Annotated in this window: 53 protein-coding genes, 2 tRNA genes and 1 riboswitch (2 of these 56 cut by a window edge); of the genes, 27 read left to right on the top strand and 28 right to left on the bottom strand. The window is 70.1% G+C overall.

Features of this window, described 5'->3' with window-relative positions; all coding sequences use genetic code 11:
- A protein-coding gene (locus ACFYPA_RS09930) for a Na+/H+ antiporter (protein ID WP_389130918.1) crosses the window boundary here: on the bottom strand, positions 1 to 488 show its beginning. It extends 1,114 nt beyond the left edge of the window; only the first 488 of its 1,602 coding nucleotides appear in the window; it begins with the start codon at positions 486 to 488; its stop codon lies beyond the left edge, outside the window.
- 35 nt (positions 489 to 523) lie between these two features.
- On the opposite strand from ACFYPA_RS09930, the gene ACFYPA_RS09935 reads away from it, so the two are divergent.
- From ACFYPA_RS09935 to ACFYPA_RS09945, 3 genes are all read left to right on the top strand, one after another.
- The gene (locus tag ACFYPA_RS09935; RefSeq protein ID WP_359076991.1) at positions 524 to 784 is read left to right on the top strand and encodes a UBP-type zinc finger domain-containing protein; all 261 of its coding nucleotides are present in this window, start codon (positions 524 to 526) and stop codon (positions 782 to 784) included.
- Between the two features lie 230 nt (positions 785 to 1,014).
- Positions 1,015 to 1,428 carry an anti-sigma regulatory factor gene (locus ACFYPA_RS09940; protein WP_067163834.1) on the top strand — a complete coding sequence of 138 codons (414 nt, stop codon included), beginning with the start codon at positions 1,015 to 1,017 and terminating at the stop codon, positions 1,426 to 1,428.
- A 50-nt stretch (positions 1,429 to 1,478) separates the two neighbouring features.
- The gene (locus ACFYPA_RS09945) at positions 1,479 to 2,405 is read left to right on the top strand and encodes an RNA polymerase sigma factor SigF (RefSeq protein ID WP_389130921.1); all 927 of its coding nucleotides are present in this window, start codon (positions 1,479 to 1,481) and stop codon (positions 2,403 to 2,405) included.
- An 83-nt stretch (positions 2,406 to 2,488) separates the two neighbouring features.
- On the opposite strand, the gene ACFYPA_RS09950 is transcribed toward ACFYPA_RS09945, so the two are convergent.
- On the bottom strand, positions 2,489 to 2,881 hold the full coding sequence (locus ACFYPA_RS09950; RefSeq protein WP_359077784.1) for a hypothetical protein: 393 nt from the start codon (positions 2,879 to 2,881) through the stop codon (positions 2,489 to 2,491).
- Positions 2,882 to 3,125: 244 nt separating this feature from the next.
- Between ACFYPA_RS09950 and ACFYPA_RS09955 the strand changes: the two genes are divergently transcribed.
- Together ACFYPA_RS09955 and ACFYPA_RS09960 are read left to right on the top strand one after the other, a co-directional pair.
- Positions 3,126 to 4,094 carry a diacylglycerol kinase family protein gene (locus ACFYPA_RS09955; protein ID WP_359076988.1) on the top strand — a complete coding sequence of 323 codons (969 nt, stop codon included), beginning with the start codon at positions 3,126 to 3,128 and terminating at the stop codon, positions 4,092 to 4,094.
- A gap of 318 nt (positions 4,095 to 4,412) precedes the next feature.
- Complete coding sequence (locus tag ACFYPA_RS09960) at positions 4,413 to 4,670, top strand: WhiB family transcriptional regulator (protein WP_003953983.1); 258 nt, start codon at positions 4,413 to 4,415, stop codon at positions 4,668 to 4,670.
- A gap of 162 nt (positions 4,671 to 4,832) precedes the next feature.
- On the opposite strand, the gene ACFYPA_RS09965 is transcribed toward ACFYPA_RS09960, so the two are convergent.
- Positions 4,833 to 6,299, bottom strand: coding sequence for a histidine kinase N-terminal domain-containing protein (locus ACFYPA_RS09965; RefSeq protein WP_359077783.1), 1,467 nt, complete (start codon positions 6,297 to 6,299; stop codon positions 4,833 to 4,835).
- A 407-nt stretch (positions 6,300 to 6,706) separates the two neighbouring features.
- Positions 6,707 to 7,777 (bottom strand): SIS domain-containing protein, encoded by a 1,071-nt coding sequence (locus tag ACFYPA_RS09970; protein WP_359076985.1) that lies wholly within the window; start codon positions 7,775 to 7,777, stop codon positions 6,707 to 6,709.
- A 215-nt stretch (positions 7,778 to 7,992) separates the two neighbouring features.
- Between ACFYPA_RS09970 and nagB the strand changes: the two genes are divergently transcribed.
- Positions 7,993 to 8,775 carry a glucosamine-6-phosphate deaminase gene (gene nagB, locus ACFYPA_RS09975; protein ID WP_359076984.1) on the top strand — a complete coding sequence of 261 codons (783 nt, stop codon included), beginning with the start codon at positions 7,993 to 7,995 and terminating at the stop codon, positions 8,773 to 8,775.
- A gap of 121 nt (positions 8,776 to 8,896) precedes the next feature.
- Here nagB and ACFYPA_RS09980 read toward each other — a convergent pair whose 3' ends face one another.
- The 4 genes from ACFYPA_RS09980 to ACFYPA_RS09995 form a co-directional block, all read right to left on the bottom strand.
- Positions 8,897 to 10,447: a glycoside hydrolase family 3 protein gene (locus ACFYPA_RS09980; RefSeq protein WP_359076982.1), complete on the bottom strand. Its 1,551-nt coding sequence runs from the start codon at positions 10,445 to 10,447 to the stop codon at positions 8,897 to 8,899.
- Positions 10,448 to 10,455: 8 nt separating this feature from the next.
- A complete protein-coding gene (locus ACFYPA_RS09985; RefSeq protein WP_148020652.1) occupies positions 10,456 to 11,286 on the bottom strand; it encodes a carbohydrate ABC transporter permease in 831 nt (276 codons plus the stop codon).
- A complete protein-coding gene (locus ACFYPA_RS09990) occupies positions 11,283 to 12,269 on the bottom strand; it encodes a sugar ABC transporter permease (protein ID WP_359076980.1) in 987 nt (328 codons plus the stop codon). Before ACFYPA_RS09990 ends, ACFYPA_RS09985 begins: the two co-directional genes overlap by 4 nt.
- A gap of 85 nt (positions 12,270 to 12,354) precedes the next feature.
- A complete protein-coding gene (locus ACFYPA_RS09995; RefSeq protein ID WP_359076978.1) occupies positions 12,355 to 13,638 on the bottom strand; it encodes an extracellular solute-binding protein in 1,284 nt (427 codons plus the stop codon).
- Between the two features lie 305 nt (positions 13,639 to 13,943).
- Between ACFYPA_RS09995 and ACFYPA_RS10000 the strand changes: the two genes are divergently transcribed.
- The 6 genes from ACFYPA_RS10000 to ACFYPA_RS10025 all read left to right on the top strand — a co-directional run bounded on the left by ACFYPA_RS10000 (position 13,944) and on the right by ACFYPA_RS10025 (position 21,177).
- Complete coding sequence (locus ACFYPA_RS10000) at positions 13,944 to 14,708, top strand: GntR family transcriptional regulator (RefSeq protein WP_359077781.1); 765 nt, start codon at positions 13,944 to 13,946, stop codon at positions 14,706 to 14,708.
- A gap of 240 nt (positions 14,709 to 14,948) precedes the next feature.
- Positions 14,949 to 15,203, top strand: a complete 255-nt coding sequence (locus tag ACFYPA_RS10005) for a DUF3311 domain-containing protein (protein WP_359314377.1) — start codon at positions 14,949 to 14,951, stop codon at positions 15,201 to 15,203.
- Positions 15,200 to 16,834 (top strand): monocarboxylate uptake permease MctP, encoded by a 1,635-nt coding sequence (mctP, locus tag ACFYPA_RS10010; protein WP_359076974.1) that lies wholly within the window; start codon positions 15,200 to 15,202, stop codon positions 16,832 to 16,834. Before ACFYPA_RS10005 ends, mctP begins: the two co-directional genes overlap by 4 nt.
- Positions 16,835 to 16,951: 117 nt before the next feature.
- Positions 16,952 to 17,464 (top strand): GNAT family N-acetyltransferase, encoded by a 513-nt coding sequence (locus ACFYPA_RS10015; RefSeq protein WP_389130928.1) that lies wholly within the window; start codon positions 16,952 to 16,954, stop codon positions 17,462 to 17,464.
- A 44-nt stretch (positions 17,465 to 17,508) separates the two neighbouring features.
- A riboswitch (cobalamin riboswitch) is annotated at positions 17,509 to 17,643 on the top strand.
- 139 nt (positions 17,644 to 17,782) lie between these two features.
- Positions 17,783 to 20,161, top strand: a complete 2,379-nt coding sequence (locus ACFYPA_RS10020; RefSeq protein WP_389130930.1) for a ribonucleoside-diphosphate reductase subunit alpha — start codon at positions 17,783 to 17,785, stop codon at positions 20,159 to 20,161.
- Positions 20,161 to 21,177, top strand: coding sequence for a ribonucleotide-diphosphate reductase subunit beta (locus tag ACFYPA_RS10025; protein WP_359076968.1), 1,017 nt, complete (start codon positions 20,161 to 20,163; stop codon positions 21,175 to 21,177). The genes ACFYPA_RS10020 and ACFYPA_RS10025 overlap by 1 nt, the downstream gene beginning before the upstream one ends.
- Before the next feature lie 5 nt (positions 21,178 to 21,182).
- On the opposite strand, the gene ACFYPA_RS10030 is transcribed toward ACFYPA_RS10025, so the two are convergent.
- Entirely contained in the window at positions 21,183 to 21,395 is a 213-nt protein-coding gene (locus ACFYPA_RS10030; RefSeq protein WP_359076966.1) for a hypothetical protein, read from the bottom strand.
- 81 nt (positions 21,396 to 21,476) lie between these two features.
- On the opposite strand from ACFYPA_RS10030, the gene ACFYPA_RS10035 reads away from it, so the two are divergent.
- Together ACFYPA_RS10035 and ACFYPA_RS10040 are read left to right on the top strand one after the other, a co-directional pair.
- The gene (locus ACFYPA_RS10035; protein ID WP_389130934.1) at positions 21,477 to 22,451 is read left to right on the top strand and encodes a helix-turn-helix domain-containing protein; all 975 of its coding nucleotides are present in this window, start codon (positions 21,477 to 21,479) and stop codon (positions 22,449 to 22,451) included.
- Between the two features lie 104 nt (positions 22,452 to 22,555).
- Entirely contained in the window at positions 22,556 to 24,463 is a 1,908-nt protein-coding gene (locus ACFYPA_RS10040; protein ID WP_389130937.1) for a family 20 glycosylhydrolase, read from the top strand.
- 45 nt (positions 24,464 to 24,508) lie between these two features.
- Here ACFYPA_RS10040 and ACFYPA_RS10045 read toward each other — a convergent pair whose 3' ends face one another.
- The 9 genes from ACFYPA_RS10045 to ACFYPA_RS10085 form a co-directional block, all read right to left on the bottom strand.
- The gene (locus ACFYPA_RS10045) at positions 24,509 to 25,240 is read right to left on the bottom strand and encodes a D-Ala-D-Ala carboxypeptidase family metallohydrolase (RefSeq protein ID WP_359314386.1); all 732 of its coding nucleotides are present in this window, start codon (positions 25,238 to 25,240) and stop codon (positions 24,509 to 24,511) included.
- Between the two features lie 163 nt (positions 25,241 to 25,403).
- Positions 25,404 to 26,042: a peptide deformylase gene (gene def, locus ACFYPA_RS10050; RefSeq protein ID WP_359076958.1), complete on the bottom strand. Its 639-nt coding sequence runs from the start codon at positions 26,040 to 26,042 to the stop codon at positions 25,404 to 25,406.
- Positions 26,043 to 26,169: 127 nt separating this feature from the next.
- Positions 26,170 to 27,162: a hypothetical protein gene (locus ACFYPA_RS10055; RefSeq protein ID WP_359076956.1), complete on the bottom strand. Its 993-nt coding sequence runs from the start codon at positions 27,160 to 27,162 to the stop codon at positions 26,170 to 26,172.
- Between the two features lie 90 nt (positions 27,163 to 27,252).
- On the bottom strand, positions 27,253 to 28,545 hold the full coding sequence (locus ACFYPA_RS10060; RefSeq protein WP_359076954.1) for an HD domain-containing protein: 1,293 nt from the start codon (positions 28,543 to 28,545) through the stop codon (positions 27,253 to 27,255).
- Positions 28,542 to 30,008: an HD-GYP domain-containing protein gene (locus tag ACFYPA_RS10065; protein WP_389130942.1), complete on the bottom strand. Its 1,467-nt coding sequence runs from the start codon at positions 30,006 to 30,008 to the stop codon at positions 28,542 to 28,544. Before ACFYPA_RS10065 ends, ACFYPA_RS10060 begins: the two co-directional genes overlap by 4 nt.
- A gap of 199 nt (positions 30,009 to 30,207) precedes the next feature.
- The gene (gene rsrA, locus ACFYPA_RS10070) at positions 30,208 to 30,528 is read right to left on the bottom strand and encodes a mycothiol system anti-sigma-R factor (protein WP_359076951.1); all 321 of its coding nucleotides are present in this window, start codon (positions 30,526 to 30,528) and stop codon (positions 30,208 to 30,210) included.
- Positions 30,525 to 31,181: a sigma-70 family RNA polymerase sigma factor gene (locus ACFYPA_RS10075; protein ID WP_018105559.1), complete on the bottom strand. Its 657-nt coding sequence runs from the start codon at positions 31,179 to 31,181 to the stop codon at positions 30,525 to 30,527. Before ACFYPA_RS10075 ends, rsrA begins: the two co-directional genes overlap by 4 nt.
- Before the next feature lie 284 nt (positions 31,182 to 31,465).
- Positions 31,466 to 32,116 (bottom strand): alpha/beta family hydrolase, encoded by a 651-nt coding sequence (locus ACFYPA_RS10080; RefSeq protein ID WP_359076948.1) that lies wholly within the window; start codon positions 32,114 to 32,116, stop codon positions 31,466 to 31,468.
- A gap of 65 nt (positions 32,117 to 32,181) precedes the next feature.
- The gene (locus ACFYPA_RS10085; protein ID WP_359076946.1) at positions 32,182 to 32,997 is read right to left on the bottom strand and encodes an SOS response-associated peptidase; all 816 of its coding nucleotides are present in this window, start codon (positions 32,995 to 32,997) and stop codon (positions 32,182 to 32,184) included.
- Positions 32,998 to 33,062: 65 nt separating this feature from the next.
- Here ACFYPA_RS10085 and ACFYPA_RS10090 point away from each other — a divergent pair, with 65 nt between their 5' ends.
- From ACFYPA_RS10090 to ACFYPA_RS10105, 4 genes are all read left to right on the top strand, one after another.
- Positions 33,063 to 33,776, top strand: coding sequence for a M50 family metallopeptidase (locus tag ACFYPA_RS10090; protein WP_359076944.1), 714 nt, complete (start codon positions 33,063 to 33,065; stop codon positions 33,774 to 33,776).
- A gap of 102 nt (positions 33,777 to 33,878) precedes the next feature.
- Positions 33,879 to 35,219: a 3-phosphoshikimate 1-carboxyvinyltransferase gene (gene aroA / locus ACFYPA_RS10095; RefSeq protein ID WP_389130947.1), complete on the top strand. Its 1,341-nt coding sequence runs from the start codon at positions 33,879 to 33,881 to the stop codon at positions 35,217 to 35,219.
- Between the two features lie 3 nt (positions 35,220 to 35,222).
- The gene (gene rsgA / locus ACFYPA_RS10100; protein ID WP_359076941.1) at positions 35,223 to 36,239 is read left to right on the top strand and encodes a ribosome small subunit-dependent GTPase A; all 1,017 of its coding nucleotides are present in this window, start codon (positions 35,223 to 35,225) and stop codon (positions 36,237 to 36,239) included.
- A 125-nt stretch (positions 36,240 to 36,364) separates the two neighbouring features.
- A complete protein-coding gene (locus ACFYPA_RS10105; protein ID WP_359077779.1) occupies positions 36,365 to 36,688 on the top strand; it encodes a multidrug efflux SMR transporter in 324 nt (107 codons plus the stop codon).
- A gap of 77 nt (positions 36,689 to 36,765) precedes the next feature.
- Here the strand turns inward: ACFYPA_RS10105 and ACFYPA_RS10110 are convergent, their stop codons facing one another.
- The gene (locus tag ACFYPA_RS10110) at positions 36,766 to 37,389 is read right to left on the bottom strand and encodes a TetR/AcrR family transcriptional regulator (RefSeq protein WP_359348874.1); all 624 of its coding nucleotides are present in this window, start codon (positions 37,387 to 37,389) and stop codon (positions 36,766 to 36,768) included.
- A gap of 120 nt (positions 37,390 to 37,509) precedes the next feature.
- On the opposite strand from ACFYPA_RS10110, the gene hisN reads away from it, so the two are divergent.
- Both hisN and ACFYPA_RS10120 read left to right on the top strand, forming a co-directional pair.
- Complete coding sequence (gene hisN, locus ACFYPA_RS10115; protein ID WP_359076939.1) at positions 37,510 to 38,310, top strand: histidinol-phosphatase; 801 nt, start codon at positions 37,510 to 37,512, stop codon at positions 38,308 to 38,310.
- 195 nt (positions 38,311 to 38,505) lie between these two features.
- Positions 38,506 to 38,907, top strand: coding sequence for a CBS domain-containing protein (locus ACFYPA_RS10120; protein ID WP_359076937.1), 402 nt, complete (start codon positions 38,506 to 38,508; stop codon positions 38,905 to 38,907).
- Positions 38,908 to 38,970: 63 nt separating this feature from the next.
- On the opposite strand, the gene ACFYPA_RS10125 is transcribed toward ACFYPA_RS10120, so the two are convergent.
- Positions 38,971 to 40,422: a catalase gene (locus tag ACFYPA_RS10125; protein ID WP_359076935.1), complete on the bottom strand. Its 1,452-nt coding sequence runs from the start codon at positions 40,420 to 40,422 to the stop codon at positions 38,971 to 38,973.
- A 175-nt stretch (positions 40,423 to 40,597) separates the two neighbouring features.
- Here ACFYPA_RS10125 and ACFYPA_RS10130 point away from each other — a divergent pair, with 175 nt between their 5' ends.
- The 4 genes from ACFYPA_RS10130 to ACFYPA_RS10145 all read left to right on the top strand — a co-directional run bounded on the left by ACFYPA_RS10130 (position 40,598) and on the right by ACFYPA_RS10145 (position 44,076).
- A complete protein-coding gene (locus ACFYPA_RS10130) occupies positions 40,598 to 41,017 on the top strand; it encodes a Fur family transcriptional regulator (RefSeq protein WP_359076933.1) in 420 nt (139 codons plus the stop codon).
- Positions 41,018 to 41,216: 199 nt separating this feature from the next.
- Positions 41,217 to 42,035 carry an ABC transporter ATP-binding protein gene (locus ACFYPA_RS10135; protein ID WP_389130952.1) on the top strand — a complete coding sequence of 273 codons (819 nt, stop codon included), beginning with the start codon at positions 41,217 to 41,219 and terminating at the stop codon, positions 42,033 to 42,035.
- Entirely contained in the window at positions 42,032 to 42,901 is an 870-nt protein-coding gene (locus tag ACFYPA_RS10140) for an ABC transporter permease (RefSeq protein WP_389130955.1), read from the top strand. Before ACFYPA_RS10135 ends, ACFYPA_RS10140 begins: the two co-directional genes overlap by 4 nt.
- 32 nt (positions 42,902 to 42,933) lie before the next feature.
- Positions 42,934 to 44,076 (top strand): ABC transporter substrate-binding protein, encoded by a 1,143-nt coding sequence (locus tag ACFYPA_RS10145; protein WP_389130957.1) that lies wholly within the window; start codon positions 42,934 to 42,936, stop codon positions 44,074 to 44,076.
- 69 nt (positions 44,077 to 44,145) lie between these two features.
- On the opposite strand, the gene ACFYPA_RS10150 is transcribed toward ACFYPA_RS10145, so the two are convergent.
- From ACFYPA_RS10150 to ACFYPA_RS10165, 4 genes are all read right to left on the bottom strand, one after another.
- Positions 44,146 to 44,219 (bottom strand) — tRNA-Met (locus ACFYPA_RS10150).
- A gap of 98 nt (positions 44,220 to 44,317) precedes the next feature.
- Positions 44,318 to 46,375, bottom strand: a complete 2,058-nt coding sequence (locus ACFYPA_RS10155; RefSeq protein WP_389130959.1) for a sel1 repeat family protein — start codon at positions 46,373 to 46,375, stop codon at positions 44,318 to 44,320.
- Between the two features lie 213 nt (positions 46,376 to 46,588).
- Positions 46,589 to 46,662: transfer RNA gene (locus tag ACFYPA_RS10160), tRNA-Met, on the bottom strand.
- A 52-nt stretch (positions 46,663 to 46,714) separates the two neighbouring features.
- A complete protein-coding gene (locus ACFYPA_RS10165) occupies positions 46,715 to 49,696 on the bottom strand; it encodes a UPF0182 family protein (RefSeq protein ID WP_389131078.1) in 2,982 nt (993 codons plus the stop codon).
- Positions 49,697 to 49,824: 128 nt separating this feature from the next.
- On the opposite strand from ACFYPA_RS10165, the gene ACFYPA_RS10170 reads away from it, so the two are divergent.
- Complete coding sequence (locus tag ACFYPA_RS10170; protein WP_359076923.1) at positions 49,825 to 50,394, top strand: PPA1309 family protein; 570 nt, start codon at positions 49,825 to 49,827, stop codon at positions 50,392 to 50,394.
- A 30-nt stretch (positions 50,395 to 50,424) separates the two neighbouring features.
- On the opposite strand, the gene ACFYPA_RS10175 is transcribed toward ACFYPA_RS10170, so the two are convergent.
- The 4 genes from ACFYPA_RS10175 to ACFYPA_RS10190 form a co-directional block, all read right to left on the bottom strand.
- Entirely contained in the window at positions 50,425 to 51,513 is a 1,089-nt protein-coding gene (locus tag ACFYPA_RS10175) for a PDZ domain-containing protein (RefSeq protein ID WP_359314401.1), read from the bottom strand.
- 145 nt (positions 51,514 to 51,658) lie between these two features.
- The gene (locus ACFYPA_RS10180) at positions 51,659 to 51,847 is read right to left on the bottom strand and encodes a hypothetical protein (RefSeq protein ID WP_148020620.1); all 189 of its coding nucleotides are present in this window, start codon (positions 51,845 to 51,847) and stop codon (positions 51,659 to 51,661) included.
- Positions 51,848 to 51,975: 128 nt separating this feature from the next.
- Positions 51,976 to 52,437, bottom strand: a complete 462-nt coding sequence (locus ACFYPA_RS10185) for a molybdenum cofactor biosynthesis protein MoaE (RefSeq protein WP_359314403.1) — start codon at positions 52,435 to 52,437, stop codon at positions 51,976 to 51,978.
- A 126-nt stretch (positions 52,438 to 52,563) separates the two neighbouring features.
- Positions 52,564 to 53,766, bottom strand: a complete 1,203-nt coding sequence (locus tag ACFYPA_RS10190) for an SDR family oxidoreductase (protein ID WP_359076917.1) — start codon at positions 53,764 to 53,766, stop codon at positions 52,564 to 52,566.
- A gap of 190 nt (positions 53,767 to 53,956) precedes the next feature.
- Between ACFYPA_RS10190 and ACFYPA_RS10195 the strand changes: the two genes are divergently transcribed.
- Entirely contained in the window at positions 53,957 to 55,435 is a 1,479-nt protein-coding gene (locus ACFYPA_RS10195; RefSeq protein WP_359076915.1) for a zinc-dependent metalloprotease, read from the top strand.
- Between the two features lie 5 nt (positions 55,436 to 55,440).
- Positions 55,441 to 55,875: the 5' portion of an NUDIX hydrolase gene (locus ACFYPA_RS10200; RefSeq protein ID WP_359077774.1), read on the top strand. Its footprint extends 114 nt past the window's final position; the window shows 435 of its 549 coding nt (coding positions 1-435); it begins with the start codon at positions 55,441 to 55,443; its stop codon lies beyond the right edge, outside the window.

A 55,875-nucleotide genomic window follows, 5' to 3' on the forward strand; every position in this document is an offset into this window, starting at 1 on the left:
GCGACCTTGTAGGCGGTGATCGCGGTGGCGTCGTTCACCAGGGACTCGCCCTGCAGGATCGTCGTGACCCGCGCGGGCAGGCCGACCCGACGGGCGATGGCCGCGGCCGTGACGGCGTCGGGCGGCGCGATGACGGCTCCCAGCACCAGCGCCGCGGTGAGCGGCAGGTCGGGCACCAGTTGGTACGCCAGCCACCCCACCGCGACGGTGGCGAAGAGCACGTAGCCCACGGAGAGCAGGGCGACGGGCCGGATATTGGCCCGCAGGTCCAGGTACGAACTGTCCACGGCCGCCGTGTAGAGCAGCGGCGGCAGCAGGAGCGGCAGCACGATGTGCGCGTCCAGCGTGTACGTCGGCACGCCCGGCAGGTACGAGCCGATCAGCCCGAGGGCCACCAGCAACAACGGGGCCGGCACCGGCGTCCGGCGCGCCAGACCGGCCGTCGCCGCACTGGCCGCCACCAGCGCCACCAGTGGCAAAGCGTCCATCTCAAGGTCCTCGCATCCGTCGTAACCTGGCCATCATGAGTGAGTGCCCGCATGTACCGGACCTGCCGCGCCCCGAGCCCGCGGCTCTCGCCGAGACCTGTCTCGAATGCCGCGCGGCGGGTACCCACCCCGTGCAACTGCGACTCTGCCTGATGTGCGGACACGTCGGCTGCTGCGATTCGTCACCCCTGCAACACGCCACGGGGCACTTCAAGGAGACCGGCCATCCGGTGATGCGGAGCTTCGAGCCCGGCGAGAGCTGGCGCTGGTGCTTCGAGGACGGTTCGATCGTGTGACGTCTGGGTACGTCAAACCGGCGCCTGTTGTTCGTAATTGATCGCCGCAGACCCCTAGCCACTGTGCGTACTCGTGGGCTTACCATGAGTGACGGTCATGGGATGGGGTCTCGGCGACACGGCATCATGGATCGCGATAGCGTCGCCGGACCAGAACCGAAGACGTACCGCATGGCTCCGGGCGACCCTTCCCGGATCCTCGAAGAGTTTGTGCCACCTTGGAGGTGAGGGTGTCCCAGATCGCAGGCGAGCCCGGGAATCAGGACTTCGTAGAGGTCCGGCTGCCCGCTGCGGGTGCCTACCTGTCGGTGCTGCGTACGGCCACGGCCGGTCTCGCAGCGCGCTTGGACTTCACTCTCGACGAGATCGAGGATCTTCGCATCGCGGTCGACGAGGCGTGCGCGATCCTGCTCCAGCAGGCCGTGCCCGGTTCCGTCCTCAGCTGCGTGTTCCGGCTCGTCGACGATTCTCTCGAGGTGACGGTTTCGGCCCCGACGACGGACGGCCGCGCCCCGGAGCGCGACACGTTCGCGTGGACGGTGCTCTCGGCGCTGGCCGGAAAGGTCGACTCCTCGGTCGCCGATGACCGTACGGTCAGCATCAGCCTGTACAAACAGCGCGGCGCGGGACCCGGGCCGGCGTGAGCAACGGGAACGGGGACGGTCCTGTGCGGGACGAGACGATCCGACCAGGGGTGGTGCGCGCAGCAGGCATCCCGGAACAGCAGGCCCTGCCTCATCCGGTGGACGGGGCGGACCAGCCCCGTGCGGTGGACGGAGCGGAGAGGCCCGCCGGCAGTACGGTCGCGGTGGAGCAGTCGCAGGCGGAGCGGGCAGGCCAGATGAGCGAGCACGGGCACCACGATCCACACGACCGCAGCGGGGCGCGGGCGTTGTTCATCGAGCTGGGCAAGCTCCCGGACGGGTCACCCGAGAAGGCGGAGCTGCGCAACCGGCTGGTACGGATGCACCTGCCGCTGGTGGAGCACCTGGCGCGGCGCTTCCGCAACCGCGGCGAGCCGCTGGACGACCTGACCCAGGTCGCCACGATCGGGCTGATCAAGTCCGTGGACCGCTTCGACCCGGACCGCGGTGTCGAGTTCTCGACGTACGCGACACCCACGGTCGTCGGCGAGATCAAGCGGCACTTCCGCGACAAGGGCTGGGCGGTACGGGTGCCGCGCCGGCTCCAGGAGCTGCGGCTCTCGCTGACCACGGCGACCGCGGAGCTCTCCCAGCAGCACGGCCGCTCCCCCACGGTGCACGAACTGGCGGAGCGGCTCGGCATCTCCGAGGAAGAGGTCCTGGAGGGTCTGGAATCGGCCAATGCGTACAGCACGCTCTCGCTGGACGTGCCGGACACGGACGACGAGTCCCCCGCCGTCGCGGACACGCTCGGTTCCGAGGACGAGGCGCTGGAGGGTGTCGAGTACCGGGAGTCGCTGAAGCCGCTGCTGGAGGACCTGCCGCCGCGCGAGAAGCGCATCCTGCTGCTTCGCTTCTTCGGCAACATGACCCAGTCGCAGATCGCTCAGGAGGTCGGCATCTCGCAGATGCACGTCTCCCGGCTGCTCGCCCGCACCCTGGCGCAGCTGCGCGAGCGGCTGCTCGTCGAGGAGTAGGCCGGCACGGTCGAGGAGCGGCCGCGTGAAGGACCGGCCGGACGGCACGCGTCCGGTCGGGCCCCCGGGGCCGCCGCGGAGCCTCAGGCGTCGGCGCTGTCCGCGTCGGACGCCGCACCCGGCCGGCGGATGCCGAGCGCCTCGATGGTCGCCGGACGGGCCAGCTGGAACAGCGCGGTCAGCGCCACCGCGGCGAGCACGACACCGGCCGGGATCAGCACCCCCTGGGACCGCAGCAGCGTCCAGGCCACCGGCAGCGCGATGATCTGCGTGATGAGCGCGGGCCCACGGCTCCAGCTGCGCCGCTGAAGCAGTCCACGGGCGGCGAGGAGCGGGATCAGCCCCAGCGCGATCACCGTCAGACCGCCCATTTCGGCCTGCTGCGGGCTGTCGGGGCGGCCGAGCAGCCCCATCACCAGCATGTAGACACCGCCGATGACGAGAGCCGCCCCTTCGAGGGCGCTGAGTCCGGCCACGAGCGTCAGCCTGGCCGGCTTCGGCGGTTCGGCCGAGGGCGTCGACGAGGGCGCGTTCTGCTGAGTACTCACCCTTGCAGGTTGGCATCCCCGGCACGCGAAAGCGAAGCCGGGGTCGAAACGCCCCCGGATCTCCTACCGACGCCATCCGCGGACCCTCGCCCCGCACCCACCTCGTCACTCAGCGTGAAGGCAATCGGGCGGGACTTCAGGCCCGTACCTCGCGGTAGGTAGTCTGGCAGTCATGCGCGCACTTCTTGTGGTCAATCCAGCTGCCACCACCACCAGTGCGCGGACCCGTGACGTACTGATCCATGCACTGGCCAGCGAAATGAAGCTGGAGGCCGTGTCCACGGAGTACCGCGGGCACGCCCGTGACCTGGGACGACGGGCCGCGGACAGTGACGACATCGATCTCGTGGTCGCGCTCGGCGGTGACGGCACGGTCAACGAGGTCGTGAACGGTCTGCTCCACAAGGGCCCCGACATCGACAACCTGCCGAAGCTCGCCGTGGTTCCCGGGGGCTCCACCAATGTCTTCGCACGCGCCCTCGGCCTGCCGAACGACGCGGTGGAGGCGACCGGCGCCATCCTGGACGCGTTGGCCCATCGGACCGAGCGCACGGTGGGCCTGGGACGGGCGGCCGGTACCCCTGGCACGGAGGACGAATCCGTCCCGGAGCGCTGGTTCACCTTCACCGCCGGCCTCGGATTCGATGCCGGAGTGATCGGCCGCGTCGAACAGCAGCGCGAGCGCGGCAAGCGTTCGACCCATGCCCTGTACGTGCGCCAGGTGATGCGACAGTTCCTGGAGGAGCCGCATCGGCGGCAGGGGATGATCACCCTGGAGGTGCCGGGTCAGGACCCGGTCACCGACCTCGCCCTCTCCATAATCTGCAACACGGCCCCCTGGACCTACCTGGGGAACAGGCCGATGTACGCGTCCCCGAAGGCCTCGTTCGACACCGCCCTGGACGTCCTCGGCCTGCAGCGACTGTCCACCGCGGCGGTCACCCGGTACGCCACGCAGCTGCTCACTTCGAGCCCGGAAAAGGGCCCGCGCGGCAAGCACGCGGTTTCACTGCATGACCTCACGGACTTCACCTTGCATTCAAAGGTTCCACTGCCCTTCCAGATGGACGGTGACCACCTGGGAGTGCGTACGAGTGTGACGTTCACAGGCGTACGCCGTGCACTGCGTGTGATTGTGTGAGTGGAAGGGACCAAAGTCCTTTAACTCGAACGTTTGGGCTGGCTTCCACCCTCTAGAAGTACGGCTGTGAGCTAGCCGACACCGAGGAATCAAAAAAAACTTTCCAGAAGGGGTTGTATCCGTCGCCCAGGTTTGGGAATCTCTACATGGCGATCGGGACGGCCCGCAACAACGGCCTCCACTGAAAGCCAGAACCCCTCCTCACCGCACAGGACCACAACCAGTTCATCTGGACGTGGGCCCGACACTTGCGGGGGGATTCGTGAAAGCGTTCACATTCACAAGCCACAGTACGTATACCAAGGAGAGGTAGCAGCCATGGACTGGCGTCACAACGCCGTTTGTCGTGAGGAAGACCCGGAGCTGTTCTTCCCCATCGGCAACACCGGTCCTGCGCTGCTGCAGATCGAGGAAGCCAAGGCCGTCTGCCGTCGCTGCCCCGTCATGGAGCAGTGCCTGCAGTGGGCGCTCGAGTCCGGCCAGGACTCCGGCGTCTGGGGTGGCCTCAGCGAGGACGAGCGCCGCGCAATGAAGCGCCGCGCCGCTCGCAACCGGGCGCGCAACGCCAGCGCCTGACCGACGCCACCGCTACGAGCCTCAGCCAGGCGGCGCGTACGGAGTGTACGCATCACCCCGCCCCCCGAGTCGCAGCGCGCAGTACCCCCGAAGCGCATGCTTGACCAGAGAGCCCGGACCGTTCACCAACGGTCCGGGCTCTCTGCTGTGCGTACGTACGCGCTACTTGTCCGCGCGGACCGGGATGTCCAGGACCACCTGGGTGCCGCGCTCGGGCGCCGGCACCATGCCGAACGAGCCGCTCAGCTCACCCTCCACCAGCGTGCGCACGATCTGGAGACCCAGATTTCCGGCGCGCTGCGGGTCGAACCCCTCGGGCAGACCGCAGCCGTCGTCCTGAACGGTGATCAGCAACCGCCCCTCGGTGGGTGAACCACCGCGCACGGCGGCGACCTCCACCGTGCCGGACTCGGCCACGCCGAACGCGTGCTCCAGGGCGTTCTGAAGGACCTCGGTGAGGACCATCGCCAGCGGAGTGGCCACTTCCGCGTCGAGGACGCCGAAGCGTCCCGTGCGGCGGCAGGTGACCTTGCCCGGGGAGATCTCGGCGACCATGGCGATGACCCGGTCGGCGATCTCGTCGAACTCCACCCGCTCGTCCAGATTCTGGGACAGCGTCTCATGGACGATGGCGATCGAACCGACGCGCCGCACCGCCTCGTTGAGCGCCTCACGCCCCTGCGGGGAGTCCATCCGGCGGGCCTGCAGGCGCAACAGGGCGGCCACCGTCTGGAGGTTGTTCTTCACCCGGTGGTGGATCTCCCGGATGGTGGCGTCCTTGGTGATCAACTCGCGCTCGCGTCGGCGCAGTTCGGTGACGTCGCGCAGCAGGACCAGGGAGCCGATGCGGACGCCCTTGGGCTTGAGGGGAATCGCCCGGAGCTGGATCACGCCGCCCGTGCACTCGACCTCGAACTCCCGGGGCGCGTAGCCACTGGCCATTTTGACCAGCGCCTCGTCCACCGGGCCGCGGGACGGCGCGAGTTCGGCGGTGATCTGGCCGAGGTGCTGTCCGACCAGGTCGGAGGCGAGGCCCAGGCGGTGATAGGCGGAGAGGCCGTTGGGGCTGGCGTACTGGACGACGCCGTCGGCGTCGAGGCGGACGAGCCCGTCGCCGACCCGCGGCGAGGCGTCCATGTCGACCTGCTGGCCGGGGAAGGGGAAGGACCCGGCCGCGATCATCTGGGCCAGGTCCGAGGCCGACTGGAGGTAGGTGAGTTCCAGCCGGGACGGCGTGCGGACCGTGAGCAGGTTGGTGTTACGGGCGATGACGCCGAGGACGCGCCCTTCCCGGCGTACCGGAATGGACTCGACCCGTACGGGCACCTCCTCGCGCCACTCCGGGTCGCCCTCGCGCACGATCCGGCCCTCGTCCAGTGCCGCGTCCAGCAGCGGACGGCGGCCGCGCGGGACCAGATGGCCGACCATGTCGTCCTGGTAGGAGGTGGGGCCGGTGTTGGGCCGCATCTGGGCGACCGAAACGTAACGGGTGCCGTCACGCGTCGGAACCCAGAGAACGAGGTCGGCGAAGGACAGGTCGGAGAGCAGTTGCCACTCCGAGACCAGCAGATGGAGCCACTCGAGGTCGGTGTCACTCAGGGCGGTGTGCTGGCGGACGAGGTCGTTCATGGAGGGCACGTGTGCGAGCGTACCTGTGGATGTGCACAGGTTCCGAACCGGACGGGCCGCCCGCACGTGCAGGAGGAAGGGCCGGAAATCACCGCGCCCCGCGGATGGACACCGCGAGTGGTCTAGTCCAGAATGCTGAAGACAGAGCCTCCGCTCTCCCCGCACAGGAGAGCGGAACGAGGTACCCGCGCTCTCTGCCCTGACTGCGCCGGTACCTCTCCCCGGCCGGGGGCACCGCACACCGCCGGCCGAGCCGATCGCCCGTCACGGGCGGTCCTACTCCGGGCTGCGGTGCTGGTCGGGCTGAGGGTCCCGGCCCGGCGCCGCGGCCCGCGGGTGTTTCCGGGGCCGGTCCCTACGCGGCCTCGACGGGTGCGCATCTCCACCTGGCCGGTTCCGCGTGTTCCTCAGCGGGTCTCGGTGACCTTCGCGAGCGCCCGCGGCGCGTCCGGGTCCTGGCCGCGGGCGATCGTCACCTCGTACGCCAGCATCTGCAGCGGCAGGATCTCCAGGATCGGCTGGACCTCCTCGGCGACCCCCGCCGTCGGCAGCACGAAGCCCGCGGAAGCTGCCTCCACCTGGGCCTTCGGGCCGACCACGAAGAGGTCCGCGCCCCGGCCTCGCAGCCGGTCGAGCACCGGTTGCAGGGCCTCGCCGCCCCGGCCGTCGGTGACCACGGCGATCACCGGGGAGATGTTGTCGACCATGGCCAGCGGACCGTGCAGCAGATCGGCGCCGGAGTAGGACAGAGCGGGGATGTAGCTCGTCTCCATCAGCTTCAGGGCGGCTTCCTTGGCCGTGGGATAGCCGTAGCCGCGCGACGTGATGACCATGCGCTCGGCGAAACGGTAGCGGGACGCCAGGGCCCTGACCTCGTCCTTGCGGGCCAGGATCGCCTCGGCGAGTTCCGGCAGGATCGCGGCCGCAGCGCCGTCGCCGCCGCGCAGCCCCTCCACGAAGAGGTACAGGGAGAGGAGCGAGGCCGTGTACGTCTTGGTGGCCGGCAGGGCCTTCTCCGGGCCCGCGAGGATGTCGATGTGGTACTCGGAGACCGCGGCGAGCGGTGAGTCGGGGCTGTTGGTCACCGCCAGCGTCACGGCTCCGGCCTCCCGGGCCGCCTTCGTCGACGCCACCAGGTCGGGCGAACCGCCGGACTGGCTCACGGTGATGACCAGGACGTCCTTCAGATCCGGCTTCGCACCGTACGCCGTGGTCGTGGACATCGACGCCAGGCCGCAGGGCAGGCCGAGCGTGATCTCCATCAGGTACTTCGCGTAGAGGGCGGCGTTGTCCGACGTGCCGCGGGCGGTGAGCAGGACGAAGCGCGGCTTGCGGGCCGCGATCCGGGCGGCGACCGCCCGGATGGCGGGTGCGCCCCGGTCGAGGATGCGCCGCAGCATCTCGGGCTGCTCGGCCATCTCGCCGGACATGATCCGGCCGGGCTGCTCGCTCTCGTCGGCCGGGTACGTGGCGGACATGTCTGGGGCCTCCCGGGGGTGTCGCGATGCGTCGGTCAAGTCGAACACGGAGCACCGCGGGGCCGCCAGCGGACGGCCCGTCGGAACGGCCCCGACCGGGCCGCACGGTTCGTCCGACGGGCGGAACGGGCCGTGTTCCCGTATGCGATTTCTGCTACATTAGGATTTCGATTGGTCTATACCACATGTCTTCACTCTAGATCGGCAGGCCCCGCGTGGAAGTTGTCATCGTCCCGGACGCCAAGGCAGGCGGCGAACTGATCGCGGGGGCCATCGGTGCCCTGCTGAGCCGTAAGCCCGACGCCCTTCTCGGCGTTGCCACCGGATCGACCCCGCTGCCCATCTATCAGGCGCTGGCCGAGAAGGTCCGCTCCGGCGCGGTGGACGCGTCGCGCGCCCGCATCTGCCAGCTCGACGAGTACGTGGGGCTGCCGGCGGGCCACCCGGAGTCGTACCGGTCCGTGGTGCTGCGCGAGGTCGTCGAGCCGCTGGGGCTGTCCGAGGCGTCGTTCATGGGCCCCGACGGCTCCGCCGAGGACGTCCAGGCCGCCTGCGAGGCGTACGACAGGGCGCTCGCCGAGGCCGGCGGGGTGGACCTCCAGCTGCTCGGCATCGGCACGGACGGGCACATCGGCTTCAACGAGCCGTGCTCCTCGCTCGCCTCGCGTACGCGGATCAAGACGCTGACCGAGCAGACCCGGGTCGACAACGCGCGCTTCTTCGACGACATCGAGCAGGTGCCGCACCACGTCATCACCCAGGGCATCGGCACGATCCTGGAGTCCCGCCACCCGATCCTGCTCGCGACGGGCGAGGGCAAGGCGGACGCCGTGGCGCAGACGGTCGAGGGGCCGATCGCCGCGATCGTGCCCGCGTCGGCGCTGCAGCTGCACCCCCACGCGACGGTGGTGGTCGACGAGGCGGCGGCGTCCAAGCTGAAGCTGGCGGACTACTTCCGCGCCACGTATGCGGCGAAGCCGCTGTGGCAGGGTATTTAGTTTCCGGCGGTACGCGAGAGGGCCGGGACACCGTGTGGTGTCCCGGCCCTCTCGCGTGCGTGTCCCGCGTGGACGTGTTGTTCTCACCTGCCGGACGGGCTTGGACGTGCGGGCTTCGTCCTCAAGCGCCGGACGGGCCGGAACGCGTGATCGCTTCCGCCGCCGCTCGGCCGCAGACCCTGGCCGCGCCGTGCGTGGCGATGTGCAGGGCTCCCCTGGGCTCGGCCTGGGGGACGCCCATCTCGACCACGATCGTGTCCGGACGCGCCGCGAGCACCGCGTCGAGGGCCTCGGTCATCCACGGGTGGCGGTGCGCGTCGCGGACGACCGCGACGATGCGCCGCTCCCCCGCGGCCCGCAGCACACCGGTCTCGGGTGCCTCGGTCCGGTCGCTGTACGTGTCGGTGCCCGTGCCCGGTACGAGTCGGGCCAGTTCGGCGGCGACGCCCCACGGGGTCTCGTCACCGACGGCGATGTTCGCGACCGGGGTGAACGCGGCGACGTACGCCGGTCCGGTGAGCGGCTCGCCCGTGCCGGTCACCTTCACCGCGCGGCGGGCGGCGATCAGACCGATGTCCGAGCCGATGCCCGTGCTGTTTCCGGTGCCGGGCGCGGTCCCCTCCTGCACTTCCGCGCCCGGCTCCGAGACAGCCCCCCTGGCCCCCTGCGTCCAGGACGCGAGGGCCCGTACCCGGGCCGCGGCGTCGGCCAGCCGCTCCTCGGGGAGTTCGCCGGCCCGGACCGCCGCGACCAGCGCGTCGCGCAGCCGCAGGACCGTGCTGTCGTCGTCGAGGCCGCCGCCGACGCAGAGCGCGTCGGCGCCCGCCGCGATCGCGAGGACCGAGCCGCGCTCGATCCCGTACGTGGAGGCGATGGCCTGCATCTCCACGGCGTCGGTGACGATCAGGCCGTCGTAGCCCAGCTCCTCGCGCAGCAGACCGGTCAGGATCTGCGGGCTCAGGGTCGCCGGACGGTGCGGGTCGAGCGCGGGGAGCAGGATGTGCGCGCTCATCACCGACTTGGAGCCCGCTGCGATGGCAGCCCGGAAAGGCACCAGTTCACGGGCGTGCAGGGTTTCGAGGTCCACGTCGATGCGGGGCAGCGCGTGGTGCGAGTCGACCGCGGTGTCGCCGTGCCCCGGGAAGTGCTTGGTACAGGCGGCGACGCCGGCGGCCTGGAGGCCCTCGACGTACGCGGCGGTGTGCCGGGCGACCAGGTGCGGGTCGGCGCCGAAGGAGCGCACCCCGATGACCGGGTTGCCGGGGTTGGAGTTGACGTCCGCGGAGGGCGCCCAGTTGAGGTTGACACCGCAGTCGGCGAGCCGGCGGCCCAGCTCCTGGGCGACGGCACGGGTCAGCGAGACGTCGTCGACGGAGCCGAGCGCCAGATTGCCCGGGAAGGACGAGCCGTGACGCACCTCCAGCCGGGTGACGTCGCCGCCCTCCTCGTCGATCGCGACGAGCACGTCGTCACGCTCGGCGCGGAGCTGGGCGGTGAGCGCGGCGAGCTGCTCGGGCGTCTCGATGTTGCGGCCGAACAGCCCGACGGAGGAGAGGCCCTCACCGACGCGGCGCAGCAGCCAGTCCGGTGCCGTGGTGCCGGTGAAGCCCGGCTGCAGGACGGCGAGGGCGTCGCGGGTGACGGTGTCGGTGGTGGAGATCAGGGTGGTCATGGGCTGAGTTATCCCTTCACTGCGCCGTCGGTGAGACCGCTGACGGCCTTGCGCTGCAAGTAGATGAAGAGGATCAGGATCGGGATCGCGAAGAGCGAGGAGGCGGCCATGGTCGCACCCCAGTCGTCACCGAACGCGGTCTGGAACTGCGAGAGCCAGAGCGGCAGGGTCTGGGACTCGATGTCCTTGTTGAGGATGAGCACGAGCGGGAACTCGTTCCAGGCGGTGATGAAACCGAAGAGCGAGGTCGCCATCAGACCGGGGCCCAGCAGGGGCAGGATCACCTTCCTGAACGCCTGCGGGCGGGTGCAGCCGTCGACCATGGCGGACTCCTCCAGCTCCTTGGGCACGGCGGCGACGTAGCCGCGCAGCGTCAGGATGGTGAAGGGCAGGACCATCATCATGTAGAAGGCCGTCAGCGGGACCAGGCTGTTCAGCATGTCCGCATCGCGGACCAGCATGTAGATCGCGATGACCATGACTTCCCAGGGCGCCATCTGCGCGATCATGAACGTCAGCAGGATGCCGCGCCGGCCCTTGAAGCGCATGCGGGCCATCGCGAAGGAGGCCAGCAGCGCGATCACCAGCGAGGCGACCACGGAGACGATCGTCACCGTGAACGAGTTGCGGACCAGGGTCCAGAAGTGGTCGGCCGCCATGGCCTTCTTGAAGTGCTCGAAGGTGATGTCGGTGGGGAACCACACGGGGGTGTCGGTGATGATGTCGCCGGTCGGCTTGAAGGCCGTGCTGAACATCCAGTAGACGGGGAACGCGAAGCCTATGAAGAGGACGACAGCCGTCAGGTTGGGCCAGATCCGGCCGAACAGTGAGCGCTTCACAGCTCGTCCTCCTCTTGCTTGAGTACGGTGCGCAGGTAGTAGGCGGTCATCACCAGCAGGACGATCATCGTCAGGAACGAGATGGCCGCACCCATGCCGAAGTGCTGGTTGCCGACGCCTTCGACGAACGCGTAGACGGGCAGGGTCTCGGTGAGCCGGTCCGGGCCGCCGCCGTTGATCGCGAAGATCTGGGCGAAGGACTTGAAGACCCAGATGACTTCGAGGAATGTCGTGGCCAGCAGGAACGGCTTGAGGAACGGGAGCGTCACCAGGGTGAAGCTCTTCCAGGAGTTGGCGCCGTCGAGGGAGGCGGCCTCGTACAGCTCCTTGGGGATCGTCGTCGACGCGGCGTACAGGTTGATCGCCACGAACGGGATGGACTGCCAGACGATCACCAGGGTGACCAGCGAGAACGTGGACAGCTGACTGCTCGTCCAGTTGAAGTCGGCCATCGAGTGCCAGCCGAGGCTGTCGAGGACGTAGTTGACGACTCCGAACCGCTGGGCGAACAGCCACTGGTAGACAGTCGTCGCCGCGATCATCGGCATGGCCCAGGCGAGGACCAGGCCCAGCATGAGCACCAGGCGCATCTTCTTGCCCAGGCGCGCGAGCAGGAGGCCGACCAGCATCCCGAGCACCATGATCAGGACGACGTTGGCGGCCGTGAAGAGGACCGACCGCTCGACGACCCTCCAGAAGTCCGAGCTGCCGAGGACTTCCTTGTAGTTGTCGACGCCGTTCCACTCGGTCAGGTGGAGGATCAGCTGGCGCGGGTTGAGGTTCTGGAACGACAGCATGCCGTTCTTGACCAGTGGGTAGCCCAGGAGCACCGCTGTGACGAGCAGTGCGGGCACGAGGAGGAGGTAGGGGGCGGAGCCACCGGTCCGCTCCTTGCTCGATGCGGCGGGGCCACCGGAAGGGGCGTCGTCCTTGCGGACGCCGGCTGCCGGGACCGAGTCCACTTTTTCGGTCTGCACTGACATGCTCGCCATCTCTGTCTTGGGCCGTACGGTCGAGTCACGCGAGTGCGCCGGGGGGCGGTCGTTGCCCGCCCCCCGGCGCGTTCGATCAGCTCTTCTGCGAGAGACGCTTGTTGATCTCCGACTCGACGGCCTTGGCGGCGTCGGCCGGGGACTTGCCGTTCAGAACCGCGGTCATGTAGCTCTTGATCGGGTTCGGCGCGTTCTCGACAGCGGCCCACTCGGGGATGAGCGGGGTGGTGCCACCGACGGCGGCGGCCGGGGCGGCGGCCTCGGCGGCGCCGTTTCCGGTCAGGTTGGAGTTGAGCGACTCCTTGTTCGGGATGACGCCGTTCTCCTTGGCCAGCTGGCCCTCGAACTGGTCGGACAGGGACAGCTTCAGGAACTCCTTGGCGAGGTCCTGCTTCTTGCTGCCCGCGGCGACCGCGAAGTTCGAGCCACCGAGGAAGACGCCCTCGGGCTTGTCGGCGGTCTCACCCGGGATGGTGAAGTAGCCGATGTCGCTCTCGATCTTCTTGTTGGCCGCGATGGCCGTGCCGGCCTCCCAGCCCATGCCGATGAAGGCACCGACGTTGCCCTTGGCGAAGACCTCGGCCTGCTGCGGGGTGGCCTCGTCCTTGTCCTTGGGGGCCTTGGAGTAGGCCTGGTACTTCTTGTAGAGCTCCATGGCCGCGGTGACCTTGGGGTCGGAGAGGTTGGAGACGTACTTGTCCCCTTCCTTCTTCACGAGGTCCGCGCCCTGGCCGATGGTCAGGCCGTCGAAGAAGTACCAGTTCTGGCCGGGCAGGTAGATCGGCTCGGCCTTGCCCTTCGCCTTGATGGCGTCCAGGTCCTTGAAGAACTCGTCCCGCGTCTTCGGGGTGTCCTTGATGCCCGCGTCGGCCCAGACCTTCTTGTTGTAGATGACGACGCGGTTGGCGAAGTACCACGGGGCGGCGTACTGCTTGCCGTCGAAGACCGAGGACTCGTTGAGCGCCTCGACCCAGTCGCCGCCGATCTCCTTCTTGAGTTCGCTCAGGTCGGAGAGACCGCCCGTCGCCGCGTAGGCCGGGGTCTGGGTGTTGCCGACCTCGATGACGTCCGGCGGGGTCGACTCGGAGAGAGCCGTCGTGATCTTCTGCTGAATGCCGTCCCACTTCTGGGTCTCGAACTTCAGCTTGGCGCCGGTCTTCTTCTCGAAGGCGGCGGTCAGGTCCTTGGTCCAGCCGGGAGGCGTCGAGCCGTCCATGGCCCAGACGGTCAGCGTCTGACCCTTGTAGCTTTCGGGGCCCGTCTTCTTGCTGCTGCTGTCGGTCTTGTCGTCCGAGCCACAGGCAGTGGCACCGGCCAACAGAGCCACGACGCCAATGGCCGCGATGAGTCCGCGCTTCACGACACCCTCCTCAGGGATGCAAGAGAATTCCCCCCACCACCCGAGAACGCCCTCCGTCGCACGATTGAATGCGACGGGTACTGCCCGTGGGGCTGGGACCTGGTCTTTAATGGTTTAGACCAGTACCGGGAGCTTGGCCTAGACCTTTAGGGGTGTCAAGGGTGTATAAGAAGTGCACTCGCGTCCGTTATAGGACCGACACCTGAGGGAGGGCGACGAGCCGTGACCGGACCGTGCCACCATGTGAGCCGCGACAGACGGAGGAGCCGGTGACGGCAGCAACGCAGCAGTCGGGAAGGCGGGCCATGGGTGCCGACGGGGGCAGTACGGGGAACGAGACGGGCGCGAACACGCGTACCGCACGCGTCCCGAAGTACTACCGGCTGAAGCGACATCTGCTCGACATGACGGACACGATGCCGCCGGGCACGCCTGTGCCCCCGGAGCGCACCCTGGCCGCCGAGTTCGACACCTCGCGCACCACCGTGCGCCAGGCACTCCAGGAACTGGTCGTCGAGGGCCGGTTGGAGCGCATCCAGGGCAAGGGCACCTTCGTCGCGAAGCCGAAGGTCTCGCAGGCCCTGCAGCTCACCTCGTACACCGAGGACATGCGCGCCCAGGGGCTGGAACCGACGTCCCAGCTACTGGACATCGGCTATGTGACGGCCGACGACACCCTCGCCGGGCTGCTCGACATCACCGCGGGCGGGCGCGTGCTGCGGATCGAGCGCCTGCGCCTGGCGAGCGGTGAGCCGATGGCGATCGAGACCACCCACCTCTCGGCCAAACGCTTTCCCGCGCTGCGGCGTTCACTGGTGAAGTACACGTCCCTCTACACGGCCCTGGCCGAGGTGTACGACGTGCGGCTGGCCGAGGCCGAGGAGACCATCGAGACCTCCCTGGCCACCCCGCGCGAGGCCGGCCTGCTCGGTACGGACGTGGGACTGCCGATGCTCATGCTGTCCCGGCACTCGCTGGACGGACAGGGCGAGCCGGTCGAGTGGGTCCGCTCGGTCTACCGGGGCGACCGCTACAAGTTCGTGGCCCGCCTGAAGCGTCCGCTGGACTGAAGCCGGCCACCGGACCCGTCGAACAGCCCCCGTGGAAGCGTGCCCACGGGGGCTGTTCGTCACTCCGGCCCTTATGGTCCGGACCAACCCACGGATATTTACCGCATTCCGACCAACCATCCGAGGCCACAGGACCGTTGCCGGACCGCAATGCGGACAGGGGGTGACGGTGGCCGGAACCCTCGCCTAGATTTCGTGCCCGTTACAACAGGTGATCAGCGAGGGGACGGAGTCGCCGTTATGGCGGAAGAACCAGAAGGAAAGCCACCCACCGTCACACCCATGAGGGTGGTCATCGCCCTGTGTCTCATCGCGCCGTTCGTGGCGATGCTCTGGGTGAGTTCGTACGCCAAGGTCGACCCGACCTTCATCGGCATCCCGTTCTTCTACTGGTACCAGATGCTCTGGGTGCTGATCTCCACGGCGCTCACGATGATCGCGTACAAGCTGTGGCAGCGTGACCAGCGCGCCCGCAAGGGGGGTGCGTCAGCATGAAGGACGGCGTGAACGGCGTCGCACTCGGCGTCTTCATCTTCTTCTTCCTGGCCGTCACCGTCGTCGGCTTCATGGCCGCCCGCTGGCGCAAGGCCGAGAACGAGGCCAGCCTCGACGAATGGGGGCTGGGCGGCAGGTCGTTCGGCACCTGGGTCACCTGGTTCCTGCTCGGCGGCGACCTCTACACCGCGTACACCTTCGTCGCCGTACCTGCGGCGATCTACGCGGCGGGCGCGGCCGGCTTCTTCGCGGTGCCCTACACCATCCTGGTGTACCCGCTGATCTTCACCTTCCTGCCGCGCCTGTGGTCGGTGTCGCACAAGCACGGCTACGTCACCACCTCGGACTTCGTCCGCGGCCGCTTCGGTTCCAAGGGGCTGTCGCTGGCGGTCGCCGTCACCGGCATCCTCGCCACGATGCCGTACATCGCGCTGCAACTCGTCGGCATCCAGGCGGTGCTGGACGTGATGGGCGTCGGCGGCGGCGAGAACACGCACTGGTTCATCAAGGACCTGCCGCTGCTGATCGCGTTCGCGGTGCTCGCGGCCTACACGTACTCCTCCGGGCTGCGCGCCCCCGCGCTGATCGCGTTCGTCAAGGACGGGCTGATCTACCTGGTCATCGCCGTGGCGATCATCTACATCCCGATCAAGCTCGGCGGCTTCGACGACATCTTCGCCAAGGCGGGCGAGGCCTTCTCGGCGAAGAACGAGGCGGCCGGCAAACCGGTGGCCGGACTCGCGCCCGGCGAGGCGGGCCACTGGGGGTACGCCACCCTGGCGCTCGGGTCGGCACTGGCGCTCTTCATGTATCCGCACTCGATCACGGCGACGCTGTCCAGCCGCAGCCGCAACGTGATCCGCCGCAACACGACGATCCTGCCGCTGTACTCCCTGATGCTGGGGCTGCTCGCGCTCCTCGGCTTCATGGCGATCGCCGCCGGCGTCAAGGTGGACAACGGCCAGCTGGCGATCCCGCAGCTGTTCGAGAACATGTTCCCCGACTGGTTCGCGGGCGTGGCCTTCGCCGCCATCGGCATCGGCGCGCTGGTTCCCGCCGCGATCATGTCGATCGCCGCGGCGAACCTGTTCACCCGCAACATCTACAAGGACTTCCTGAAGCCCGACGCGACACCCGCGCAGGAGACCAAGGTCTCCAAGCTGGTGTCGCTGCTGGTGAAGGTCGGCGCGCTCGCCTTCGTCCTCACCATGGACAAGACGGTCGCGATCAACTTCCAGCTGCTCGGCGGAATCTGGATCCTCCAGACGATGCCTGCCCTGGTCGGCGGGCTGTTCACCCGGTGGTTCCACCGCTGGGCGCTGCTCGCGGGCTGGGCGGTCGGCATGCTGTACGGGACGCTCGCCGCGTACGGGGTCGCCAGCCCGTCCCAGAAGCACTTCGGCGGGTCCTCCAAGGAGATCCCGGGCCTCGGCGAGATCGGCTACATCGGCCTGACGGCCTTCGTGCTGAACGTCGTCGTGGTCGTCGTCCTGACCTTCGTCCTGAACGCCGTGAAGGCGCCCGCGGGGATCGACGAGACCTCTCCGGGCGACTACACCGCGGACGCGGGCGACCCCGGCGTGAAGACGGAACTCCCGCCGGCGACCGCCGGTGCGCCGGGCGGTCACTGACCGTCGACCGCGCGAACGGGCCGCCGCACTCCTGCGTCAGGGGTACGGCGGCCCGTTCGCGCGTCCCGCGGAAAACCTCTTGGGGATCCGGCCACCGCATGCGGCAGACTTACGCCCATGGACATATCGATCCGGCCGGTCGAGCCCGCCGAGCACGCACTCCTCGGCGAGATCACCGCCGAGGCCTATCTCGGCGACGGGCTCCTGGACTACGGCGCCGACGATCCGTACCTGGTGCGGCTGCGCGACGTGCCCCGCCGGGCAGCCGAGGCCGAGGTGCTGGTGGCCGCCGACGCCGGGGGCCGCGTCCTGGGCGGGGTCACCTACGCCCCGCCGGGCAACCCGTGGTGCGACATCGCCACGGCCGACGAGGCCGAATTCCGGATGCTGGCGGTCTCCCGCGAGGCCCGGGGTGCCGGGGCGGGCGAGGCTCTTGTACGGGCCTGCATCGACCGCGCACGGGGCACCACGGGCGTCACGGGGATCGTCCTGTCGACGCAGCCGGGGATGTTCGGGGCGCACCGGATCTACGGGCGCCTCGGCTTCGTACGGACCCCCGAAAGGGACTGGAGCCCCATCGACGACCTGAAGCTGCTGACGTACCGTCTGGAGCTGCGCTCTCCGGCGTAGGAGCGAGCACGACACAACATGTGGGGGCTGCCGCATCCAGCAGCCCCCACATGTATGCTCATGGCTGCTGTCGCCGCAGGGAAATCCGGTGCAAATCCGGAACTGTCCCGCAACGGTGTGTTCGGTGTGCTTTTGTGCACCCACGAGTCCGAGGTCCTGCCGACAGCGCATCCGGCTCGACCGATCCGGATGCCCAGACGTCCGGGCCTCGTGGATGGGCCGGTGGACGCCGCACGGTGCGCCGCCCCGCCGGGTCCCGCTCCGCCCGGCTGCCCCCGACTCCCGCCAGGCCCAGAGCCGAGCGAGGGAGAGCACCACGTGACCATCGCGCCAGCCGATCCGGTTACAGCGGCCGAGTCAACGGGAACCACGAGCGACGGACCGGGCACCGCACTGCTGCGGACCCTGACCGACCTCACCGCCGATCTGCCCGACACCGACCCCGGACGCGTCGCCGCAGCGGCGCTGCGCGGCCGCAACGCCCGGTCGGACGAGGCGGAGCTGCGCTCGCTGGCCACCGAGGCCGCCGCGGGCCTGATCTCCGAGGACCCCGCCTACTCCCGGCTCGCCGCCCGCCTCCTCACCCGCTCCATCGCGGACGAGGCGGCCGGGCAGGGCGCGACGTCCTTCTCCGCCTCGGTCGCCGTCGGCCACCGCGAGGGCCTGATCGCGGACCGCACCGCCGCGTTCGTCACCCTGCACGCGGCCGCCCTGGACGCGATCGTCGGGCGGTCGCTCGCCGACGGCGCCGACGACCGCTTCGGCTACTTCGGCCTGCGTACCCTGCACAGCCGTTACCTGCTGCGCCACCCGCTCACCCGTCAGGTCATCGAGACCCCGCAGCACTTCATGCTGCGCGTCGCCTCCGGTCTCGCCGAGGACACCTCCGAGCGCGCCCTGGACGAGGTCGCCGCGCTGTACGGGCTGATGAGCCGGCTGGACTACCTGCCCTCCTCCCCCACGCTCTTCAACTCCGGCACCCGGCACCCGCAGATGTCCTCCTGCTACCTGCTGGACTCCCCGCTGGACGAGCTGGACTCCATCTACGACCGCTACCACCAGGTGGCGCGCCTGTCCAAGCACGCGGGCGGCATCGGCCTCTCGTACTCCCGCATCCGCGCCCGCGGTTCGCTGATCCGCGGCACCAACGGGCACTCCAACGGCATCGTCCCGTTCCTGAAGACGCTCGACGCCTCCGTCGCCGCGGTCAACCAGGGCGGCCGGCGCAAGGGCGCCGCCGCCGTCTACCTGGAGACGTGGCACGCGGACATCGAGGAGTTCCTGGAGCTGCGCGACAACACGGGCGAGGACCAGCGGCGTACGCACAACCTCAACCTGGCGCACTGGATCCCCGACGAGTTCATGCGCCGGGTGGACGCGGACGGTACCTGGTCGCTGTTCTCCCCCGCCGACGTGCCCGAACTGGTCGACCTGTGGGGCGACGCGTTCGCCGCCGCCTACCGGGCGGCCGAGGCCAAGGGCCTGGCGCGCAAGACCATGCCCGCCCGTGAGCTGTACGGCCGGATGATGCGGACCCTCGCCCAGACCGGCCAGGGCTGGATGACGTTCAAGGACGCCTCCAACCGGACCGCGAACCAGACCGCCGAGCCGGGCCGCGTCGTGCACTCCTCGAACCTGTGCACCGAGATCCTGGAGGTCACCGACGACGGCGAGACGGCCGTCTGCAACCTCGGGTCGGTCAACCTCGGCGCCTTCGTCTCCCACGGCACCATCGACTGGGAGCGTCTGGACGCCACCGTCCGTACCGCCGTGACGTTCCTCGACCGGGTCGTGGACATCAACTTCTACCCGACCGAGCAGGCCGGCCGGTCCAACGCCCGCTGGCGGCCGGTGGGTCTGGGCGCGATGGGTCTCCAGGACGTCTTCTTCCAGCTGCGGCTGCCGTTCGACTCCCCCGAGGCCCGCGCCCTGTCGACGAAGATCTCCGAGCGGATCATGCTCGCCGCGTACGAGGCGTCCTGCGACCTCGCCGAGCGCTCGGGCCCCCTCCCCGCCTGGTCCGAGACGCGTGCCGCCCGCGGTGTGCTGCACCCGGACCACTACGACACCGAGCTGAACTGGCCGGAGCGCTGGGACGCCCTGCGCGCCCGCGTCGCGAAGACCGGGATGCGCAACTCGCTGCTGCTGGCCATCGCGCCGACGGCGACGATCGCCTCGATCGCGGGCGTGTACGAGTGCATCGAGCCGCAGGTCTCGAACCTCTTCAAGCGCGAGACGCTCAGCGGCGAGTTCCTCCAGGTCAACGCCTATCTGGTGGACGAACTGAAGAAGCTCGGCGTGTGGGACGCGCGGACCCGTGAGGCGCTGCGCGAGGCGAGCGGCTCCGTGCAGGGCTTCGCGTGGATCCCCGAGGAGGTGCGGGCGCTGTACCGCACCGCGTGGGAGATCCCGCAGCGCGGACTGATCGACATGGCGGCGGCCCGTACGCCGTTCCTCGACCAGAGCCAGTCGCTGAACCTGTTCCTGGAGACGCCGACGATCGGCAAGCTCTCCTCGATGTACGCGTACGCCTGGAAGCAGGGGCTGAAGACGACGTACTACCTGCGCTCCCGCCCGGCGACCCGGATCGCCCGTGCGGCGTCCGCCGCCCCGATCCCCGAGCAGGCTGCCGCACCCGACGCGGACGCGATCGCCTGCTCGCTCGAGAACCCCGAGTCCTGCGAGGCCTGCCAGTAATGAGCACCGACAAGAACAAGAACCTGCTGGACCCGGGCTTCGAACTGACCCTGCGGCCGATGCGCTACCCGGACTTCTACGAGCGCTACCGGGACGCGATCAAGAACACCTGGCACGTGGAGGAGGTCGACCTCCACTCCGACGTGGCGGACCTCGCCAAGATGTCGCCCGCCGAGCAGCACCTGATCGGACGGCTGGTGGCGTTCTTCGCGACCGGTGACTCGATCGTCTCGAACAACCTCGTGCTGACGCTGTACAAGCACATCAACTCTCCCGAGGCGCGGCTGTACCTGTCGCGGCAGCTCTTCGAGGAGGCCGTGCACGTCCAGTTCTACCTGACGCTGCTGGACACCTATCTGCCCGATCCGGACGACCGGGCGGCCGCGTTCGACGCGGTCGAGGAGATCCCGTCGATCCGCGAGAAGGCGCAGTTCTGCTTCCGGTGGATGGACTCGGTCGAGAAGATCGACCGGCTGGAGACGAAGGCCGACCGCCGCCGTTTCCTGCTGAACCTGATCTGCTTCGCGGCGTGCATCGAGGGGCTGTTCTTCTACGGCGCCTTCGCGTACGTGTACTGGTTCCGCTCGCGCGGGTTGCTGCACGGCCTCGCCACGGGCACCAACTGGGTGTTCCGTGACGAGACGATGCACATGAACTTCGCCTTCGAGGTCGTGGACACCGTCCGCAAGGAGGAGCCCGATCTCTTCGACGACGCGCTCCAGCAGCAGGTCACCGACATGCTGAAGGAGGCCGTCGAGGCGGAGCTGCAGTTCGGCCGCGACCTGTGCGGCGAGGGCCTGCCCGGGATGAACACCGAGTCGATGCGCCAGTACCTGGAGTGCGTCGCCGACGAGCGGCTCACCCGGCTGGGCTTCCCGGCGGTGTACGGGTCGGAGAACCCGTTCTCGTTCATGGAGCTCCAGGGCGTCCAGGAGCTGACGAACTTCTTCGAGCGCCGCCCGTCCGCCTACCAGGTGGCCGTCGAGGGCACGGTCGGCTTCGACGACGACTTCTGATCCGTTCAGATCCTCGCCCAGCTCCTGACGTACGGACGCCGTGCGGCCCTCACCGGCCGCGCGGCGTCGGCCGTTTGCGGGGGCTCGGCGCTCCGGCCCCGTTCCGCTTCCCGCAGCTGGCGGTCGATGCGGCGTTCGCGGGCGATGCCGACCAGCGCCGGTGCCAGGAAGAGTGCGAAAACGACTGCTATGCCCAGGTAGTTCAGGAATGTGTTCATGCCTCTACTGTCGCCGGTTCCCACCGATCGCGGCAGTGGCAGGACTGTCATGGAGCATCGAATTACTGCCACACTGGAGCCATGCTGAAGAATGTCGCCGTCCTGCTGCTCGACGCGGTCAACCCCTTCGAACTCGGCGTGGTCTGCGAGGTGTTCGGACTCGACCGCAGCGAGGACGGACTGCCGGTGCACGACTTCGCCGTGGTCTCCGCCGAGGGCCCCGTCCTGCGCACCCATGCCGGGTTCACCATCAGCACGCCCCACGGCCTCGACCGGCTGGAGGAGGCCGACCTCATCGCCGTCCCGGCCGGCAGCGGCTTCACCGACCGGGAGTACCCCGAGGAGGCCCTGGAGGCGCTGCGCCGGGCCGTGGGCCGAGGGTCCAGGGTGCTGAGCGTCTGTTCGGGGGCGTACGTGCTCGGCGCGGCCGGCCTGCTGGACGGCCGGCGCTGCACCACCCACTGGCGGCACGCCACCGAGCTGGCCCGCCGCTTCCCGAAGGCGATCGTCGAGCCGGACGTGCTCTACGTGGACGAGGGCCCGGTCATCACGTCGGCGGGCACGGCCGCGGGGATCGACGCCTGTCTGCACCTGGTCCGCCAGGCGTACGGGACCGCAGCCGCCAACACCATCGCCCGTCGCATGGTGGTGCCGCCGCACCGCGACGGCGGGCAGGCGCAGTACATCCAGCGCCCGCTGCCGCGGAACTCCTGCGACACGGTCGGCTCCACGCTGGCCTGGATGGAGCACCACCTCGACCAGGAGATGACCGTCGAGCAGCTGGCTGCCCAGGCGCACATGTCACCGCGCACCTTCGCCCGCCGCTTCCAGCAGGAGACGGGCACCACCCCGTACCGCTGGCTGCTGCGCCAACGCGTCCTGCTCGCTCAGCACCTCCTGGAGACATCCGATGAAACGATGGATACGATCGCCGGGCAGACCGGCTTCGGAAACGCCGCCGCGCTCCGCCATCAGTTCGTACGCTCCCTGGGCACCACGCCGAACGCGTACCGCCGCACCTTCCGCGGTCCGACCGCATTGACCGAAGCCGCCTGATCGTTCAGCGTTCTGACATCGGACCATTCGTCCAATCGATTCCCTGATCTGTCCATGGACCGGGCCACCGTGGACCCGCCAGGGTCGGGCGCATGGACATCCGGATGGCTAAACGAAGGACCGTCGGGGCCGTGGTGGCCGCGCTCGCCGCCGCTCTGCTGCCCCTGCAGAGCGCCTCGGCCGAGAGCGGGGCGGCCACTGCCACGCCACCGCCCGAGGTACTGCCCTCACTGCGGCAGTGGCAGCCGGGCGAGGGCGAGTTCACCCTCACGCACCGGGCCCGGATCGTGCTGGACGGGGTGCGGGAGCAGCGCACGACGGCCGATGCGGCGCGGTTCGCCGGCGAGCTGGCGGGGAAGGCCCCGGTCTCGCGGGGCAAGGCCCGGCCGGGCGACATCGTGCTGCGCCAGGACCCGTCCCTGAAGGGAGCGCTGGGCACGGAGGGATACCGCCTCGACGTCGGCGACCGGGTCACGGTGACCGCAGCGACGTCGGCGGGCGTCTTCTACGGCTCGCGTACGGTGCTCCAGTTGCTGAACGGCGACGGCCGGGCCGCGCGCGGTTCGGCGACCGATGTGCCCGCGTACCGCGAGCGCGGGGTCGGGGTGTGCGCCTGTTACATCAACGTCTCGCTGCCCTGGTTCGAGCGGCTGATGAAGGACATGGCCTCCCAGAAGCTCAACCAGCTCTGGATCGAGGCGAAGGTCAGGAGCGATGCCGACCCGGAGTCGGCGTTCTGGGGCTACTACACGAAGCCGCAGGTCCGCGCGCTGGTCGCGATGGCGAAGAAGTACCACATCGACCTGGTGCCGGAGATCAACTCCCCCGGCCACATGGACACCTACCTGGAGAACCACCCGGAGCTCCAGCTCAAGGACAAGGACGGCGTCGCCTCGCCGCCCCGGCTGGACATCTCGCGGCCCGAGGCACTGACGTACTACACCTCGATGGTCGACGAGGCCCTGGAGGTGTGGGACACCCGCACCTGGCACATGGGCGCCGACGAGTACATGATCGGCTCCTCGTACCCGGACTATCCGCAGCTGCAGACGGCCGCGACCGCGAAGTTCGGCGCCTCGGCCACCCCCGACGACCTCTTCGTCGACTTCATCAACCGGGTCAACGCACACGTGAAGGCCGACGGCCGGTCGCTGCGGATCTGGAACGACGGCCTGATGGGCCGCAACAGTGTCGTCCCCCTGGACCGTGACATCACCGTCGAGCACTGGCTGGGCGGCGGCGCCATCCAGCAGCCGTCCGCCCTGCTGGCCGAGGGCCGGCCGGTGATGAACTCCGCGTACGCGCTCTACCTGGTGCGCGGCGGCTACACGACGCAGACCCAGAAGCTGTACGAGAGCGACTGGACGCCCCTGCGCTTCGAGGGCCAGACCCTGCCGGCCACGGCGGCGAACCTGACCGGCGCGAAGATCAGCCTGTGGCCGGACAGCGCGGCCGCCGAGACCGAGAACGAGGTCGAGGCGAAGGTCTTCATGCCGCTGCGCTTCATCGCCCAGGCCACCTGGGGCGGCCCGAAGCCCAGTGAGACGTACGCCGGTTTCGAGGCGCTCGCCCGGCGGATCGGACACGCCCCCGGCTGGGAGAACACCGACCGCGCCCCGCTGGCCGACGGTACCTACCGGCTGACCGCGGGCGCGAAGGCGCTGGCGCCCGGCACGGACGCCGGGGTGTCGGTGGCCCGGGACGCGAAGGCGGCCTGGACGCTGACGGCGACCGCCGACGGCTACTACACCGTGAAGTCGGCGCAGAGCGGGCTGTGCCTGGACGCGGCGCGCGGGAAGAAGTATTTGGGGGCTCCACTGGAGGTGGGAGCCGAGCTGTCGCTCGGGGCCTGCGCGGCAGGGGCGCGCACGCAGCGCTGGCAGCTGGACACCGGAGCAGGCGGGCTCCTCCTGCGCAACGCCATCTCCCAGCTCCGGCTGACGGAGCGGTCCGCGGACGGCGCCGCGGTGCAGACGACGGGCGGGACGCGCCTGACGGCGAAGTCCGCCTGATCGCGTGTGTGGGGCCCGCCGGTGCCGGCGGGCCCCACACGCGTGTCAGATGCCGCAGTTGGGTGCAGACCAGAAGTGGCTGGGGCCCTGGTTCACGTGGACGTGGTCGTTGTGGTCCGGGTAGCCCGGGCCGAGAATCCCGTTGAACCCGTGGTTGCGGGCCTGCTGGGCGAGGGTGCAGAAGGCGATTCCGCCCAGGTCGGCCGCGTCGCCGTACATATGGCGGCTGTTGGACGCACCGCCGGCCGCGCTGTTGCAGGAGGTGGAGCGGAAGCCGCTGTTGACGGTGATGGGGCGGTCACCGAGCGCGTGGCGCAGTGCCTCCAGCTTCCACATGGTGCTCAGGGCGTTCGCCTTGGCGGTGGCGGCCGCGACCTTGCCGCCGGACCAGGTGCTGTTGCACTTGTTGAGCTCGGCGTACGTGAAGTGGATCGGCGTGCAGTCGTTGTCCTGGAGGGCGTACAGCTTGGACTGGGTGGCGGGGCCGGCGACGCCGTCCGCCGCCAGCCCGTAGGCGGCCTGGAAGCGCTTGACGGCGGCGGTGGTGGCGGGCCCGTAGGACCCGTCCACGGCGAGTACGGAGTTGTATCCGGGGTATCCGGCCACCCTGATCTGGAGCTGGACGACATCGTTGCCGGTGGCGCCCGGGGACAGCGTGCGGGTCCAGGTGTAGCAGCCGTCGGCCTGTGCGGTTCCGGCGGTCACCACCGCCCCGCCCAAGGCGAAAGCCATGGTCATGACAAGACCGAGCAGGAGTCGTGCGGAACGTCTGAGCATGGGGGGCTCCCAACCACGGTGAAGGTGTGGAGTGTGAGCCTGGCGGACGAGTCGACGCGCGTCAACTGTGCAAGGACGAACGGAAGTTGAAGGTACGGGAACATGGCATGGGCCCTGCTCCGGCCATACCGGAACAAGGCCCTCGCGCCCTGCGCGCTCAGGGTCAGTCGTTCGGAACGACCTCGTAGCGCGGGGTGTTCTCCGCCATCTGCCGCAGCGCGTCCTTGCGGTCGCGCTTGGACAGACGGTCGATGTACAGGTAGCCGTACAGGTGGTCCGTCTCGTGCTGGAGGCAGCGGGCGAAGTAGCCGTTGCCCCGGACCTTGACCGGGTTGCCCTCGGCGTCCCGGCCGCGCACCACCGCGTAGTCCGGGCGGGCCAGCGAGGCGTACGCCGTCGGGACCGAGAGGCAGCCCTCGTTGGAGTCGTCCAGGACGCGCTCCTCGGGCGCCAGCTCGTCCAGCACCGGGTTGCAGATGACACCCGTGTGCCGGACCCCGTCGTCGTCCGGGCAGTCGTAGACGAAGACCTTGAGGTCGACCCCGATCTGGTTGGCGGCCAGGCCCACGCCCTCCGCCGCCCGCTGGCTGGCGAACATGTCGTCGATCAGCCGGGCCAGCTCGTCGTCGAACGCGGTGACGTCCTTGCACTCCTTGTGCAGGACCGGATTGCCCACGACCGTGATCGGGCGCGAGGTGCCACGCTCGCGGTATGCCGCCTCACGCGCCTCACAGTCCTCGGTGTCGATAAGGAAACCTTCCTCGTCGACGCTGATCTGCTCGTCCGTCTCCTGCTGCGCCATGTCCGCCGTACGCCTTCCTCACAACCTGAAACCCGGGATCCGCGGCTCGCTGGAACCCGGGCACCCGAGCACCGGAATCGGTGCGCGTACAGCCTACGGGCACCTTCCGGCAGACTTCTTCGGGACGTCAGCAGACTTCTTCGAGATCCCGCCACTCACGGCTGTCCGGACTGTCCGCCACCCACCCGTCGAGCAGCCCGCGCACCAGCCCGGCGGGGGCCGCGAGACCGCACTCGCGCTCGGGAACCCACAGCTCGCCCGCGGTGCGGTGACCCAGCGGACCGGGATGGCCCGGCTCACTGTGGTCGTGCGGATCGAGGTGCTCGCCATCACCCTCGTCGCTCTCCATCCGGCTCTCCGAGCAGGCCCGGCACAGCAGCCGGACGGACGAGGACCAGTCCTCGGCGGCGAAGCCGGCGTCGGACGCCAACTGCTCCAGCGCGTCCCGGTCCTCCTCGGTGGCCGCTTCGAGGAGCACCACCCAGGTGGGCACGGGAGACGGCGCCCACAGCTCGATCTCGTCGAACACCGGGTACGACGGCCCTGCCGCGGTGATCCGCTCGCCGTGGGGCACCCCGTCGTGCAGGACGACCTCACCCCAGCGCCGCCCCGACGACGGCAGCGGGATGGACAGCACTTCGATCCGTGCCGGATCCAGCCTGCGTCCCCACACGACCTCGGCCTCGCCCTCGGGCGACAGCCGCACGGCCGCGCTGCCGAGCTCCATGCCGACCGGCTCGCTGCCGGAGGCCGGGGTCTGCTGCCCGCCGCCGGGCACCTTCAGCCCGTACGCCTGCCAGGCCCGGCGGGCCAGCGGCCAGTCCTGGAGCGCGGTGGCGGCGATCCCGACGTTCCACCAGTCGGGGGCGCCGGACTCCTTGTCGAGCAGCGCGACGGCCCGCAGGCCCGCGGCTCTCGCCTGTTCCCAGTCGTGCCGGAACTTGTGCAGCAGCGCCAGGTTGAACCACGACTCCGAGAGCCAGGGCTCCAGATCCGCCGCACGCGTCAGCAGCGCGCCCGCGTCCTCGTACCGGCCGTCGCCGATCAGCGTGAACGCGCGGTCCGTGGCCTGCCGCCAAGAGGCGGAGGGCCGATGCCGTACCTTCCCGAAGATCCTCACGATTCCCGCCTGTCCCGACTGGACACCCTCGTTTTCCACTCTCTTCGCATCCAACCATGCCCGGCCGGACGCCCGCTCATTACCCATGGGTTACCCAGGCGGGACGGGGGTCAGACCGCCCCTGGCCAGAACCCGCGCGAGCGATTCCACGACCTGGGGCTGGTAATCACGGCCTGTCCCGAGCCTGAGCTGTTCCAGTGCGCCGAGCGGCCCGCTGAGACCTTCCCCGCACAGGTCGTCGTATGCGTTGACCGCCCGGACGATCCTGGCGGACAGCGGCTGCTCGCGGAAGGGGTCGGCCTGCTGCTCCACGACGACGGCGACCTCGGTGTCCACCCCGGTCTGGCGTACCACCGCACCGCCCAGCAGGGCGATCCGTCGCTGCTCGGCGGGCGGCAGACAGGCGGTGGCCCCGTCCGGCACCGGGTCGACGAGCGAGAGCTGGCCGATGTCGTGCATCAGCGCCGCGTATTCCAGGACGGTGAGCTCCGGCCCGGAGAGACCCATCTCACGCCCGACGGCCGTGCAGAGCGCCGCGACCCGGCGGGCGTGGCCGTGCGGGGTGTAGCCGGCGATCTCGGTCGACCGGGCGAGCGAGGCGATGGTCTGCCGGTACGTGGTGCGCACGGCGGCGAACCGGCGGAAGGACACCTGGGTGAGCAGCAGCGGTACGCACAGGACGGGCAGCGCCCACAGCCCCGCGACGGCGACCCCGAGCGCCATCACGGCGCCGGTCGCGCAGACCGCCGACCCGATGCCCGTCAGTGCCCTCAGCTCGTCGCGGAGCAGCGGGCCGTACGGGACGGGGGTGGCGCCCGCCGCGCGGAGACTGCGGGGCAGTGTGCGGGCCCGCAGCAGCAGGGCGCCCAGGACCGCGTCGCACAGGGCGGTGAGGCCGAGCAGCACGAGCAGGAACGCCGCGTAGTACGGGCCCTCGCCGAACCAGCTCGCGGACCGGCCGGAGTTGTACAGCGGCTGGAAGCACACGGCCGCGAACGCGACGGTCAGGACGCGGCGGGCCACCTGGTCGGGGCCGGGCCCGCTGCCGCGCGCGACATGGGGCACGGAGGCGACGAGCTGCGCCGCGACGAGCACGGCGAGCACCTGGAAGACCCCGTGTGTGGTGGGCCCCCCGCCGCTGCGCCCGAGCAGGGCGTAGGCGAGCGCCCCGGCGGCGCCGAGCGGCGCGGGCTCCCGCTCCCCCGGCTGGGCGCCCCAGCGGGCCAGCTCACCAATGGTGATGAGCACCCCGAAGGCGAGGGCGTGACCTGGTTCGCGCAGACCGTCCCGGAGCGTGTGCACGAGCCCGGCGGCGGCGAGCACGAGGGCTGCGCCGCGAACGGCCAGGACGACAGGCGGCAGCCGTACCCACCGCGGGCTCACCGGGGGCGGCCCGGCGTCCCGGACGGCAATGACGACGGCGACGATGGCGATGGCGAGGCGCCGGGATCAAGTGCGTCCGGCGAATGAGGACGAACCGGCCCCCGGGCGGGCCCGGCGCCCCCGTCCCCACCGCCGGCCACACCCCGCGGCACCGGCACCTCGTCCGCCGTCACGGCCGTCGCCGCCCCGGACCACCCGTGCCGTTCCAGGCCCCGCGCCAGCGCCCGCACCATCTGCGGGTCGAACTGGGTACCCGCACAGCGCTTGAGCTCCTCGACGGCGACCGGCACCGGGCGGCCCGGCCGGTAGGAGCGGGTGGAGGTCATGGCGTCGAACGCGTCGGCGACGGCGACGACGCGGGCGAACTCGGGGATCCGGCGGCCGGTGAGGCCGTACGGGTATCCGCTGCCGTCGAGCCGTTCGTGGTGGTGCAGGATCGCGGCCCGCGCCTCACCTAGGAAGCCGATGCCGCGGACGATCTCGTGCCCGTACTCCGGGTGCAGTTCGATCACCCGGCGCTCCTCGGGCGTCAGCGGCCCGTCCTTGCGCAGCACCCTCGTCGGCACCCCGAGCTTGCCGACGTCGTGCAGGATGCCGGCGAACCGGAGCACCTCGATGCGCTCCTTCTCCATGCCCAGTTCCTGCGCGATGAGCACGGACGCGTGCCCCACCCGCTCGCTGTGCCCCCGGGTGTAGGTGTCCTTGATGTCGACGGCCTGCACGAGGGCCCTGATCGTGGCGCGGTGCGCGGCGTGCTCGCGGTGGTACTGGGCGAAGACCCAGCAGGAGATGTACATCGGCAGCAGGACGAAGAGCGCGGCCAGCGGCCCGTACGAGCTGTTCCACAGGATGGCCATCATCAGCCCCGCGAGGCCGTGCACCAGGTGCGGTCCGAGCGAGCGCGGCAGCATCCCGCTCCAGGCGCGTCGCAGGGGCAGGTGTTCGGCCGCGACGAGGATGGAACCGTCCAGGGCGGCCAGGACGAGGCTGAAGACCAGCGCGGCGGCGCAGGCGGGCAGCAGGGCGTACGGGAGGTCGGGCAGCCGGTCCGGTCCCGGGCCGCCGAGCGCGGCCCTGCCGCCGAGCAGGGCGTGCGCGGACGACGCCGCCCAGACGGTGACGGGCAGCCGGCCGGCCCGCCAGACGCGTCGCGCCGCGGCGGGAGGCTTCTCCACCCGGCCGACGAGCGAGCCCGGGATCGCGACCAGCGCCGCGGCCGGGGGCGGCAGCAGGAAGGCCGCGGCGAGGAGGAGGGGGAAGAACGATCCGGCACTGACCGGCACGGAGCTGCCGAAGAAGGGGCAGCGGCCGGGCAGTTCACAGATGAGGTAGAGCCCGGCGAGCAGTCCGAGGGTGGTCCACGGAGTGCCCGCGCCGGGACGCAGCGCGGGCAGGGCACACAGGACGGCGCCGAGCGCGACGGCCAGGATGTACGCCCACGCCGCGCCACGTATGGCTCTCACCCGTCCCGCCCGCCCCTGGGTCGTGTCCGCGAGGTCCCGCCTGGTTCGCGGCGTCGGTACGCACTTCGAACCCCGCCCATCAGGCGGACGACGATACTTTTCGGACACTTCCCAGCATCGCCAATGGAGGCGCCAGGCTAGCGAGTTGGGCGTCCCGGCTGAGGGCCGACGACTGCGATTAGCACGTTCGGGTGATGCGTCACTCTCCGGCGGCGGCCGGCAGTTCGGTGTCGGAGACTGTGACGTCCTGCTCCGGCACTGCCTGCCCGGACCGGATCAGATCGATCCGGCCCATCACCTTGGAGCGCAGGTCGGACGGCACGTCGTCCTGACCGCAGCAGCGCTTGACCAGCTTCTTCACGGCCTGCTCCAGGCCGTACTTCTCCAGACAGGGGGAGCACTCGCCGAAGTGCACCTCGAACTTGGTGCAGTCGCTGTCGGGCATCTCCCGGTCGAGGAACTCGTAGAGGTGATCGAGGACCTCAGCGCACTCCGTCTCGTGCGGCTCTCCGCAGCTCATGAGCCCGAGCCTTTCCGATCGTCCGACTCACCGGCGCCCGCCGGGACGAGCCCGCGGTCACGGGCGTAGTCCTCCAGCATGCCGCGCAGCTGACGGCGGCCCCGGTGCAGCCGGGACATCACCGTACCGATGGGAGTCCCCATGATGTCCGCGATCTCCTTGTAGGCAAAGCCCTCTACATCGGCAAGATAGACCGCGATGCGGAACTCTTCGGGGATCGCCTGCAGCGCAGACTTCACATCGGAGTCGGGCAGGTGGTCGAGGGCCTGGGACTCGGCGGAGCGCAGACCTGTCGACATGTGCGACTCGGCACGGGCCAGCTGCCAGTCCTCGATCTCCTCGGCCGCACTGCGCTGGGGTTCGCGCTGCTTCTTGCGGTACGAGTTGATGAAGGTGTTGGTGAGGATGCGGTACATCCACGCCTTGAGGTTGGTGCCCTCACGGAACTGATGGAAGGAGCCGTACGCCTTGGCGTACGTCTCCTGGACCAGGTCCTCGGCATCCGCGGGGTTGCGCGTCATGCGCAGCGCCGCCGAGTACATCTGGTCGAGGAAACCGAGGGCATCGCGCTCGAAGCGCGCGTTGCGCTCGGCCGTCGTCTCCTGCGGGCGGCCGTCGTCGGTCCCTGTGTCGGTCCCAGTGACCGGACCCACCTCCTCCAACGCTGTGGCGGAGCCGAAACCGGACCCGCTCGAATCGGAGAATAGTCGACCTTGGTCCGACGCGGGCTGTCGATCCGATCCGCTCAGTGCCCGCTCGGGAGCGGTCTTGGCCGCATGCAGCACCGTCCACTCCAGGTCAGCGGCGTTCGAGCGACGCGGGCAGATGGTCGAACCCATGCGACGGACTCCCTCTCCACATACGACGTTGGTGTACCGACTTCCCGAACAACATCGGCCCCCCGCCCCGCATTCCCGGGCGCGGGACCAGTTCCGGATCAGACGATCCCGGCCAGCCAGCCGGTCACGGACGTGGTGAGGATCTCCATCGCCTGATCCTCGGTCAGCCCGGACCGCTTGGGGACGGCGAAGCCGTGGTCCCCGTGCGGCACCTCGGCGATCCGGTGTTCCCCCGGCGGGAACTCGGCGGGCTTGCCGAACGGGTCGTTGCCGCCCTGGACGACGAGCGTGGGCAGGCCGGAGCCCAGGAGCTCGTCCGCGCGGGACTTCTCCGGGCGGCCCGGCGGGTGCAGCGGGAAGCTGAGCGCGAGGACCGCACGGGCGCCGAGCGCGGCCGCTGTGCGGCAGGCCACCCTGGCCCCGGCGCTGCGTCCGCCGGCGACGACCGGGAGCCCCGGGGCCGCCAGTGCCGGCCACAGGCCGCGCCAGCCGGTGTCCAGGGTCCTGGGGGCGGGCGCGAGCTTCTTCCCGGCGACCCGCCAGGGCTGCTCCACCAGGGCGACGCTCACTCCGTGCGCGGGCAGCGCGGCGGCCAGGGCCCGCAGGTCGCGGGCCTCGATGCCGCCGCCCGCGCCGTGTCCGAGCGCGAGCAGGAGGCGCGGATGTGCGGCGGGGGCCCAGGTGATCCGGGCCGTACCGGCGTCGGTCTCGACCGTTTCGGTGCGGGGATCTGTCTCGGTGGCTTTCACTCCCCCATCCAACCAACCCGTGGCAGGCCGTCCGGGGTCCGGCGCATCCTCCGGAGGCGCGTCCCTCAGAAGAGGGTGCTCACCTCGGGGGCCGCCAGCTCGTCGAGCAGCTCGGGGCCGTTGTTGCGCACGTTGCTGACGGCGGTGGCCACCGGGTAGGCCCGCATCAGCCCGCCGGGCGGCGGCGCGAGCAGCCCGCGCAGCTCCTCGACGTCGGTGTGGGAGGGGTCCAGCCAGTCGTCCCAGCGGTCCGGGGTCAGCATCAGGGGCATCCGGGGGTGGATGTCGGCGAGCGCGGACGGGCCCTCGGCGGGCGCGACGGCGAGCGGGTCCGTCTCCGCCTCGGTCGTGATCACCGAGCAGGTCACCCACCAGGCCTGCGGGTGGTCGTCCGGCAGGGTCCGGTCGCGCCAGAACTCGTACAGCCCGGCCATGGCGAAGACCGATCCGTCGGCGGGCGTCACGAAGTACGGCTGCTTGCGGGGGCGCTTCTTGCGGCCCTTCTCCTCCAGCTGCCGCTCCTCGGTGCCGGTCACCCACTCGTAATAGCCGTCGGCCGGCAGGATGCAGCGCCGGGAGACGAAGGGGCGGCGGAAGGACGGCTTCTCGTGGACCGTCTCGGCGCGGGCGTTGATCATCCGGGCGCCGCCGTCCGGCGTCTTGGCCCAGGAGGGGACGAGGCCCCACTTCAGTGCGCGCAGCTGGCGAACCGGACGCTGGTCGTCGGCGTCCTTCACAGGACGCTCCAGTACGGCGTAGACCTCCTTGGTCGGCGCCACGTTGTAATCGGGTTCCAGCGTCTCGGCCGGTTCCCACTTCTCCACCTGGAAGAGTCCGGTCAGATCCTCGGGCCGCCGACTCGCTGCATACCGTCCGCACATAAGTGCCAGACTGCCACGACCGTCATCCCGACCGGACGCCAATACCGCAAGGAGCCGCCCACAGCATGGACAGCACCGATCTCGGCAACCTGTGGGACCGCGTCTTCGGCACCCAGCCCGCTCCGGAACAGTGGCTGGTGGTGGTGACCGCCACGGCCGCGCTCATCGCCGTCGTGCCGAACTTCATATGGCGGCTGTCACGCAACGCGATCACCATCGCCCACGAGGGCGGCCACGGGCTGATCGCCCTGTGCACCGGACGGCAGCTCTCGGGCATCCGGCTGCACTCGGACACCAGTGGGCTGACGGTGAGCCGGGGCAAGCCGACGGGGATCGGCATGGTCCTGACCGCGGCGGCGGGCTACACCGCGCCGTCGCTGCTGGGCCTGGGTGGTGCCTGGCTGCTGGTGAACGGCCGGATCACGCTGCTGCTGTGGGTGGCGACGGCGCTGCTCGCGGTGATGCTGGTGATGATCCGCAATGTGTACGGGGCGCTGACGGTGATCTTCACCGGGTCGCTCTTCCTGCTGATGTCGTGGCTGGCCTCGCCCGCGTGGCAGTCGTTGTTCGCCTACAGCGCGGTCTGGTTCCTGCTGCTGGGCGGCGTGCGTCCGGTGTTCGAGCTGCAGTCCAAGCGGCGGCACGGCGGGGCGCCGGACTCGGACGCGGACCAGTTGGCCCGGCTGACGGACGTACCGGCCGCGCTGTGGCTGTTCCTGTTCCACGCGGTGTCACTGTGTTCGCTGATCGGCGGCGGGCGCTGGCTGCTGGGGCTGTGAGCGGAGTGTGAGCGGGCTTCCCGCATCACTCCAGCGTTACGTCCCCGTTTCGTCCCGTTTGGCCTGAATCGGGGCGGGCCGGGAGCCACTAAAGTGAAGCCCATGACCGAAAGCTCCGTGCACCCCGCCCTCTGGCCCGCCCCTCACGCGAGCGGAGCCGTCGACGCCACCGTCACGGTGCCCGGATCGAAGTCGGTCACCAACCGCGCGCTGGTGCTGGCCGCGCTCTCCTCGGAGCCCGGCTGGCTGCGCCGCCCGCTGCGCTCCCGCGACACCCTGCTGATGGCCGACGCGCTGCGCGCGATGGGCGTCGGCATCGAGGAGACGGTGTCCTCCAGCTCGGCGGCGACCGGCGGCCCGGACGCCTCGGGCGAGGCCTGGCGGGTCATCCCGGCCGGTCTGCACGGCCCCGTGACGGTCGACGTCGGCAACGCCGGTACGGTCATGCGCTTCCTGCCCCCGGTGGCGACGCTGGCGAACGGGCCGGTCCGCTTCGACGGCGACCCCCGTTCCTACGAGCGCCCGCTAACCGGTGTGATCGACGCCCTGCGGGTGCTCGGCGCCCGGATCGACGACGACGGCCGCGGCTGTCTTCCGTTGACCGTGCACGGCGGCGGGGCGCTGGACGGCGGCCCGGTCGCGATCGACGCCTCCTCGTCGTCCCAGTTCGTCTCGGCGCTGCTGCTGTCGGCGCCCCGCTTCAACCAGGGCGTGGAGGTACGTCACACCGGCGCCCGCCTCCCCTCCATGCCGCACATCCGGATGACGGTCGACATGCTGCGGGCCGTCGGCGCCCAGGTGGACGAGCCGGAGACGGGCGGCGAGCCGAACGTCTGGCGGGTCTCCCCGTCGGCGCTGCTGGGCCGGGACCTGACGGTGGAACCGGACCTGTCCAACGCCCAGCCGTTCCTGGCAGCGGCGCTGGTCACCGGCGGCCGGGTCACCATTCCGGACTGGCCCCTGCACACCACGCAGCCCGGTGACGCGCTGCGCGAGATCTTCACCGCGATGGGCGGCAGCTGCGAGCTGACCGAGCACGGGCTCACCTTCACCGGCTCGGGCCGGATCCACGGCATCGACGTCGACCTCGGCGAGGTCGGCGAGCTCACCCCGGGCATCGCGGCCGTCGCCGCCCTGGCCGACTCCCCCTCCACCCTGAGCGGCGTCGCCCACCTGCGGCTGCACGAGACGGACCGGCTGGCCGCGCTCACCAAGGAGATCAACGAGCTGGGCGGCGACGTCACGGAGACCGCCGACGGCCTCCACATCCGGCCCAGGCCGCTGCACGGCGGTACCTTCCATACGTACGACGACCACCGCATGGCCACCGCGGGGTCGATCATCGGCCTTGCCGTCCCCGGAGTGGAGATCGAGAACGTGGCGACGACCGCCAAGACCCTGCCCGACTTCCCGCAGATGTGGACCGGAATGCTCGGGGCCTGAGACATGCGCCGCTACGGCAAGAACCCCGACGAGGACGACATCCGGGTCCGCCCCAACCGCAAGGGCAACCGGCCTCGTACCCATATCCGGCCCAAGCACGAGGACGCCGAGGAAGGCATGGTCCTCACCGTGGACCGCGGCCGCCTCACCTGCCTCGTCGAGGGCCGCACGGTCATCGCGATGAAGGCCCGGGAGCTGGGCCGCAAGGCCGCGGTGGTGGGCGACACCGTCTCCATCGTCGGCGACCTGTCCGGCGAGAAGGACACCCTCGCCCGGATCGTCCGCATCGGTGAGCGGCGCTCCGTGCTGCGCCGGACGGCGGACGACGACGATCCGTTCGAGCGGGTGGTGGTGGCCAATGCCGACCAGCTGGCGATCGTCACCGCGCTGGCCGATCCGGAACCCCGCCCGCGCATGATCGACCGCTGTCTGGTCGCCGCGTACGACGGCGGGCTCTCCCCCCTCCTCGTGCTGACCAAGTCCGATCTGGCCTCCCCGGACAAGCTGCTGGAGGCGTACACCCCACTGGGGGTCCCGTTCATCGTCACCAGCCGCGAGGAACTGGAGAGCGGAGATGCCGCCGACCGGGTCCGCGAGCAGCTCAACGACCGGGTCACCGCCTTCGTCGGGCACTCCGGTGTCGGGAAGACGACGCTGGTCAACGCCCTCGTCCCCAAGGACAGGCGGCGCACCACCGGGATCGTCAACGCGGTCACGGGGCGCGGGCGGCACACCACGACGTCGGCGCTGGCGCTCCCCCTGCCGGACTACCGGGGCTGGGTGATCGACACCCCCGGCGTACGTTCCTTCGGCCTGCACCACATCGACCCGTCCCGGGTCATCAACGCCTTCCCCGACCTCCAGCCCGGCACCGAGGAGTGTCCGCGCGGCTGCACCCACGACAGCCTGCAACCGGAATGCGCGCTGGACGCCTGGGTGGCGGCCGGCCACGCCGATCCGGCACGGCTGGACTCGCTGCGCCGGCTGCTGTCCACCCGGGAGCGGCGCGAGGGCGACTGACCGCTGTCCTCCGGCGGCGACGCGAGAACGACCGGCCGGGCACGTTTGCGATCACTCATCACCGGTAAGTGCATAATCACGCTCAGCGGTACAAGGCGGTCACCGATGCGGGAGGGGCACTGACGATGGCGTGGCTGCTGGTCGTGGTCGCGGGACTTCTGGAGACCGGCTTCGCGGTCTGCCTCAAGCTCTCGCACGGCTTCACCCGCCTCTGGCCGACCATCGCCTTCTGCATCTTCGCCCTCGGCAGTTTCGGTCTGCTGACCCTGTCGCTGAAGAAGCTCGACGTCGGTCCCGCCTACGCGGTGTGGACCGGCATCGGCGCGGCGGGCACCGCGATCTACGGCATGGTCTTCCTCGACGACGTGGTCTCCACGCTCAAGCTGATCTCGATCTCGCTGGTGATCCTCGGCGTGATCGGTCTTCAGCTGTCCGGCTCCTCCCAATGACGGCCGGTGCCTTCGTCTCACGCTGACGGCCGGCGTCGCCCGGTGTCCTCCCGGCCCCGGCGTCTCTCCGGCCGCGTTCAGGCGGCCCCGTCCGGCAGCCGGTCCATGATGTCCCGCACCAGTTGGGCCCCGTCCCCCGCCACGCCCGCGGGCGGCGGCACCAGCGCGTAGGACAGGGCGAGCCGCAGGGCGAGTTCGCACGCCAGGGCCAGGGCCGCCGGGTCGTGCGGGGGGCGCCCCTCGTCCAGTGCGGCCACCGCGCGGTCCCTGACCTCGCCGAGGAGTTCGGTGGGGGACGGCGGTCCGGCATCGGCCCGGCGTTGGGCCGGCACGGCGGAGGCGGAGCGTCGCACGCAGGCGCGGGGGCAGGGCGACCCCTCCCGCCAGCACCCCGTGAGCAGCCCTCTGACCAGGGCGCTCGCCCGGGTGGCGCGGACCGTCCAGGCGGCGGTGGCGGCCAGCCTGTCGCCCGTACCGCCGGCGGAACCCAGCGCCCGCTCCACACCGGCCAGGTAACCGTCGGCGGCGCGCCGGACCAGGGCCCGGGCGAGGCCGTCCTTGCCGCCGAACTCGTTGTACAGCGTCTGGCGGGAGACACCCGCGGCCGCGGCCACGTCGACCATCCGCACGGCAGCCCAGGGCCGGGCGGCCAGCGCCGCGTGGGCGGCGTCCAGCAGTGCTTCCCGCGCTGTCGGCATCATCGCCTCCCGCACCTAGGACTCTGCGGTCCCAGAGTTGAGGCGCTCCCCCGCACTGTCAAGGCTTCCCGCAGCCTCCGGGGCCCTGTGGCTCCGTTCACCCGCGGTGGATACTGTGACGGCATGCCCGATTACCACGATGATCTGCGCCTCGCCCACGTGCTGGCGGACGCCGCCGACGCGACGACGATGGACCGGTTCAAGGCTCTGGACCTCAAGGTCGAGACCAAGCCGGACATGACGCCGGTGACCGAGGCCGACAAGGCCGCCGAGGAGCTGATCCGCGGCCACCTCCATCGGGCACGGCCGCGTGACGCGATCCTGGGCGAGGAGTACGGGATCGAGGGGACGGGGCCGCGCCGCTGGGTGATCGACCCGATCGACGGCACCAAGAACTATGTGCGCGGCGTGCCGGTCTGGGCGACGCTGATCTCGCTGATGGAGGCCGGCGAGGACGGCTTCCAGCCGGTGGTCGGTGTGGTGTCCGCGCCGGCGCTGCAGCGGCGCTGGTGGGCGGCGAAGGGCGCGGGCGCGTTCTCCGGCCGCAGCCTGACCTCCGCGACCCGGCTGAGCGTCTCGAAGGTGGAGCGCATCGCGGACGCCTCGTTCGCGTACTCCTCGCTGACCGGCTGGGAGGAGCAGGGCCGGCTGGACGGCTTCATGGACCTGACCCGGGCCTGCTGGCGCACGCGTGGGTACGGGGACTTCTGGCCGTACATGATGGTCGCCGAGGGGTCGGTCGACATCTGCGCCGAGCCGGAACTCTCGCTCTGGGACATGGCCGCGAACGCCATCATCGTCCAGGAGGCGGGCGGCCGGTTCACCAGCCTGGACGGGGTCGACGGACCGGGCGGCGGGAACGGGGCGGCCTCGAACGGAACGCTCCACCACGAACTGCTGGGCTATCTGAACCAGCGCTACTGACCTCGATGAGCCGGGCCGCACGGCTCTGACAGGCATACGGAACGACGAGGGGCGTGCCGCACCACCGCACGCCCCTCGAACGATCTTCACTCCCCCTTGTTGCCGCCCCCCATCGGTGCGACTCTGAGAGTCCCCCCACTTGTGAACTTGTGAATCGGCTCACGGAGTCGCTTCACCGAGGAGGTGGCTCCCTTCATGCTCGTCCGAGACGCCATGAGCACGGTGGTCCTGACCATCGGCCCGGCCCACACCCTCCGCCAGGCCGCCCGGCTGATGTCGGCGCGCCGGATCGGAGCAGCCGTCGTCCACGACCCGGACACCTGCGGGCTCGGCATCATCACCGAGCGCGACATCCTCAACGCGGTCGGATCGGGGCTGGACCCCGATATGGAGACCGCCTCCACCCACACGACGACCGACGTCGTCTTCGCCGCGTCCACCTGGACCCTGGAGGAGGCCGCCGAGGCCATGACGCACGGGGGCTTCCGGCACCTGATCGTGCTGGACGGCGCCGGGCCGGTCGGCATCGTCTCGGTGCGCGACATCATCCGGTGCTGGACACCGGCCAGGCGCCATCCGGTAGAGCTGGTCGGCTGAGGCCGGACGCACGGCCGGCCGGCCCCCGCGGACGGGAACCGGCCGGTCTCCGGACCAGGAGAGCTACGCGCGCCGGGCCTGGACGGCGGCGTCCAGGCGCTTGCCGAAGTCCCCGTCGGCCTGGCGGAAGTTGTTGATCGCTCGCTCGACGATGTCCTCGCGCGAGACCTTCGCGATGAAGCCCGCGAGGTTGTCGATCAGTCGGCTCTTCTCGTCCTCGGTGTAGAGCCGGTAGAGGTTCCCGGCCTGGACGAAGTCGTTGTCCTCGGCGTGGACCGGCGCCTCGTGCGTACCGGTGCCGCCCGTGACCTGGGTGGCCTCCCACAGGGGGCGGTCGGTCTGGACGGGGCCGCCGAAGCTGTTCGGCTCGTAGTTCTTCGCACCCTTGTGGCGGCCGTCGTACAGGTACCCGTCGCGGCTGTTGGTGCGCGCCTCGGTGGCGTGCGGGCGGTTGACCGGCAGGTGGTCGGCGTTGATGCCGACGCGGTAGCGGTGCGCGTCGCCGTACGCGAAGAGACGGCCCTGGAGCATCTTGTCCGGAGACGGGCCGATGCCGGGCACGAAGTGGGCGGGGCTGAAGATCGACTGCTCGGTCTCGGCGAAGATGTTCTCCGGATTCCGGTTGAGCTCCAGCTTGCCGATCTCGATCGTCGGGTAGTCCGCGTGCGGCCACACCTTGGTGAGGTCGAACGGGTTGAACCGGTACGTCGCCGCCTCGGCCGCCGGCATGATCTGGACGTGCACGGTCCAGGTCGGGAAGTCGCCGCGCTCGATGGACTCGCGCAGATCGCGCTGGTGGCTGTCCGGGTCCTCACCGGCGAGCTTGTTCGCCTCGTCCTGGGTGAGGTTCTTGATCCCCTGGTCGGTCTTGAAGTGGTACTTGACCCAGAAGACCTCGCCGGCCTCGTTGTTCCACTGGTACGTGTGCGAGCCGAAGCCGTCCATGTGACGCAGCGTGGCCGGTATCCCCCGGTCGCCGAAGAGCCAGGTCACCTGGTGGGTGGATTCGGGCGACAGGCCCCAGAAGTCCCAGACGTTGTCCGCCTCCTGCGAGCCGGTGTACGGGTCGCGCTTCTGGGTGTGGATGAAGTCGGGGAACTTGATGGCGTCCTTGATGAAGAACACCGGGGTGTTGTTGCCGACGAGGTCGTAGTTGCCGTCCTCGGTGTAGAACTTCAGCGCGAAGCCGCGGGGGTCACGCACCGCGTCGGCGGAGCCGAGGTTGCCCGCGACCGTGGAGAAGCGCAGGAAGGTCTCGGTCTGCTTGCCGACCTGGGAGAGGAACTTCGCCCGTGTCCACTGCGAGACGTCACGGGTCAGCGTGAACGTGCCGTACGCGCCGGCGCCGCGGGCGTGCACGATGCGCTCCGGAATGCGCTCACGGTTGAAGTGCGCGAGCTTCTCCAGCAGCGACTGGTCCTGCACCAGGACCGGACCGCCGAGGCCCGCGGTCTGGCTGTTCTGGTTGTCGGCAACCGGTGCGCCGGCCTCCGTAGTGAGCGGTCCCTGTGTCACGTGCGCCTCCTGCGTCGTTCCTGCATATCCGCCACGCCGTTGAGCCGTCATGGCGAGCACAGCCTGTCCCTGGCCTTCGTCGTAGCCGATCCTACAATGGACTTAGTCCAAGTCAAGGCAGCATCCAAAGCCACACATGTTCAGAACTGGCCTGCACCACTGTTAGGCTTGCGTCATGAGCGACCTGCTGGAACGACTCCGTGGACGTGGCTGGCGCATGACCGCACAGCGGCGCGTCGTGGCCGAGGTCCTCGACGGGGAGCACGTACACCTGACGGCCGACGAGGTCCACGCACGGGCCGTCGCCAAGCTGCCCGAGATCTCCCGCGCCACCGTCTACAACACGCTGGGCGAGATGGTGACCCTCGGGGAGGTCATCGAGGTCTCCACCGACCGCCGGGCCAAGCGTTACGACCCGAACGCGCACCGCCCGCACCACCATCTGGTCTGCGCGAAGTGCGGCGCCATCCGCGACGTACACCCGGCGGGCGACGCGCTCGCGGACCTTCCGGCCGGTGAGCGCTTCGGCTTCGTGATCTCCGGCGTCGAGATGACGTACCGCGGCATCTGCCCCAACTGCGCCGCAACCGCCTGACTTCGACGACCCCCAGCACCCCCGCCCGATGCTCCGGCGGGGGTGCTGTCGGCATGCGCCGGGACCGTCCCCCGCCTCGCCCGCCCTCCCCTCTCGCTGCGCACCCCCTTCCCGAATCTGACGGGCCGTCATATCGTCATCGGCGATCACAGCCGCCCCCGCGACGGCTGTGCACCTCGATGTGCACGAGGAGAGACCCGTGGGAGACCCGCACCCGAACCCACCCCTGGCAACCGCGCCGCCGGTCACCGCCCCCAAACTCCGTGCCCGCGCCCTGTCCCGCTCCTTCGGACGCGGCACCCGGGCCCTGGCCGCCCTCGGCCCCGTCAGCCTCGACATCGCGCCGGGTGAGTTCACCTGCATCGTCGGACCGTCCGGCTGCGGCAAGTCCACCCTGCTGAGGATCGCGGCCGGGCTCCTGCGCCCCAGCGCCGGCGAACTGTCCATCCGTACGACATCGCCCCGCCCGGCCGCGATGATCTTCCAGGACTACGGGATCCACGACTGGAAGACCGTCCTGGCCAACGTCCGCTTCGGCCTCGACATCCAGCGCGTACCACGCCGGGAGGCGGATGCCAGGGCACGCGACTGGCTGGCGCGGCTGGGGCTCGCCGACTTCTCCGGCGCCTACCCCGCCGAGCTCTCCGGCGGGATGCGCCAACGGGTGGCCATCGCCCGGGCACTCGCCGTGGAGCCCGAGATCCTGCTGATGGACGAGCCCTTCGCGGCGCTCGACGCACAGCTCCGCACGATCCTGCAGGACGAACTGCTCGACCTCACCCAGACCACCCGCACCACCACCCTGTTCATCACCCACAGTCTGGAAGAGGCGATCGTGCTCGGGGACCGGGTCCTCGTGATGTCCGCCCGACCGGGCCGGATCATCGCCGAGCATCGCCCGCCGTTCGCCCGGCCACGCACCGGCGGCATCCGCGCGACACCCGAGTTCAACGCGCTCAAGAGCGAGTTGTGGGAACTGCTGCGCGGCGAGGTCGGCGGAGAGGCGGCGCCGGTATGAGCACAGCCGCGAAGTCCACGACCGTCGAGGAGCAGGTCCTGGTCCGCAGGCCGGGACCGCGGGAACTCCATCCCGTGCGCACCCACCGCAGGCGCCGCACCCTGGAGATCGCGCTCGCCGTCGCCGTACCGCTGCTTCTGGTCCTGCTCTGGCAGCTGGCCGCCGCCCGGTCCTGGATCGACGAGCGCGTCTATCCCGCGCCCTCCACCATCCTCGCGGACGGCTGGGACCGCGCGGCCGACGGCGAGCTGTGGCCGGACGTGTGGGCCACGCTCAAGCGGGTGCTCGGCGGCTATGCGATCGGCACCGTCGCGGGCTACGCCCTCGGCCTGCTGATGGGTTCGCTCGCACTCGTGCGGGCCGCACTGGAACCATTGCTCGACGCCCTCTACGTCGTACCGAAACTGGCTCTGCTGCCGGTCTTCCTCAATATGTTCGGCCTCGGCGAGGGGCCGCAGATCGCACTGGTCGCCGCCACCGTCTTCTTCTTCGTCTGGATCTCGACGATGGCGGCCGTACTCGCCGTTCCGACGGGTCACCGGGACGCCGGGCAGGTGTTCGGCGCCTCCCCCTGGCAGATGTTCCGGCACATCCTGCTGCCCGCCTCGCTCCCCGCCGTCCTGGTGGGTGCGCGGATCGCGGCGGGAGTGGCGGTGCTGGTCATCGTCGCCTCGGAGCAGATCGCGGCGGCCGACGGGCTGGGGCACCTGATCTTCGACTCCCGCGCCCTGTTCCAGAACGACGTGATGTTCGTCGGCATCGTCTGTGTGGCGGTGCTCGGCGTGGTCTTCTCCGAAGTCGTGCGGATCGCGGGCCGGCTGCTCACCCCGTGGGCCCCGCGCGACCGCGGCCGCAGTCAGTCGTGAACGACTTCACCCGCTCCCCGTACGGAGGCCCTGTGCGTACACGTACCCCCTTCACCAGCACCGTCGCGCTCGTCGTCGCGTCCCTGCTCGGCGCGGCAGGCTGCGCCGGGAACGACTCCTCGGACAGCGCCGCCGACGCCGCGCCGCGCACCGTCGAACCGGTCGCCGGCTGCGGAGCCGGCGGCTGGACCGACCCCTCGGACCTCGCGCCGGACCGCGAGCCCGCCCGCTGCGACAAGGGCGCACCGGCACCCCGGCCGCTCGCGAAGAAGCGGAAGATCACCGTTGCCACCGGCACGTTGAGCGCGGAGTACGTCGCTCCCCTCCAGGTCGCGGTCGCCAAGGGCGAGTTCGCGAAGGAGGGGCTCGACGTCTCCCTGAAGGTGCTGCCCACCCCGGACGCCCTGCCCCTGCTCGCCAAGGGGGACGTCGACGCGCAGTGGGCGGCGCCCGAGGCCGCGGTGATGAACGGCATCAACGCCGGCTTCGCCATCAAGTGGGTGGCGGGCAACTTCTCCCCCGACCCGACCTCGAAGAGCGGGCTCTGGGTACGTCTCAAGGACGGCGAGAGCGCCGAGCACGTCGACATGGCGGGGCGAAAGCTCGGCACGATGATCGGCAAGGGCTCGGTGATCGCGTACCCGATGGACACGTCGCTGAAGAAGCACGGGGGCGGGCTCGACAAGATCAGTTTTCAGCAGCTCGGCTCCGCGGACGTGCTCACCGCACTGCAGAACGGCGGCGTGGACTCCGCCTGGCTGCTCGACCCGATCTGGCGGAAGGTGGACGGCGACGAGAAGTACGCCTTCCTGGGCGGCCAGCCCGTCGGCGAGCCGCTGGGCGGGCTCCTCTTCGGCCCGACGCTGCTGAACAAGGACCCGGACGCGGGCGTCGCCTTCCTCCGGGCCTACATCCGGACGGTGAACACGTACTTCGCCGACGACTACAAAGCGGACCCCGCCTTCGTCGCCGAACTGGCCGGGCTGATGAAGACCGACGAGGCCACTCTGCGCTCCACACCGTCGATGCGCATGGACTGGGAGATCCGGAAGGGGACCACGGACCGGCTGCAGAAGGCGTATGCCGACTCGGGCGTCTCGACGGGCTCGCCGGTGCCGGAGGACAAGGCCGTGGACCGTGCGATGTACGGGGAGGCTGTGGGCCACAAGCCCTGAGCCGGTACGTCGGTGCGAGGCATGCACAGAGGGCCGGATCCTCGAAAGGATCCGGCCCTCTGTCTTCAGTAGCGGGGACAGGATTTGAACCTGCGACCTCTGGGTTATGAGCCCAGCGAGCTACCGAGCTGCTCCACCCCGCGTCGTTGTGATCTCCACAGTACGGCACGCCCTGGACCAGCGCAAATCCCTTTTCGCGGCCCCGGCGGGACGTTCCCCGCCGGGACCGGGGAGGGCTCCGTCACGCGGTGAGTTCCTGGTGCAGGGCCTCGAGCAGCCGCCCCGCGCGCTCCGCGACCTCCGCGGGCCCCAGCTCGACGGCCCGAGCGCACCACCGCTGCCCCTCGGTGAGCTCACCGCGGCGCGCGGCCAGCAGAGCGAGGCGCAGCGCGGCCCGCCCGTGTCCGTCACCGGCGGCGCGGCTCCACCACAGCGCGGCCTCACGCTCACTGCCCTCGCGGGCGAGCAGCAGCCCGAGGTTGAAGGCCCCGTTACGGCTGCCCGCCTCGGCCGCGGCCCGGTACCAGCGGCCGGCACTCTCCACATAGCCCCGGGCCGCCGCGAGCATGCCGACGCGCACCTGGGCGCGGCGGTGGCCCTGCTCGGCGGCGCGCTCATACCACTCCTCGCACTCGGTCTTGTCCGGCATGGCCTCGCCGAGCGCGGGAGGTCCCGGCGGCGGCTGCCGGGCGTCGAGCAGCCCCGCCAGCCGGAAGGCGGCCTCCGCGCTGCCGCCGCCGGCCGCGCAGCGCAGATGCCGTTCGGCCTCGCGCTCCTGGCCGTGGTGCAGCAGCGCCATCCCGACCTGGAGCGCGGCCTCGGTGTGCCCGGCCGCCGCGGCACGCTCGTACCAGAGCAGGGCCGCACGGTCCTCGTCCCGCCCGGCGTGCAGGATGCCGAGGTTGAACGCGGCGTCGACACTGCCCGCCTCGGCCGCCTTGGAGAACCACGGCTCCGCGCCGGTCGCGTCGCCCGCCTGGAGCAGGAGTACGGCCAGCGCGTTGGCTGCCTCGCGGTGGCCCGCGTAGGCAGCACGCCGGTACCACTGCTCGGCTTGCGGCGTGCGGTCCTGGGCGGCGCACAGCAGCCCGAGGTTGTACGCCCCGTTGACGTCGCCCGCGTCCATCGCCGCGCGGTACCAACGCTCGGCGGTCTGCTGCTCGCCCCGGGCCGCGTGCAGCGCCCCGAGCGCGTTGGCAGCGTTGCCGTCACCGTCCTGGGCGGCCCGCAGCCACCACACGGCGGCGCTCTCCTGGTCGCCCGCGTCGCGCAGCAGGAAGCCGAGCGCGCACGCGGCCCGCGCCTCACCGGCCTTGGCCGAGATGAGGTACCAACGGCTGGCTTCCTTGAGCTCGCCGCGCTGTTCGAGGATGGCGCCGAGGTGCAGTGCGGCACGCCGGTGCCCGCGGGCGGCGGACTGCCGGTACCACTGCTCGGCCTCGCTCACGCGTCCCGCGGCAGGGCCCGCGACCGGGCTGTCGTCGTTGCGTGCGGCGGCCGCGCGCGCTCCGGTCCCCGCCTCGGACTCGGGACCGGTACCGGGGCCCAGGCCGGGGCGGCCGAACGCGTCGTGCGCGTCGTCCGTCGCGTGGCGCTCCAGCAGGCGAGCCAGCCGGTACGCCGCCTCACGGTGCCCCTGCTCGGCCGCGGCGCGCAGCCAGCGTTCGGCGCCCACGTCACTGCGGTGTTCCAGCAGGTCGGCCAGGGCGTACGCCCCCAGCGCGTGGCCCTGCTCGGCGGACTGGCGCAGCCAGTACTCCGCCCCGGGCTCGTCACCGCGTTCGCGGTAGTGGCGCCCGAGGGCGTGCGCGGCCGCGGCGGAGCCGGCGACGGCGGCGGTGCGCCACCAGTCGGCCGCCTCGTCCGGGTAGCCCCGCTGGTGCAGGAGGACGCCCAGGTTGTTGGCGGCCGCGCGGTCGCCGTCGGCGGTGGCCGCGCGCAGATAGCGCTCGGCACCGCTCAGGTCGCCCCGGCGCAGCAGCAGCGCGCCGAGAACGCTCATCGAGACGGTGTCACCGGCGTCGGCGGCACGGCGGTGGCGCGCCTCACTCTCGGCGTTGTCCGCGCTCGCCGCTGTCTCCGCGCTCTCGGCGTTCTCCACGCCGTCGGCGGTCTCCACTGTTTCTGCACTCTCGACGGTCGCGGCACACTCCGCAGTCTCGGCGGTCTCGATGTGGTCGTTGTACTGCGCGGCGGCAGCAGCAAATGCCACATCCGCCACTTTTTCCGCCGGATGGACGCGCTGCTGCACAAACCGCCCTGTCTCCAACAGAGTTGCCCTGTCCCCCATAAATACCATCGTCGCACCACCCCCAACCCGCGCACACCTGGAATTGCGCGGCCAGCGGGGTCACTACAGCGCTTTGTCGACATGCCCACAGGGAGATAAGTCAAACACGCCCGTGCTCAACTCGTGCCCCGCGAACCGCACTTCACGCAGACTGCACACGAAAGACACCACGGCATGACGAAGGCCCGGATCCCCTGGAGGATCCGGGCCTTCGTCTTTCAGTAGCGGGGACAGGATTTGAACCTGCGACCTCTGGGTTATGAGCCCAGCGAGCTACCGAGCTGCTCCACCCCGCGTCGTTGTGTTCAAACCGTACCACGACGTGAAGGTGGAGCTTTACCGGGTTACTCAGCCGCCGCTGTCACCACTCGCAGACGCCGCCGGCTTCTTCGACTCGTCCGCCGCCGGCTTCTTCGAGTCGTCGGCCGCCGGCTTCTTCGGGTCGTCCGCCGCGCTCGGACTGCCGGACTTGGGCTGGGCGGCAGCTGCCCGCTCCAGCGCGTCCTGCAGATCCTTCTGGGCCTGACCGTAGGCGGTCCAGTCCTGTTCCTTCAGGGCCGTCTCACCTGCCGTGTAGGCCTTCTGCGCATCGGCGATCGCCTTCTTCAGCGCGGCGTCACCGGTGGCCGGGGGCTCTGTGGTGTCGCCCGGCGGCTCAGTGGTGTCGGGCGGTGGCTCGGTCGTATCGGAGCCGTCCGCTCCGAAGACCGCGTTGAGCGCCTCACCGAGGCTGTTCTCGAAGACGATCTTCGATCCGTAGGAGGCGGCCACCTTGCGCAGCAGCGGATAGTTCTGCGTGCCACCGCGCGTGTACACCGGCTCGATGTAGAGGAAGCCCCCTTCGAGCGGCACCGTCAGCAGGTTGCCGTACTCGATGTCGGAGTCGGTGCCCTTGAGGTTCCTCACGAACTCGGCGACATCGTCGTTGCCGTTGAGCTCACTCTGTACCTGGCCCGGGCCCTTCACCGTGGTGGTGACTCTCAGCAGTCTTATCGTGCCGTAGTCCTTGCTGGCGGCATCGGCGTCGACCGCCATGAACGCCCCGAGGTCGGGCCGCCCCTTGGGGGTGAACGTCGTCGTCAACGAGAACTTCTGAGCCGTCTGATCCGGCATCTTTATGCTCAGGTAGTACGGCGGAACGGCACCGGACTCCTTGTTCGTCGGATCGTCCGGCACCTGCCACGCGTCACTGCCGCTGTAGAACTGCGCGGGGCTCGTGACGTGATAGCGGGTGAGCAGTTCGCGCTGCACCTTGAACAGGTCCTGCGGGTAACGCAGGTGGTCCATGAGGTCCTGCGGAATGTCCGTCTTGGCCTTCACGGTCCCCGGGAACGCCTTGCGCCAGGTCTTGAGGACCGGGTCCTCGGTGTCCCACTCGTACAGCGTGACCTTGCCGTCGTAGGCGTCGACGGTGGCCTTCACCGAGTTGCGGATGTAGTTGACCTGGTTCTGCTGGGCCACGACCGCGCGCTGGTTGGTGGTCAGCGAGTCGGCCGTGGTGTCACCGAGCGTCGTGCGCGAGGCGTAGGGGTAGCCGTTGGTCGTGGTGTACGCGTCGACCACCCACTGGATCTTCCCGCCGACCACGGCCGGGTAGGCGTCGCCGTCGATGGTCAGCCACGGGGCGACCGCCTCGACACGCTCCTTCGGCGTCCGGTTGTAGAGAATCCGCGAACCGTCGCCGATGGCTCCCGAGTACAGGATCTGCGGCTCGCTGAACGCCACCGCGTAGGCGGCGCGGTTGAAGGCGTTGGAGAGACTGACCCCGCTCTTGCCCTTGTAGCTGGTGGTCTTCTCGCCGTCCTCCTCGTAGTCGAGCTCCTTCTGGGGCCCGCCGACGATGGAGTACTGCTCGGTCTTCTCGCCGTAGTAGATCTCCTGCTGGTACGTGCCCAGCTCTCCGGTGGTCGGCAGACCGGACTCGGTGAAGTCGGGAGATCCCTTCGGGTTCTTACCGGTGGTGGTGCCCCGGGCCGCGATCGCGCCGTAGCCGTGGGTGTAGGTGAAGTGGTCGTTGATCCAGTTGCGCTTGGGGATGCCCTGGAGGTTGAGCTCGCGCAGACCGATGACCGTGTCCTGCTCCTTGCCGGCCTCGTCCTTGTAGCGGTCGACGTCCAGCGTCTTGGGGAACTGGTAGTAGTTCCTCTTCTGCTGGAGCTGCTGGAAGGCCGGAGAGACGACGTTGGGGTCCATCACCCGGTAGCTGGCAGCCGCGTCCGCGCTCGCGCGGAGCTTCGTCTCGTCGTCCGTGGTGGACTTGCCCGCGTAGTCGGTGACCTGCGCGTCATCGATGTCGTAGGCGTCCCGCGTGGCCTTGATGTTCTTCTGGATGAACGGGGCTTCCTTGGCCTGCTCGTTCGGCTGGACCTGGAACTTCTGCACGATCGCCGGGTAGAGCCCGCCGATCAGGATCGCGGACAGGACCATCAGCCCGAACCCGATCATCGGGAGCTGCCAGGTGCGGCGCCAGAGCGTCGCGAAGAACAGCACGGCGCAGATCGCGGCGATGCAGAACAGGATGGTCTTCGCCGGCAGGTAGGCGTTGGCGTCGACGTACCGCAGGCCCGTCCAGTTGTCCGTGGCCTTGAAGTCGCTCGACTTCACGGCCAGCCCGTAGCGGTCGAGCCAGTAGGCGACGGCCTTCAGCGCGACGAAGATGCCGAGCAGCACCGAGAGATGGCCGGTGGCCGCCCCCGTCGCCCGCGCACCGGGGCTGGTGATGCGCAGCCCGCCGTACAGGTAGTGGGTCAGCGCGGCCGCGATCAGCGAGAGCACCGTCGCCGCGAAGCCGAAGCCCAGCAGGAAGCGGTACCACGGCAGGTCGAAGGCGTAGAAGGAGACGTCCAGGTGGAACTGGGGGTCCTTCTGACCGAACGACACCCCGTTCACATACATCAGCCAGGTACGCCACTGGCCGGAGGCGGACGCTCCGGCGATCAGACCGACGAGCGCGGTGATCGCGAGCAGCACCCACTTCTTGTACGGGGCGAGACTCATCCGGTAGCGGTCCAGGCTCTGCTGCTCCAGCGACATCGCGCTCAGCGGCGGCCGGAGCCGGTGCGCGAGCCAGACGTTCACACCGATGGCGATGGCCATCAGCAGTCCGAAGACGAGGAACAGCCCGATCTTGGTCCACAGGGTGGTGGTGAAGACGGATGAGTACTCGACCGACCTGTACCAGAGCCAGTCCGTCCAGAACCCGGCGAACATGACGAACGCCATGGCGAGGACCGCCAGGACGCCGAGTGTCATGAGCAGGGTTCGGGCGCGCCGGGACGGGCGGCCGACTCTGATCCGTGGCCCGGTCGGGCCTCCGCCGCGGTCCGGCATCTGGAAAGCCAACGTGCGCACCTCGAAGTTCGCGGGTCGTGTGAAGCGGGCCCAGCGATCGTAGAGCCCACCTATGCAACTTACTGAGGCTTTACCTAGTTCCCGTTCCCGGGGCGGAAGGAGGCAGGATGTTGTCCATGCCCAATGTTTCCCCCTCAGGCCCCCCGATGGCCGCGAGCCCGCTCACCGTCGCGGTGCTCGAAATCGACGAGTACATCTCCGGTCTCGGCTGGGACCAGCCGGCCCGGCTCTTCGCCCTGGTCGACACCGCGCGGCTGCGGGTCCAGGAGCCCGGACTCGCCGCTCAGCTCGGCCTCGACGACGACGGCTCGAAGGCCGCCGCACTCACCCCTATCGAGCAGGAGGAGCTTCCCGCAGGTACCGCACTGGACGAGTTCCTCGCCACGATCGCCTGGCCCGACGCCGTGGTCGGGTGCGCGATGACGGTCGAGCGGCTGATGCTGCCGCCGTCCGCCGAGACCACCGTGCCTGAAGGCCTCAACGATGCCCAGCTGACCAAGTGGGTCGCCAAGCACCCCGACCGGCAGGAGGTACGGATGACCGTGGCGGTCCTGCGGGACGGCGCCCGCGAGTCGGCCGTACGCCTGCGGGAGAAGGACTCGCCGAACGACGTGCTGACCGGCGCCGGCCTGGTGCCGGGGCTGGCCGAGGCGCTGGCCGCGACCTTCGAGTCCTGAGCCGTCCGTCCCGCGCCGGCGGGGAGGCGGTCAGCCTGTCGAGCAGCTCGGCAGGCCGGCCGCGTCCCCGGTGCGGATCTTCTCCAGCGACTTCTTGGCGTCGTCGATGGTCTTGACCCTGACCAGCGTGAGACCGTCCGGGGTGTCGGAGGCGGCCGCTTCGCAGTTGTCGTCGGGGGTCAGGAAGTAGCGTGCGCCGGCGTCGCGCGCGCCGACGAGCTTCATGTTGATCCCGCCGATGGGTCCGACCTTGCCCTTGTCGTCGATCGTCCCGGTGCCGGCGATGAACTTGCCGCCCGTCAGCTGCCCCGGGGTCAGCTTGTCGACGATGCCGAGGGAGAACATCAGGCCGGCGCTCGGACCGCCCACGTCGGCGAGCTTGATGTCGATCTCGAACGGGAAGGTGTGGTCCGTCCCCGCCTGGATGCCGACGATCGCCCGGTTCTCCTTGGGGGCCTTCTCCGTGGTGATGGTGATCTTCTCGGTGCCCCGGGGCTCCTTGCCGGCCTTCTCGGCCGCCGCCGCGGTCTTGGCCGGAATGACCGTGAAGGTGACGTCCTGTCCGGGCTTGTGCCGGGTGACGATCTTCGCCACGTCCTCGGGCTGTTTGACCGCCGTGCCGTCGACTGCCTTGATCACGTCACCGGCGTGCAGCTTGCCCTGTGAGGGGCTGTCCTTGAGGACCGTGGAGACGACGACCCGCGAGGACACCGGGATGCCCAGCTCGGTGAGGGCCGCGACCTTGGCGCTCTCCTGGGACTGGCTGAACTCCTCGGCGTTCTCCTGCGTCGACTGCTCCTCGGTCTTGCCGTCCGGGTAGAGCGTGTCGTGCGGGACGACCACGCTGTCGTGGCCCAGCCATCCGTAGACGGCCTCGACGAGGTTCATGTTGTAGTCGGCGCCGGTGACCCTGACCGTCGTCATGTTGAGATTGCCGGATGTCTCGTACGTCTTGTGCCCGGTGATCTGCAGGACGGGATCGCCGTCGACCTTGCCGAGTGTGTTCACCGTCGGCCCGGGGGACATCTCCGAGTACGGCACTTTGATCAGCACGCCGGCGCAGAGCAGCGCGATCAGGATCAGCGTGGAGGCGAGCATCGTCGCGGTGCGGCGTGGCATGGAACGACAGTACGGGAAGGGCCTGTCAGTGCACCGTCGGGGCCGGTCCGCAGGCGGGCCGTGGCCGCGGCGTGGCGAGGGCGCCGGGCGGTGGGCCGGAAGCTGACGGGCAGCGGGTTGGCGACTGCGTACGACCGGTGCGGCGTCAGACGTTCGATATCTGCTCGACCGGTTCGGAAGCGGAGTGCGAGCGCTCCATCGCCTCACGGAACCGGGCGTAACCGGCGAGTTCGGTGACATCGCCGGTGGTGCGATTACGGGCAGCCCAGCTCCCCCATATCGCAGCACCGAGCGCAGCGAAAAGCGGAATCAACAACCAGGCGAGTGCTGCCATGACGACCTCCCTGCCCCGTGAGCGACCGCAACTGAGTGATCAGCAGATTAACCATCTGCGGAACCAACGCTCATGGCAGGGGTGTGGTTACGCAAATCGGGGTGCATGCCCACCCGTACGGTTTGCGCTCAGCAGGCGCCGACCCACTCCTCCGTACCGTCGGAAAAGCGCTGGTGCTTCCAGATCGGAACCTCGTGCTTGAGGTCGTCGATGAGCTTGCGGCAGGCCTCGAAGGCCTCCGCGCGGTGCGGGCAGGAGATCGCGACCACCACGGCGAGATCACCCACCTCCAGTTCACCCACACGGTGGACGGCGGCCAGTGCCCGGACCGGGAACCCGGCGACTACCTCCTCCGCCACCCGGCGCATCTCGTCCTGCGCCGAAGGGTGACATGAATAGCCCAGCGCCCCGACGTCCTGACCGCCGTCGTGATTGCGCACGGTGCCGACGAAAAGGGCGGTGCCGCCCGCCGCCTCGTCACCGACGGCGCGGAAGACCTCGTCCAGGGACAGCGGCGTGTCGCGGATCTCCAGCAGCCGGATGGGGTCCTGTGCCGCCTGCTCGCCCGGGTGGTCATGCGTGGTTGCCATGACAGCCATCGTGCCGTACCGCTCCGACATCGCGGAATGCGGCTTTCACCCGGCGGGCCGCCGGCCGCCTTGGAGTCTCCTACAGTCGCCGGCCCAGGAGCCCGTGCCCGCGGCGCCGTGCGGGCCCTAGAAGCGGCGGCGGGCCTTACGGGCGCGGCGTACCAGGGCCGCGGTGCCGAGCAGTGCCACGGTCGCACCTGCGGCTCCGGCCGCCGTCGCGTCCTTGCGGCCGAGCCGGCGCCCGGCGACGGTGTGGCGTCCCTCGACCTCTTCGAGGAGCGCGGCGAGCACCTCCTCGTTCGTCCAGCTCGGACGCCATCCCGCGTCGTGCAGCCGGCTCACGCTCACCACCCAGGGATGCATCGTGTACGCCAGGTCGCCCGCCGGGGAGGGGGTCAGGCCGATCCGGTGCAGCCGGGCGGCGGCACCGAGCGCGACGGCCGAGGGAAGTTCCATCCGGCGGACGCCGCTGAGCTCCTCGATCTCCGCCTGTTCGAGCCAGCCGTCGCAGCCCACCGCGAACTCCCCGTCGATCTTCTCCAGCGCGGCGTACTCCAACGCCGTGACCAGGTCGTCGACGTGGCAGAACTGCCAGGTGGGACGCGACCCGGCGACGACCAGGAGGCGCGGTGACTCGAAGTAGCGGGTCAGCGCCGTGTCCGTACCGCCCACGAGCACGGTGGGACGGACCACGGTGACCTGGAGTCCGGGGTGGGCGCGGGGCGCGCGACGGCCGAGCCGTTCGATCTCCAGCAGGTCGCCGACACCGGTCGCCTCGGCCGTGGCGCGCAGCTCCGCGTCCTCGGCGAGCGGGACGTCGTTGTCGGGCAGGGCGCCGTAGACCATCGCCGAGGTGCACAGCACGACGCGGTGGACGCCGACGGCCGCGGCCGCGGTCAGCACGGTCTGGGTACCGCGCACGTTGTAGGCGGTACGTGCGGCGGGGTCGGTCTCCAGGTCGAGATCGAGCGCCAGGTGCACCACCACGTCGGCGCCGCGCAGCTTCTCCGCGATGGCGGGATCGCGCACGTCAAGGATGTGCCACGTCGCCTCGGAGACCTCTCCGCGGCGCTCGTCGATGGCGATGACCTGCTTGATCTCCTCGGAGGCCGCCAGGCGTGCGGTGAGCAGCTCACCGACACCCGTCGCGGCCCCGGTGACGGCCACGACCGGGCCGCGGCTTCTTGAGCGGCTGCGGACGGGCCGGTTCTCGGGCTGGTCCTCGGACGTGTTCCGGGACTTGTTCTCGGACTTGTTCTCGGACTTGTTCTCGGGCGAAGGGTCGGCCAGGTTTCGCGCTGCGCGAACCTGAGGATCTGGGGAACTCACCGGGCGTCTCCAGCGGTTGTCTTCAGTACGTACCCGAATGACGCGTACGTACCAGGTGGCGTCCATCCTGCCGCAGGCCGGGAGCAGGCGGAGCACTGAGGCCCCGAGCGGACTTGGTGTCTACGCTGGATGGTGATGTCGGGCAGTCGCCGTCGGTTCGAACCGGCGGCCCTACGAGCCGAGGAAACCCGTGAGTGACACCCCATTCGGATTCGGCCTTCCGCCGGAGGAGCCGGACGACGGCGACAAGGGCAAGAAGAACGACCCCACCGGAGGTGGGCAGGGTTCGGGCGGTCCGGCGAACCCGTTCGGCTTCGGCCCCGGCGCGGGCGGTGACAACCCCTTCGCCGCCATGTTCGGCTCCATGAACCCGAACGACCTGGGCGCCGCATTCCAGCAGCTCGGCCAGATGCTGAGCTACGAGGGCGGTCCCGTGAACTGGGACATGGCCAAGCAGATCGCCCGCCAGACGGTCTCGCAGGGCACCCCGGACGGCACCAAGGACGCGAGCGTCGGCCCGTCCGAGCGTGCCGCGGTCGACGAGGCGCTGCGCCTGGCGGACCACTGGCTGGACGGCGTGACGTCGCTGCCCTCCGGTTCCGTCTCGACCGTGGCGTGGAGCCGCGCCGAGTGGGTCGAGGCATCGCTCCCCGCCTGGCAGAAGCTGGTCGACCCGGTGGCCGAGCGTGTCGGTCTCGCCATGGGGGACGTGCTGCCCGAGGAGATGCAGGCGATGGCGGGCCCGCTGATCGGCATGATGCGGTCGATGGGCGGCGCGATGTTCGGCCAGCAGATCGGCCAGGCCGTCGGCGTGCTCGCGGGTGAGGTGGTCGGTTCGACCGACATCGGGCTGCCGCTCGGGCCGGCCGGCAAGGCCGCGCTGCTTCCGCTGAACGTCGAGCGGTTCGGCAAGGACCTGAGCGTGCCGCAGGACGAGGTGCGGCTGTATCTGGCCCTGCGCGAATCCGCTCACCAGCGGCTCTTCGCCCATGTGCCGTGGCTGCGCTCGCATCTGTTCGGCGCGGTCGAGGGCTATGCGCGCGGCATCAAGGTCGACACGAGCAAGCTGGAGGACGTGGTCGGACAGTTCGACCCGTCCAACCCGGAACAGCTGCAGGACGCTCTCCAGCAGGGCATGTTCCAGCCGGAGGACACCCCGGAGCAGAAGGCCGCCCTGGCCCGCCTGGAGACGGCCCTCGCGCTCGTCGAGGGCTGGGTGGACGCCGTGGTCCACGAGGCCGCGAAGTCCCGGCTGACCTCCGCCGACGCGCTGCGCGAGACGATGCGCAGGCGGCGCGCCTCCGGCGGTCCCGCCGAGCAGACCTTCGCCACACTCATCGGTCTCCAGCTGCGGCCGCGGCGACTGCGTGACGCCTCGCGGCTGTGGGCCTCGCTCACGGACGCACGGGGTCTCGACGGGCGCGACGCGCTGTGGGAGCACCCCGACATGCTGCCCACCGCCCATGACCTCGACGACCCGGACGGTTTCGTCCACCACGAACAGCTGGACTTCTCCGAGCTGGACAAGATGCTCGGCGAGGCGGCGAACGGCCCGCAGAAGCCTGCCCCCGGCGCAGAGGGTGCCGAAGACGGCAGCGGGACCGAGGGCGACGCGGCCAAGGAGGACGGGGCCGAGGGCGGCGACGGCAAGGACGACACCGACAAGTGAGCCCACTGAGCCTGCACGAAGACGCCGTCCGTGTACTGAAGAACTACGGGACCGGGGCGGATTCCGCCCAGGAGGAGCTGCGTCAGGCGTACCTGGACCATCTGGCACTCCGTCCCGACGGCATGTGGAAGGCCTGCGGGGCGGGGCATCTGACAGCCAGCGCCCTGGTCGTCGACCCGGAGCGCGGCAGGGTGCTGCTCACGCTGCACCGGAAGCTGCGGATGTGGCTGCAGATGGGCGGCCACTGCGAGCCCGGGGACGCCACCCTGGCCGCCGCCGCGCTGCGTGAGGCGACGGAGGAGTCCGGCATCGTCGGCCTGACCTTGCTGGGGGGCGGTCCGGTGGTCCTGGACCGCCATCCGATCCCCGCACCGTGCCACTGGCACCTGGACGTCCAGTACGCGGCGCTGGCGCCGTCGGGCGCTGCGGAGCGGATCAGT

Source organism: Streptomyces sp. NPDC005775, from assembly GCF_042871565.1.
Taxonomy (GTDB): Bacteria; Actinomycetota; Actinomycetes; order Streptomycetales; family Streptomycetaceae; genus Streptomyces.

What these genes read in the sequence shown, in the direction of transcription:
- ACFYPA_RS09935 (WP_359076991.1), top strand. Translation starts at nt 524, where the DNA reads ATGAGTGAGTGCCCGCATGTACCGGACCTGCCGCGCCCCGAGCCCGCG.
- ACFYPA_RS09955 (WP_359076988.1), top strand. Translation starts at nt 3,126, where the DNA reads ATGCGCGCACTTCTTGTGGTCAATCCAGCTGCCACCACCACCAGTGCG.
- ACFYPA_RS09960 (WP_003953983.1), top strand. Translation starts at nt 4,413, where the DNA reads ATGGACTGGCGTCACAACGCCGTTTGTCGTGAGGAAGACCCGGAGCTG.
- ACFYPA_RS09965 (WP_359077783.1), bottom strand. Translation starts at nt 6,299, where the DNA reads ATGAACGACCTCGTCCGCCAGCACACCGCCCTGAGTGACACCGACCTC.
- ACFYPA_RS09970 (WP_359076985.1), bottom strand. Translation starts at nt 7,777, where the DNA reads ATGTCCGCCACGTACCCGGCCGACGAGAGCGAGCAGCCCGGCCGGATC.
- ACFYPA_RS09980 (WP_359076982.1), bottom strand. Translation starts at nt 10,447, where the DNA reads ATGACCACCCTGATCTCCACCACCGACACCGTCACCCGCGACGCCCTC.
- ACFYPA_RS09990 (WP_359076980.1), bottom strand. Translation starts at nt 12,269, where the DNA reads ATGTCAGTGCAGACCGAAAAAGTGGACTCGGTCCCGGCAGCCGGCGTC.
- ACFYPA_RS10000 (WP_359077781.1), top strand. Translation starts at nt 13,944, where the DNA reads ATGGGTGCCGACGGGGGCAGTACGGGGAACGAGACGGGCGCGAACACG.
- ACFYPA_RS10005 (WP_359314377.1), top strand. Translation starts at nt 14,949, where the DNA reads ATGGCGGAAGAACCAGAAGGAAAGCCACCCACCGTCACACCCATGAGG.
- mctP (WP_359076974.1), top strand. Translation starts at nt 15,200, where the DNA reads ATGAAGGACGGCGTGAACGGCGTCGCACTCGGCGTCTTCATCTTCTTC.
- ACFYPA_RS10015 (WP_389130928.1), top strand. Translation starts at nt 16,952, where the DNA reads ATGGACATATCGATCCGGCCGGTCGAGCCCGCCGAGCACGCACTCCTC.
- ACFYPA_RS10025 (WP_359076968.1), top strand. Translation starts at nt 20,161, where the DNA reads ATGAGCACCGACAAGAACAAGAACCTGCTGGACCCGGGCTTCGAACTG.
- ACFYPA_RS10030 (WP_359076966.1), bottom strand. Translation starts at nt 21,395, where the DNA reads ATGAACACATTCCTGAACTACCTGGGCATAGCAGTCGTTTTCGCACTC.
- ACFYPA_RS10035 (WP_389130934.1), top strand. Translation starts at nt 21,477, where the DNA reads ATGCTGAAGAATGTCGCCGTCCTGCTGCTCGACGCGGTCAACCCCTTC.
- ACFYPA_RS10040 (WP_389130937.1), top strand. Translation starts at nt 22,556, where the DNA reads ATGGCTAAACGAAGGACCGTCGGGGCCGTGGTGGCCGCGCTCGCCGCC.
- ACFYPA_RS10045 (WP_359314386.1), bottom strand. Translation starts at nt 25,240, where the DNA reads ATGCTCAGACGTTCCGCACGACTCCTGCTCGGTCTTGTCATGACCATG.
- def (WP_359076958.1), bottom strand. Translation starts at nt 26,042, where the DNA reads ATGGCGCAGCAGGAGACGGACGAGCAGATCAGCGTCGACGAGGAAGGT.
- rsrA (WP_359076951.1), bottom strand. Translation starts at nt 30,528, where the DNA reads ATGAGCTGCGGAGAGCCGCACGAGACGGAGTGCGCTGAGGTCCTCGAT.
- ACFYPA_RS10085 (WP_359076946.1), bottom strand. Translation starts at nt 32,997, where the DNA reads ATGTGCGGACGGTATGCAGCGAGTCGGCGGCCCGAGGATCTGACCGGA.
- ACFYPA_RS10090 (WP_359076944.1), top strand. Translation starts at nt 33,063, where the DNA reads ATGGACAGCACCGATCTCGGCAACCTGTGGGACCGCGTCTTCGGCACC.
- aroA (WP_389130947.1), top strand. Translation starts at nt 33,879, where the DNA reads ATGACCGAAAGCTCCGTGCACCCCGCCCTCTGGCCCGCCCCTCACGCG.
- rsgA (WP_359076941.1), top strand. Translation starts at nt 35,223, where the DNA reads ATGCGCCGCTACGGCAAGAACCCCGACGAGGACGACATCCGGGTCCGC.
- ACFYPA_RS10105 (WP_359077779.1), top strand. Translation starts at nt 36,365, where the DNA reads ATGGCGTGGCTGCTGGTCGTGGTCGCGGGACTTCTGGAGACCGGCTTC.
- ACFYPA_RS10110 (WP_359348874.1), bottom strand. Translation starts at nt 37,389, where the DNA reads ATGATGCCGACAGCGCGGGAAGCACTGCTGGACGCCGCCCACGCGGCG.
- hisN (WP_359076939.1), top strand. Translation starts at nt 37,510, where the DNA reads ATGCCCGATTACCACGATGATCTGCGCCTCGCCCACGTGCTGGCGGAC.
- ACFYPA_RS10120 (WP_359076937.1), top strand. Translation starts at nt 38,506, where the DNA reads ATGCTCGTCCGAGACGCCATGAGCACGGTGGTCCTGACCATCGGCCCG.
- ACFYPA_RS10130 (WP_359076933.1), top strand. Translation starts at nt 40,598, where the DNA reads ATGAGCGACCTGCTGGAACGACTCCGTGGACGTGGCTGGCGCATGACC.
- ACFYPA_RS10140 (WP_389130955.1), top strand. Translation starts at nt 42,032, where the DNA reads ATGAGCACAGCCGCGAAGTCCACGACCGTCGAGGAGCAGGTCCTGGTC.
- ACFYPA_RS10155 (WP_389130959.1), bottom strand. Translation starts at nt 46,375, where the DNA reads ATGGTATTTATGGGGGACAGGGCAACTCTGTTGGAGACAGGGCGGTTT.
- ACFYPA_RS10165 (WP_389131078.1), bottom strand. Translation starts at nt 49,696, where the DNA reads ATGCCGGACCGCGGCGGAGGCCCGACCGGGCCACGGATCAGAGTCGGC.
- ACFYPA_RS10170 (WP_359076923.1), top strand. Translation starts at nt 49,825, where the DNA reads ATGTTGTCCATGCCCAATGTTTCCCCCTCAGGCCCCCCGATGGCCGCG.
- ACFYPA_RS10175 (WP_359314401.1), bottom strand. Translation starts at nt 51,513, where the DNA reads ATGCCACGCCGCACCGCGACGATGCTCGCCTCCACGCTGATCCTGATC.
- ACFYPA_RS10180 (WP_148020620.1), bottom strand. Translation starts at nt 51,847, where the DNA reads ATGGCAGCACTCGCCTGGTTGTTGATTCCGCTTTTCGCTGCGCTCGGT.
- ACFYPA_RS10185 (WP_359314403.1), bottom strand. Translation starts at nt 52,437, where the DNA reads ATGGCAACCACGCATGACCACCCGGGCGAGCAGGCGGCACAGGACCCC.